Genomic DNA, 56,851 nt, shown 5'->3' on the forward strand with positions numbered 1-56,851 from the left:
GCCTTCCAAACACGAGGATTGGGCAAGTAGGAAAAGATCCGCACCTCGGCCATAGTGCTGTCTCCGTGGTGCGCCGCGTTATTCGTGCAATGGGCTGTGGAGCTGGGCATGCTTGAGCCCTTATTTGTCATGTCGAGGGGACCCAGCATGCGCGGAACGCTGCTCGACGAAGAGGGCCGAAGCGGCCAAGGGGGGAGGCCGGAACGGCCACGGTCTTTCGGCAGCAAAGGACGTTGTCCCGAGAATGGCTTGACGTCCGACGTCTCGCCGTCCCGCGGCGTAAGCATGAGCCCGGGCATGACACGGGAATGGACCGCGCTGCCATCGGCCAATTCGCTGTGGGTTGCCACGGTTGCGGGAGCTTCGACGCTGGAGCTTGGGCACGAATCGAGATTCGCAACCACTGATACGGTCACTTATTGACGGTTGTCATCCAGCGACACAGTGCTGAATCTGGACCTAACAAAGCCCGAAAATGGCCCCACCACCGCAGTGGCGGGGCCAGTCAAGGGAGGAACACCCCATCAGGGCCTCGGCCTCAGCCGAGCTGGTAGCAGTACATCGGGCACTGCATCGATTTTCTCTGGGGGTCCCGGCGATCATACACCAGCGCTCATGTCTGGCAGTGATGGCGGCTACCAGCCCTGAATGATCTCGAGCTTCCCGGCCTGCCACTGCGCATAGCCGATCTTTTCCGTCCCACCATGGTTCGCCTTGCTCCAGCTTATTGGAGGCACCACACCCGGCTTGAAATCGCCGAGCCCCTCTAGTGCGGCGATCAAATTAGCCCGCGTAAGCTCCGGACCGACGCGGCGTGCTGCTTCCGTGAACACGATGGCACCGGCCATGCCGAGGTAGCTCCAATAGCCAGGCTTGGTCTCAGGTCGATATCGCGCCAGAATTTCGTTTGCTTTTACGACGGCAGGCTCGTTCATGGTTTCCACTGCGGTAAAGACATTGATGACAAGGCCATTCAGCGCATTGCCAGCCAACTCGTAGGCGATCGGATCTCCCATCGTGTTTAAGGCCACGAAGTGGGGCTTCCAACCGAGCCTTTCAGCTTCCTTGACAAAAAGCGCGCCTTGCTTGGTGATGCAGGCGAGAATTACGACATCCGGATTGGCTTCCTTCAATGCGTTGACCTGGACACTCAGATCGACGTCACTCGGCACATAGGACGCTTCCGCGACTAGCTTAGTTCCCTGCTTCTGCAGATATTCGAAAGCCCCGTCGCGCGGATCCTTTCCGAACTGGTCGTTCTGGTAGAAAATCGCGATGCGTTTTGCGGACAAACCTGTGAGGGCATATTCCGCGAGCGACCGACCCAGTACCTGCCCAACCGGCAGCAAGCCAAAAACATTCGGAGCCTTCGGGGCATTCAACAGAGCATGAACGCCGACCGGATTGAGAAGCGGGACTTTTCGGCTTTCCAGATACGGTAGCACCGCGAGGTTCGTCGCCGTGCCCAATGTTGACACCAGTGCAAATACCCCATCCCGGTCTACCAGTTTCTTGGCGATCGCCATGGTCTGCTGCGGATTGTAGGAATCGTTTTCCACGAGCCATTCAATCTTGCGACCGTGAATGCCGCCCTGATCGTTGACGTGCTTGAAATAAGCATCGGCGCCGTCACGGAGCTGGCTGGCGCCGGCGGCCAGCCCTCCCTGCAACGGTAGATAGGCGCCGATCAGGATCCGATCGGAAGAAATGCCGACCTCTGCCGCAACGGCGGCCCGCGCACAATGCGTAATGGCGAGCAAAGCTAGCCCAAGTACAGGGTATATTGAACGACGCATCATCCTCTCCTCTCATGCTTGCTCATCATCGCTCAGATAAGCAGCGAATACCCGGGCATCCCTCGCCAGATCGCTTGCCGGCCCGCTCAACGTGACGACGCCCCGTTCGAGAACATAGGCCTTAGAAGCAATCGCCAAGGCCTGACGCACGTTTTGTTCCACCAGCAACACGGCGACGCCACGCTCGTTGATCCTGCGGATCAACGTCATCACCTCGTTAACAAGTATCGGGGCCAACCCGAGGGACGGCTCGTCGAGCAGTAGTAGTTTGGGTGCTGACATCAAGGCTCGGGCCAACGCCACCATCTGTTGTTCACCGCCGGAAAGGGTTGCGGCGAGTTGGCGGCGGCGCTCGACCAGGCGCGGAAACAGCGTGCGGACCGCGTCATAGTCGTTGGCTACCCCAGCGCGATCGCGGCGCGAATACGCTCCCATGCGCAGGTTTTCATCGACAGTCAATTCTCCGAACAGCTGCCGGCCTTCGGGCACCAGCGCAATTCCAGACCCTACGATCTCGCGTGCCGGCAGCCCCCGGATCGACTTTCCATTGAAGCTGATTGTGCCCCGCGTTATCGCCTTTCCCCCGCCGGCGACAGCGTCCAACAGCGTGGTCTTGCCGGCGCCATTGGCCCCGACCAACGCGACAATGGAGGCAGCAGGCACTTGCAGCGTCACCTGACGAAGCGCTGAGATGGCGCCGTAATTCGCATCGAGGCCGCTGACTTCAAGCATCCAGGACCTCGTCGCCGAGATAGGACGCTATAACTTGTGTATTCTGGCGCACTTCCGCGGGACTGCCCTGACAGATTACCTCACCATGATCAAGCACGACAATTCGGTCGCAAATCTTCATCACCAGCGGCATATCATGTTCGACCAGAAGCACAGCCATCCCCTCCCTGTCGCGCAACTGCCTGAGGAAGTCACCAAGTTGGAGGCTCTCGCGGGAATTCAATCCTGCCGCGGGTTCGTCGAGCAACAGCAATCGCGGCTGCGCGGCAAGCGCTCTTGCAAGCTCGATCATCTTTTGGGTCCCGAACGCCAATTCGGAAACCCTGCTGTTGCGGATCGGATCCAGTTTGAGGGTCTTCAGGATAGTCTCGACGTCGGCCGCCGCTCGGGAATATGCAGCCCGGGCCTGGGGTAGCCCCAGGATTTCTGCCAACAGGCCCGGCCGGTATTTCCACATGCAGCCGATCAGCACGTTCTCAGCAGCGGTGGATTGCCCGAACAGCTCGATATTCTGAAAGGTCCTGGCGACACCGAGTCGTACGATCCGGTCAATTGAGACATCCAGAACATTATGGCCGTCGAATAAAACCCGCCCCACCTGCGGAGTGCAGACGCCGCTCAGGCAGTTCATCAAGGTCGACTTTCCCGCACCATTCGGACCGATCAAACCGACGATCTCTCCGCGGTCGACATCGAAGCTGACGTCGCCAATTGCCTGCAGCCCGGAGAATGCGACCGAAAGATTCTGGATCGAAAGTAGCGTCATTTCGGTGCCGCCCGATGCCAAGCAACGATTTGCGCGGGGATTCCTGCGAACCCATCGGGAAAGAACCGAAGGCAAGCGATTAAGCTGACGCCGTACACGACCATCTGTGCTTCCCTCAATTCGCGAAACACCTCGGGCATTAAGGTCAGATACGCCGCCCCCAGCACTGCTCCGAGCGGGCTGCGGATGCCACCAACCACGGCCATAGTCAAAAACGACAGCGAGGCTGACAGCGTAAATGCGTCGGTACTGATCTGGCCGATGAGATGCGCGTAGAGACAACCGGAAACTCCCGCAAGCGCTCCACTTAGGCCAAAAGCAATCACCAGATGCCGAGCTCGGCCTATCCCCGAACACTGGGCCGCGGTCTCGCTCATACGCAGCGCGACGAGGGCCCGGCCGGTATGTGAACCGTTGAAATTGCGAACGCCGGCAAGCACCAGGAGCACAAAAGCAAGCAAGAAGTAGAAGTAGGAAAAGTCGTCTTCCAGTGCGAACCCGAAGAGCTGCGGACGTGGCACGAACATGCCCTGCCGGCCGCCAGTTAAGCTCTCCCATTCGAATAATACCTGTTGAATAACGAGGGAAAAGCCAAGCGTCGCAATTGCCAGATAGTGCCCTCGCACGCGCAAGGCAGGTAATGCTACCAGCGTTCCGAAAAACCCGCCGACTACTCCGCCGAATACGATACCTAGCAGGAACGGCGCGCCGAGCTTGACCGTCGCGACGGCAGATGCGTAGGCGCCCAGCGCCCAAAATCCGGCATGCCCGATCGATATCTGCCCGGCGAGGCCGACCAGCAGGCTGAGACTGAGGCCGACGAGCGCATAGACAAGGATACTAGCAAGGAGGAAGTGACCGTAGGGACCAAGGCCGAACGGCAGCAACAAGACCGCGCCGACGGAGATCAAATACGTCGGGCGTTGCCAGCCTCCGCCCATCATACCTTCTTCCCCTCTCGCACGCCAAATAGACCTGACGGGCGGATTAGCAGCGCTCCGACAATGATCACCAAAGCGACAGCATCCTTGAACCTCGTGGAAACCAATGCGCCAAACAGGCTTTCGAATACGCCGAGCGAAAGAGCTCCGACCACGGCACCCGGCAAGCTATTGAAGCCACCGAGGATAGCGCCGGCAAACGCTTTCAGTAACAGCGACACCATCATCTCGTGATCAAGAAATACGACCGGCGCGACCAAAATTCCGCAAAGCGCGCTGAGCGCGCCTCCAAGCGCCCACGCCATGGTCGAGACACTCGCGATGTTGACACCGACCAATTCTGCGGCGCGCGCATTCATCGTGGCTGCACGCATCGCCGTTCCGAAGCGGGTGTATTCGAAGAAGATATAGAGGGCTAGCATCGCCGCGAGCGCGACTACTATCATTCCGATGCCGCTCTGCGAGATCCGCGCTCCGAAAACATCTATCGGTGTACTTGGAAACACGGACGGCATGACATGTGGATCGAACCCCCAAATCCACCCGACCGCGCTATTGAAGGTAATCCACAACCCGATGGTGACTATAAGTATGTTGACGGAGGGCGAGCTCATCATCGGCCTAATCACGCACCGCTCGACCAGTGCCCCTATACAGGCGCCAAGCGGCAGCGACAGTATCAATACCGCCGCGAACGGGGGCTGATATCGCGACCACAATGCAAACGACACGAAGGTGGCGAAGGTCGCCATTTCGCCTTGTGCAAAATTGATGACTCCGGTGGCCTTATGAGTCAGAACGAGCGATAGCGCCAGCAGCGCATAAGCGCTGCCAAGAGCAAGACCCGATATCAAAAGCTGCAGTCCCATGGCATGTAAATCCGCGCGGCCGTCACCGAGCGCATCCTAACCTTCTTTCTTCTGGGTGGTATGCGATCTCGAACCACGCCCATTAAGCAGGATTTCCTGAGACTGCAAGTACTGCAGCACTACGGAGTTGAACTCCTCTGGCACTGTCTGCGAGCAAGAGTGCCCCCCTTTTTCGAGGATGATCAGTTTCGCCTCAGGAATATGTCCAAATAGCTCTTGCGAGAAATACAGCGGGGTCAGATAATCGTCCTTCGCACACAGAACGAGCGTTGGCGCCTCGATCGACCGGAGCTGCTCGACCCGGTCGAATGCGATCACTGCATCGGCCCGACTTGCCACAATCTCCGCGGGAGGAAAGCCACAGAGCCCGCTTCTGTCCGCCGTTCGCAATTCTACGTCATGTTCGTTGATCCACCAGTCGGGGAATAGGAACAACGGCGTCGCCGTCACATAAGCTTCGGCACCACCGTTAAGAACGAGATTCTTGCGAGTAGCGAAGACCCGCCGCATAAAGGGATCCGCTTTCGTCCAGGTCGCATATAGAACCAGGCTATGCAGACGGTCGGGATGATCGATCGCAAGCACCTGACCAATAGCGCCGCCTGTTGAGTGACCAACGAGGTGAGCCTTTTCTATTTGAAGCGCATCCATCAGCCGCACAAGATCCTCAGCCATTTGTTCGACCGAATACCTGATCGGATCATGGGTGCTGCGGCCGGTGCCGCGATGATCGTGGACGAGAACCTGAAAATGACGCGCGAACAGATCGATTTGGGGCTTCCAATAACTACCGACCCCGCCTAGTCCCGGCACCAGTAGCAGCGGGGTCCCACTCCCCTGGGTTTCATAGTAGATCTCAATATCGTTGAAACCGAAATGTGGCATGAGCTTCGTCCGCTCCCGATTTTTCGTCGACGGCGCTAGATGTGGTGAAGGATCTCGAGGTAAGCGATTGACGCAATCTCGACGAGGAATTCCGGCCGTACCAAATCGGCACGAATGCAGTATCGAGCTGGCGGACGCTTCGGAAAATACTCCGCATAGACCGCGTTCATCGCACCATAATCTCCTAGGTCCTTCAGCAGTACGGTATTGAAAACGACATCTTCCAATGTACCGCCCGCGGTCTCCAGTACCGCTTTGATGGCTTCGAGCACGTGTCGTGTCTGCCCCACGACATCGCCCTCGGCGACGACCTTTCCGTCGCGATCCAGCGCCAACATTCCGGAGACATAGAGATTGTTTCCTGCCTTGATGGCCGTCGAGTACGGCGCCATTGGCGGCGCCGCTCCCGCTGGCGTGATTGCCTCAATGCTCATACGTGCTCCTTGGTTTAGAAATACTCCAGAGAAGTTATCGACCAGACCCGCTCGCTTTAAGGAAGTACTGTTTCGACAGTGTCACGTTGCTCAAAAAGCAACACGCGGAAGGCAACGAATCTTGGCAGAAGAAACCGCAACAACACTTTCGCCCGCGTCATTCGGCCCGCGCTCGTGGCGCTGGGTGCAACCCTGTCAATTTCGATTTGCGCAATTCACGATCTCAAGCCGCCACTATTGCGCGCGCCCACGTGCGGCCCGCCATTGCTGCGGCTTAAGGTCGTCACGGCGAATGGACTCCTCACGTCGATGCGCCAGTCGGCTCCGTCCCCCTTCGCTCATCCGAGCAGGCGTCCACGTCACAGCGGGATCGATAGTCACCTCGACCGTTTCTATCCCCCGAACTTGAAGCAATGCACTTTCGGCAGCCCGTGCGATGTTCGGCGCCATCGTGCAGCACGGCGAGGTGACACAAAGCCTCACATCCAGATGCGAGCCTTCGACCGACCAGCCAAGCACGAGACCCATGTCGATCACGCTGAGCGGCGTGTTCGCCCCGATGCTGCAAGGGTCGAACACACAGCCGAGTGCACGGGATATTTCAGGATCAAGAATGTTACTCACCAGCTAATCCCCTGCTCACGTGCGATTGCGAGCCAATTTGAGTAAGGCTTTTGCAGCCCCGTTCGCTGTCGTTCCGCCGCAAACTCGTCGTCGGCGATCTGCGCCTTTGCCTTCTCAATATCGAGTCCGACGATCCGCGCGTAGTTGCCACCGAAGATTAGGGATTTGTCGGACTTGGAGAGCTGCGCGATGTTGTATTTTTCGAGCAATTCATCCGGCAACTTCAGATTCCAGAATTTATCCAAGAGCGGTTGCGAATGACAAAACATCGTTCCGTCGGAGTAGATGATTTTCTCTGGTCCGCCCCAAAACAGAAACTGAGCCATGATCTCGTTGAAGAAGCCAGGCCCGTGCAACATCAGTAGACTGGTAATTTCAAGATTCGCATAGACGTTAGGAAATCGCGCGAGGGCATGGGCGGTCTCATCCACGAAAGCCAGCCCGGAATGAATGATTTCAAAATTGAGCTCCGGAAAATGAATGGCAGCGCCGTCGACATCGTCGACACGATAGGGATTCATCGGCACGGGCCCGTTCGGAATCGCCTTGTGAATCGCAACCGTTTTGATGCCGAGTTTTTGCGCTCGCTCAAAAAGCGGATAGGCGAGTTTTGGATCATCGAGACGCCAGCTGCGAAGTGGTTCAACCTGGTCGGGATAAAGCTTGAGGCCAATCGAGTTCGGCAGCTCACGCATTTGATCGTCGAGATCGCGCAGGCAATTTTCCAGCCCCGAGGTTGGATCGACGCCGACATACGTCAAGAAACGTTGCGGCCAGCGCGTGGCTGCCTCCACGTTCTTCTCGCGCGAGCACAGCCCATCCTTGAACCATGAGTCCAGACGAAGATACATGTTTGCGGCCATATCTACGTTGCTTTCAAGGAACATGGTGCGCGCAAGCGCTTCCATCGGCCAATCCGACATGTACACTTCCATCGGTACCCGCAGTTCCGGCGGATTCCAGCTATGATGGAGATCGACCAATAATTTGCGCAAGCCGCTCGCATATTTGTTCGGCTGCAGGTTCTGGTCTGTCAGATTATAGGCATGTGCTACCGGATTGATAATGAAGGTATCGTCGATCATGAGGTCCTCGCCAGTCGCTGTTTCTTTGATTTCAGTTTGTTTTGTGCCGCCGTGTTACGGTGACGGCCACACCATTGGGCTCGCGTTCGTGACGCGAATCCGCTCGAGGACGCGAAGTGCCTCGGTCCGCTTCCGCACACCGACGCCATTTGCAATGCGAAGCACGATCGAGATGGGGCCATATTGGGTCTCGATGACCCGCTCGATCTCCTGCATGGGAGCCATCGCGGCCAACGGACGAACGCCCGGTTTGCGCACCCGGATTTCGGAAATCGTCGAGTACCAATTGGTGTCCCCATCCAGAACCTGTTCTAACGGCCGGCTTGAGGCGAACACATCGCCTTCCGGCGAACTGGTAAAATCTCCCCATTGTCGCGGCAGCTGGAAACTGAGCGGACCAACAGCGACCTTGCGGAGCACCGGCCTTGACGCGATTGCCCTTCTGACCAGACCCCAGGCGTAGCCGGCGGCCATCGCGCTTCTGGTGACGCCGCGCCACAGGCGCCCCTCTTCAAAGCCGGACGAAGACATGCCTGCCTCGCTTGCTGAGGACATCGACGAACACGGCGATCATGAGCACCAGGCCGCTTGCACCATACTGGTATGCCGTTGGAATGTTCATTAAAGAGAACCCGTTCAAAAGGCTCTGGGTCAGAAGCGCTCCAAGCACGGCACCGCCAACCCTGCCTGTTCCGCCGTACAAACTGGCGCCTCCGATGACGACGGCCGCGATTGCATTAAGTTCGAGGAATTGGCCGGCGTCCGGCGGTACTGATCCGAGCCTCCCCGCGACCAGCACCGCGGCTACGCTGCAGATCACGGCAACCAAGACAAAACTTCCGATTAAATGCATACGGATATTGATGCCGGCGATGCGGCTCGCCGAGCGGCTCGCGCCGACGGCATAGACGTGCCGTCCCCACGGCGTGTTATCCAGCACCGTAGCGATGCAGCCGGCCAGTAGCAGGGCGATCGCCACCGGCACCGGCAACCCGCGATACGACATCGTTGCCCATACCAGCGCGATCAACGCGCTGACGAGCATCAGGGTACGCCAGACGTAAAGCGCGCGACGCTTTGGCGCCGCATCGCGTAGCCTTAGCAGCGGCAGAATGGCGAAGGCCAACCCAATCGCAAGTACCGAAAACATGGCAATGCCGGTGAGATACCCCTCCCCTAGAAAGCGAATGCCGGCGCCAATTCCCGCTATGGTCCGTCCCTCCGAGAGCACCAAGGAGAGTCCTCGGAAAATCATCAGGCCGCCCAACGTCACAACGAATGACGGGACGCCGAGAAAGCTCACCCAGAAGCCGTTCCACATGCCGCAGGCTATTCCGACGCCGATAGCAACCGGCAGCGATACCACCAGTGAACCTCCGGTGGCCGATTCCGTCATCGCCACCACGGTCGCCACGAGGCCCAGCAGTGACCCGACCGACAAGTCGATCTCGCCCTGGGCAATGACCACCAGCATGCCGATTGCGACAATTCCGGTGGTCGCAGTCTGGCGGAACAGATTGACCAGGTTACGATCGGTCAGGAATACACCGTCGGTGGCGAGATAGAAAACAAACCACACAACGGCAACTGCGCCCGCCAATCCAGCCATGCCGACGCGCAACGTGGGTATGGACCAAACAGCCGATGTCGGCGTCGGCTTGTCGACGATGTTATCTACCTTGCTCACAGAATGCTCACTCTCCAATAATCGGCTTTGACTCGATGCGTCACGCAAGCGACAGATTCATCAAGTCGTGTTCGGTAAGATCCTCGCGATGATGTATTCCGAGTTGCTGTCCATCACGCATGATCAGGATGCGGTCGGCGGCGGCGAGCAGTTCGTCGGGCTCCATCGAACAATAGATGAATGCCGTTCCGCTCTTGGCGACACGCCGGACGAGACGGAAGACATCCTCCTTGGCGCCGAGGTCGATACCCTTGGTGGGCTCGTCCAGCAGGATAATGCGCGGCTGACCCGCGAGACATCGCGCGAGCAGCACCTTTTGCTGGTTGCCGCCACTGAGATTGTCGATCACATCGTCGCGGCCGCTCGCCTTGACGTTCAATTCGCGGATATAGGAATCGCAGATGTTCGCGAGCGTTTGATGCAATAGCCGGCCACCGCTGGAAATCGTGGCCGCCGGATTTGCCGCAATATTGTCTTCGATCGACAGCCCCGGAAGGATTCCCTCACGCCGACGCTCCGACGGAACCAGAGCGATCGCTTGGCGCATCGCGGCACGCGGACTGTCGATGAAAACGGTTTGACCACCGATCCGCATCTCACCGGACGGTGTGCGGCCGTAGAGCCCGAAGAGGGAGCTTACCAGCTCCGTCTTGCCCGCTCCCAATGCGCCAAAAACGCCCAGCACCTCGCCGGCGTGAAGATCGAAGCTCACGGACCCGACGGCCACGCGTCGATCGTCATCGCGCGGCACATGCCAGTTGCGGACGGACAGGACGGTGTCCTCGCGCTTTGTCGGGACCAAATCCCCGTCCGCGGGCCGCCGTCCGCGCCCAAGCATTGCAACGATGACGTCCGCTTCCTTAACGCTTCCCCGCTTTGCATCGAGCACTACGGCGCCATCGCGCAAGACCACAATTCGGTCGGCAATTTCCAGGATTTCGGCGATGCGGTGGGAAATGAATACAACGGCAGCGCCACTGCGGCGCAGCTCACGCATCTTCCCCAGGATGAGGTCGACTTCATGCGCCCCCAATGCAGCCGTGGACTCGTCGAACACGAACATGCGTCGCCCGCGGGCCAGAGCCCGTGCGACGTCGATCAGTTGCTGGGTCGCGACGCTAGCACCTGTGATGTCCTGTTCTGCGTCATCGCTGACACCAAGCTGCTCGAGATATCGACTGGCGTCGCGGTTCAAGCGCGACCAATCCACCACGCCCCAACAGGCCGGCTCAGCGCCAAGCATCACGTTCTCGCCAACACTCAGGGTGTCGACGGTGGCACGTTCTTGGTGAATCAGGACAATGCCAGCCTCCTGCGCGTCGCGGGGGCCATTGAGCGTTACAGGCCGGCCGTCAACTCGAAGCATGCCCATCATGTTATCCTGAGCAATTTCCCCGGCCATGACCTTGCTGAGTGTCGATTTCCCCGCTCCGTTGGCACCGACGAGCCCAACGATTTCCCCGGGGTAGAACGCAAGCGATATCCCGTTGAGCGCGCGAGTGGCTCCAAATTCCACGCTCACGTCATTGCATTCGAGGAGCGGCACGGGAGCAGCAATCGCGACCACAGCAGGGATCGTCACGGCTAGAGACCGATATCTGACGGCTTGAGCCAACCCGTACGAGTGACGAATTCGCGAAGGTTTTCGATCGTGACAAGTTGCGACTGAATACGCATTCCCGGTATTTTCCGACCAGCGATAGTCACCGAGTCGTTCGACTTCGGAACGTCGCCGCGCGCGAGCGCGTATGACGCATCGGCCGCCGCTGCGCCCATCGCGATCAGGTCGGTCCATGCACTCGCGGACACCTTGCCCGCCTTGATTTCACGTGCAACTTCGGGAAATACGTCTTCGCCGCAAAGCCAGGTCTTGCCGTCGAGCCCCTGCTCCTTGAGCGCCTGCAAGGCGCCAAGCGCCATGCCATCTTCATTGGCGATGACGACGTCCAACTTGTTGCGATTCCGCGTCAGCGCATTTTCAATCTGATTCAACGCTCCCTGGGGGGACCACGCGTCGTGATATTGATGAGACACGATCTTGATAGCGCCGGAATCGATATGGGGCTTGAGTACCCGCATCGCGCCTTCGGTTTTCTGCTGCGCGATATCGAGCCCTTGCGGACCGCTGACGACTGCCCAATTGCCGCCCGACGGGTGATCGGCTAGCGCCTTTTTGGCCTGCAATTCACCAACCTGATAGTTGTCGCGGGCAGTCCAGAAATCGATCTTGGGAGACGTGATGACCGAGTTGTAGGAAATAATCGGAATGTTCTTCTCAGCCTTAATTCGCTCGATCAACCCGACGGCCGACGCGTTGTTGATCGGATTGATCACCAGTGCCTTGATGTTCTGGGAGAGCATGGCCTCGATCTGCTGCTCCTGGATCTCGGATTTCTGTTGCGCACCCTGGATGATTGAGCGAAGTCCAAGTTCGCCTGCGCGTTTCTCGAAGAATTTGCGGTCGAACGGCCACCGGAAGTGCTCGAAATCGGGAAAGCTGAATCCGACCAGCGTATCACCCGATTGCGCGAAGGCACTGCGCCCCATCGACAGAACGGCTGCCCCCATTCCGGCCTTGAAAGCCGTGTGGATCATACGGCGCCGGGATATCTTTCCTGCATCCGCGCCTGCCTTCCGGAATTTGATCGTGGTCATCGCACCCCTCCCTGTTGGATTGAGTCACGATAGGACTCCGACAGCGCATCCGCTAATATCGTGTCGGCCATACCGTGTTGCGCATTTGGCAACACCACAGAGTCAGCTTATTCCGCGCGTTTTCTCTCCCGGCGGACCGGCGCTCTCGGCGGTGCTGTGCGCACATCTGCAGCCGCCAATTTCAGCGTTTCGAGAAAGGCCTTAACCGCGAAGGAGAGCTGACGTCCTTTCCGAACGCCGATTTCAAGCGTGGTAACGCCCATTTCCTTGTCGCTGATCGGAACCCCGACAACGGGCGCGTTGTCAAGATCCTCAGCAATGGCAAATTGGGGAAGAAGCGTCAACGCACGGCCAAATCGCACGATGCTGCGCGTCATGGCGATGGAGTTGGTGGTGATGAGGCGAGACAACGTGACGTCGGCGCGCTTCAGTCCGCGGTCGATCAATTGCCGCACCCCAAATGTCACGTCCGGAAGAGCAACTGGATATTGGGACAGTTCTTTCAGCGTGATGGACCGGCGGCCGGCGATGCTGTGGTCTCGATGAGCCAGCACCTGAAGAGGCTGGACAAACTTCTCGACCACCTGGATATCGGGCCGGCGGTGTGCATTCAGGGTGATGCCGATATCGGCCTTATCGCTTCGCAACGCTTCGACAATAGTGTCCGTGCTGGCGACGGTGACGTTAAAGGAAATATCCGGGTACCGTTCATTGAAGCGGCCAATGGCGCCGGGCAAGAAACTGTAGACGATACCCTCGATGCAGTAGATCGACAGCTCTCCGCGCCGCAATCCGCGAAATTCATCGATAAGGCCACGGACGTGCGTAAGGTCACGGTAGGTCGCCTCAAGATGATGAGCAAGGAGCTGCCCGGCGGGCGTGAGCTTGATACCTTGAGATCGCCGCTCGAGGAGCGGTGCGCCAAACTCGTGCTCAAGGTGGGCTATTTGCCTGCTGACTGCAGAAGCTGCCACGTGCAGTCGTTCAGCAGCCTGTCGGATAGAGCCGCTCCGGGCCGTTTCAAAGAAATAGCGAAGCGCCCGGAATTCCATTTTTTGTCCGCGTAGTAGATCAAATCGGATCACACCATTCCATAATCATTGACCAAAAGCGCCGCCCGGCAAAGCAGATTTGTCGGGCGCCAGGCGCTGCGTGCCCGCAAGCATCCGGCATCCGGCCGCGCCATGCCTTACGAACGTCGGATCGATCCACCACGCCCGCGATAGCGCGCACCCATGGTCGCCAGTATGAGCACGGCACCGGCGAATAATTGCTGGGTGTAGGCGGGCGCCCCCAGGATAAGCAGGCCGACCGTTCCGGTCTCGATGAGGTAGACGCCTACAAGAGTGCCGACGACGTGAAATGACCGCCGGCTCAGCGTTACCGAGCCAAGGAACGCCGCTGCAAAAGTCGGCAGCAAGAATCCGGTGCCGAACTGGGGTGTCAACGAGCCTTGTCGCGCAGTATAGATAAAGCCGGCTAACGCGCCAAGGACGTCCGCAACTACAAAAGCCAACATGATCTGCCGGTCGATGCGAATGCCCGCCATGCGACTTGCGGCCCGATTTCCCCCGGTGGCATAAAGCCAACGCCCGGTCGCGGTATACTGCAACGCAACAGCCAGCACGAGAGCGACTGCCAGCAAATAGAACACGGGAGCCTGGATGTTGCCGATCGACCAGCCCCCCGATATCAAGAACGCGTCGCTGAAATTCGTAAAGATCACTGCGTTTCCCGTAATCCAGAGGGTCAGCCCGTCAAGCAGACTGGCAACGCCGATGGTGGCGATCAATGCGGGCATTTCAAACCGCGTGACCAGGATGCCGTTGGAGACGCCGATCACAACACCGCTGAGCACGACCGCAATGATGGTCGGAGCAAGAGGCCAACCGTGCTGGGCCACAAGTACAGCTGCCAACGCCCCACCAAAGGAGGCGGCGGCGGCGATCGACAGATCAAATTCACCCACCACCAGCACGATGGTGAGACCGCACGCAAGAATCGCCAGCACCGCGCCGTTGTTCAGAATTGACGTCAGATTGCCTTCGGACAGGAAAACGCGGGGCTCAGCGGCGCCGAAAACCACGATCAGGGCAACGAAGAAAATCAACGGCGCGAGCGATCCGATATCTTGGTTTAGAAAGAGCGCGGTAAATTTCTCAAGTTTCTTCCGCGTCCATTCGCTGGTCGCATCACTTCTGGAAACCGGTGTACTCACAGCGCGACCTTTCTCGGGTTCGTTCCCGCCAGCAAGGCGTGAAGGATAGTTTGCTTGGTGATGTCGACGCCGCGAACCTCACCGATCAGCTCCGCGTTGCGCAACAGCAGGACACGATCGCAAAGCGCCTCGATTTCCTCCAGCTCGGACGATACAACAATGATGCTCGTACCGTCCGCGGCGAGCTCCCGGATGAGATCGTAAATCTCGCTCTTCGACCGGACGTCCACACCATGGGTCGGCTCATCCAGCAGAAGGATGTCGATACGGTCTGAGATCCAGCGGGCGAAGATGGCCTTTTGCTGATTGCCGCCCGACAATTGCGACATATCGGCAGCGATCGATGGCATACGAACGCCGAGGCGTCGCGCCAGACCGATTGCCGCATTGTACTCGTCACGCAGGCGTAGGAATCCTCGCCGCCGGAAGCGACGAACGTGTGGAAGGGTAATATTTTGCCATATGGGCAGCGTTGGAACGAAGCCGTCGTGCTGGCGGTCCTCAGTCACTAGCGCGATTCCCCGCGCCAGCGCCTCGGTTGGTTCCCGTGGTCGGTAGGGCTTGCCTGAAATGAACATCTGCCCCGCTTGAAGAGCGCGGACTCCATAGAGCAGGTGCAAAAGCCGCGTCCGGCCGGCGCCGCCCAGACCGGCAATCCCCACCACCTCTCCCGCCGCTACATCAAACGAAATATCGCGAAGCCTTTCGTCGCCCGCACCGCGGACACGAAGTCGCGGGGGACCGTCCAGTTTCGGTTCAACCGCTTCCTGGCGTTCGAACAGGTTTTTCATTTCCTGCCCAACGATGAGCCGCGCGACATCCTTCTGGGTGAGGTCGGCAGCGGGTTGCGTCGTCACCCGCTTTCCATCACGCAGGACCGTAATTGTGTCTGCCAACCGGAATATTTCCTCGAGCCGGTGACTGACGTACAGGATGGCAACGCCACGTTCTGCAAGGCTGCGGATCACCGCATGCAGGGTCTCGACCTCAGGCTCCGACAAGGACGCAGTTACCTCATCGAGAACAAGTACCCGAAGGCCAAGTCGTAACACCCGCGCAACCGCAACAAGCTGTCTCTCGTGCGGTCTCAGTGACTCAAGTGTCGTTCGCGGATTCAGATCAAGTCCAACTGCCGCCAGGTCGTGGCGGGCCGTCTGATGCTCACCCACCCAGTCGATCAAACCACATCGACGGTGCTTGTAAGGTGCGCCGAGCAGCAGGTTCTCGGTAACTGACAGGCCGGGTATGAACATCGGTATCTGATGAACACAGCCAATGCCGGCGCTGATCGCCTCGCCAGGATCGCGAAACTGGACGGCCTCGCCGTCGACAACCACGCAACCCCCATCAGGAGTATAGTCGCCAGCAAGGATCCGCATCAGCGTTGACTTGCCAGCCCCGTTTTCTCCCACAAGTGCGTGTATTTCGCCGCCTCTGACCGGAAAGGTGACCCGGTCGAGAGCTGTCGCGGAGCCGAACGTTTTGACAACTCCGCGAAACTCGAGCACGTCGTCTCGGTTCTGGTGCCTGCTGCCGGCATCGGTCATTGCCGGCCTCACGGCTTCCTTGCCGCGTTCCACATCTGGGTGTAGCGCGACTTGAAATCAAAGCCGATTTCGTACTTCTCGTTGGGCGCAGGAACGTTAGTCTTGTCCGAAAGCTGGATCGGGAAGTCTTTGTTGACACCAGTTTCGGCCTTGTTCAGCGCCCGGTTACATTCGTCGATGCCAGCCCATGCTACCCATTCCAGGCCCCAATTGATGGTGGCAGTCTGCGGACCACCCTTGCGAATATCGGCATAGGCGACTTCCTCACCATCGAAGCTCACTCCCCGAATCTCGCTACGGCCGCGCTGCTGGGCAGTCTGTAGAAGTGGCGTCAGCGTTTCATCGAAGGGGGCGATCACCCATTTGAAGCTATTGGCCGGGAAACGCGTAAGCAACGCCTGCATTTTCGTGATCTCGCCGGGTGCACCTTGGGCAAGAGAAAAGTCCTCGACATGAATTACTTTGGTGTCGCCGCCATACTTGGTGACGAAGTCCTTGAAGCCGTCGATGCGGGCATTGAACTGAGGATTCTGCGGCGCATTGAAGATAACGATGCCTCCGCCGCCGTTAGCAATCACATGCGCGCCGAGGAGCGCACCAGCAGCCGCATAATCCAGCCCGTAACCGACATCGCCACCGAATTGACGTGGATCGTCGGAGAATCCGGTAACAAACGCAATGCCCTTTTCCTTGCCACGCGTGATCTGCGCCTTGATGTCGCGCGCAGGATGAGCAAGCGTAAGCACGCAATTGACGTTGCGGTTAATCGCGGCCTCGACGCCCTTTTGTGCGACAGCGGGGTCACCCTTGTTGTCGATCGGGAACGCTTCCCAACCCATCGCGGTCGCCGCCGCCTTGGCAGAATCAAATAGATACTTGCAGACCGCATAGGCCAGCGGGCAAGGCATCACCGCCACACTCGCTCCCTTGATCGGAGGCGGTGAGGATGTCGGGCCGGTCCAGTTGATGCCGCCAACATTGATCGGTGCACGTGACATCTTACTTGTTTGACCTGCCTTGACGACCTCATTGGCAAATCCGGTATTGTCGGCGGCGCTGACAACGCCCCCGGACGCTAGTGTGAATGCTGTCAGCACTACAAACGATACGCTACGCTCCGCAAATCTCGATCTAGACATTAGAGTCTCTCCCCCTACCTTGATTTCTTCCACACAAATGCTTTGCATTGAGCGCCTCACGCTGCGCCCGAATAGTCGCGAGACGCCGCCGATACTCCGGACTCATCTGCTCGGGATCCCAGACGTGCGCGTAGTCCATTTCGACCTCGACGCTGGAAACACCCGGTAATTCCGAAAGATGCTTTTGCGCGGTGAGCTGAAACAGGGCACCCATCATGCAACCTGGTTCGGTGATTCGAAGCGTCACCCTGACGTCAACTCCTGCTTCGCTGGCTTTGATCTGCACGTCACCAACCAGGCCCATAGAGACCAACCCCGTAGGCGCTCCCGACGCTGTACTGCAAGGATCGACGATTGCTTCCAGGCGCTCCCGGATCATCTCTTCGAGATCGAACTTCTGATCAGGCTGCATGGTTTTTCAATCCCGACCACGGCTCCGGCAACCGCCGCGGCTTCGCAAATTCGTCCTTGCTCATGGCTTGCTGCATCTTGTCGGCGTCGAGACCCATCAGCCGCGCTGCGTTGAGACCGAGGATTTTACGTTTGACTTCTTCGGTCAGCTCCGGAAACCCATAGCCCTCCACCAGGTCCCGCGGCATCTCAAAGCGCCAAAACGCTTCTTCAAACGGGCGCGAATGCAGCATAAGCCCGCCGATCGCCCACAAGATTCGGTCGGTCGCGCCTGCACTCATCAAAGTCCCGATGATCTCGGCGAATTTTCGTGGCGCTTTGAATAGCAGCCCGGTGGTGCCCTCGGTGCTCACTGTAATGTTTGGATGCCACTGCAGTAGCGACACCGTCTCTTCGAGAAACGCCCAGCCACCATGGACTATCTCGAAGTTAAGCTTGGGAAATGCACGCGCCGCCGCGCCTACTTCAAAGGGATAATAGGGTTCCAGTGGGACTGGTCCCATCACAATCGCTTTGTGAACCGCTACCGTGCGCAATCCCAATTTTTGGACACGCTCAAAGATCGGAAACAGCAGTTCGGCATCATCGATGCCGAAGCTGCGCAGCTTGCCGGCGACCATGTCATGGGGATAGAGTTTGATCCCCGACACCTTGTGCTTTTCGACCAATTCATCGACGCGATCGAGCGCTCCAGGCTGATGAGGCGATATCCCACCATAGATGAACACGCGGCCAGGCCAGCAGCGACGCATCTCTTCGCCGACCGACAGTGGCGATCCACCATCGCGGAAATATCCGTACAGTGGCAGTTCGTGATAGATGATCGCGTCGGTGTGGCTTTCGCCGAAAATCGCCCCTCCCGTCACCTGGGCGTCGCAAATGCGGTTATTAAAGGTATCGAGGTCGAGCAGCAGATCCGGCCTGTTGGGCGGCGAGAACTCCCGATGCATCTGAAAGACGCCATCGGCAATTCCGTCAGCATAGGGCTGACCGATTCGATTCGAGTGTTGAAAATTGTATGCGTGAGCGATGGCGTCAAAAACGAATACGTCGGAAAGCATTCTACCGCTCCTGTGCTCGAACCGCAGCAATGCTCCACATGGACCGCGCGGCATCATTTGGACGGGATCAGACGACGCAATGTCGATCGACACATCGCCAAGACCCGCGGATCAATGCGGCGAGACGCTCAATCGCTGTGCCGTCATCATCCGATTTCATGGAGCATAGGGGCCGGTGATCGCGAACAAGTAATGCCGTGTTGGCGATGTCGTGTTGCCGAAATAGCAACACGAGACCTAGACCGACCGACACTGTGCGGAGCACCATCAGCACCAACCTCCGCGCTCCTTTAATGTGACGTCGGCGACCCTCGAGGACTCTATTAGAAATTGTTGGACCGAGTTGACACGCGTGACGGCAAGCAACGATCGTTGCACGACTGCGAAACTTGGTTGAGGTGCTGGCGGGACGGCCACCGGTCCTCGAGACGGCTCTCGACATACGCGATTTGCACGCGCAAACAGCTCATTTCGGGCACGAAAAAGCGTCGCGAGGAGCGAACAAAGACAGCCGGTTTGTCGGAATAGCCGCTGACCGCTTGTAGCTCTCTTGCGAGGTCGCCAAGCCATTGAAAGCTTGGTGGGCGCAGGGCTCGAACCTCGGACCCGCTGATTAAGAGTTAGTGTGACCCCACGTGTTGTGGCCGCCCTGGGGTCGTTTATGGGAAGCTAAGGGCAGTTAGCTTCCCATTGGTATCATTGGCCAAATCGAATTTTATGCGGTTTAGGTCTTTATCTATTGAACAAGTGGCCCGTGCACCTATTCAGTTACTCTGTGACCCCAGCGTGACCCAAGGGTTTCGGAGTGTGACCCCAGAAATGACCAAACCTTCCATCAAAAAAATAACCATGGAAACGGTGCGGGCCGCTGTCGGTCATGCGAAAGAAGGCCAGAAGTACGACCTCACCGATCCCCAATCACCTGGGCTACAGCTTCCCCAAGAAGCATCATTGGGCCATTGAGGCCCTGGAGCACAGTTTCAAGCAACTCGACAGACGCAATCCGGTGGAAGTGAACGCGGCAGAGGATATGAAGGCGCTGGCCCGGCTGTCCGGCTGAGATTAGGCCGTCCAAGCCGCTTCACAACGCATCCGAATAACACCGGCCCGCGGGCCAGAGCCTAATTCGCCTTGGTGGCACGACGGGGCTGTGCCGGACGGGTAGCTTTTTTATTTCCTCCGACCTTCCCCGCAATGCCGGCGAGTACCGTTTGCCAGAAAAACCCGTTCTGATAGGCAAGCAGGAAATCGCCCATGGATTCCGGGTTCTGGTTCGTGAGGGCGTAGACCGAATTGAATATCAGAGGCGAAACGAACAGGGCGGCGATGAACTGAAAGTCGTTGAAGATGGAGCGTAACGCAGGCCCTACGGCCACCATACCCTCTCCCTGTTTCGCTTTTTCGAATACGAAGCTGCTGAATATGCCGGCGATCATGAGGACCGCCAGCAGGACGATGTTCCATGGGTTGCCGGGGACGTCCTTGGTCGCCTGCGCGTATCCGAATCCACCCGGGTAGTAGAACGACGCGACGTAGCCGGACAGAAACATGAATGCCAGCCCTATTGCAGCGATCAGTATGCGCATGGATTCCACCTCCCCCTAGCACCACCCTATCGGAAAGCTTAAGGTTGTAGGTGCAATAATTCAACCGATGGCATTCGGCGTGGGACGATTTTCACTGAGCATTGCCGCGCCCGTAGTGGGCGTCGTGTTGACCCTTGCGCTGGCATGGATCAGTCAGGGCTCGATCGAGAGCGAGATTGCCGCCTGCATTAAACGGAACTGCTTCGACGGCGAGGCTGCCGCGGGCCTGACCGACGTGGTTGCGCCATTGGTCCGCGGCTCCCAGTACGAAGGAAAGGTCAACACCAAGAACCAGCTCATGCATGACGGCTCCTTGAACATCTACCTGACGAAATCCAAACCGCAGGGCCGCCTGGCTTCGATCAAGTGCAATTGCGCCTATATCGGCATGTCGACCATCGTCTGCGACAAGGACTTTTTGAATACGTTTGCCAATATGTTGAGCTTCACTCGAGGATCCATCTACGGAAAGGACGCGGACGACATCTGGGAGCAGCAACGGGAGCTGTTCGCGAAAGTCGACGAACGGGTCGCTCGGGTTATGCGGTCGTGGATCGTCGGCCACGAAATCGCGCATGCCGTCCTGCACGGTCAAAGCAGCTTCGGTCGCCGGAAGCCGTTTACCGAAGAGCAGGAACTCGAGGCGGACCGGTATTTCATTGAGAAAGCAATGAGCGGAGCCGATCCCCGCCAGATTCAGGATTTGTCGTTCGGTCTCACGCAGTTCATGTTCACGATAATCGGGATCTCGATGAACGGTCCCGGCGCCACCCCGGAGGTCGCGAGCAAGGCTGCCATCGCACCAAGTGCCGACGGCGTGCATCCGCCGTGGTTGGTCCGGGCATTCAAGCTGGGGCAAAGGATCAGCGAGGTCACCCGGAAGGGGGACAAACCCGACGACTTCTTCGAAAAACTCGCAAGCAACGTCGTCGTAGAACCGGGCGGGATCGAAGTCGGATCGTTGTGCGCCTCGGAGAATCTTCGGGAATTCCAATCGCGACTTCAGGCGCGAAGGCTCGGATTCGGCGTTGACGGAAAGTAGCGCTTTCGGGCGAGCCAAACGTGTCAACGGCACGAGCTCACTAAATGCTTTTCAGGGATGAAATCCACATCTTTCCGAATGGCAGCCAAGGGGTAATGACTGAAAATCACTCAACTAATGCTTGCGCCTGAAAACGGCACTGGCATAGTCAACCAGGCTGCCCTGGTTGTCTGCCTGCCCCGCGAGTTCTTCCGGCGAACTGGGCGAGAATGCGGTTTCTGGTGGTTACTGATCGAGGCAACCGGAGAATGAAACTCAAGATTGACGGGAGAAACGTGGATGCTGTTGCGACCCAGAGTGAAACGCGAAGACAACATAGCCGGTAAAGGACGCACGCTCGTCGCCAAGGGCGACCAGGATGGCTTGCTGAACGCGATCATCACCTGGATCCCTATCGAGGTGATCGGTGCCTACAAGTTCATCGTGGGAGTGATCCCGGCAGAAGTCACGAGCTGGCGCTTGGGCATCACGATACTGGTCCTGATAATAACGCCATTCTGGATCGCTTTCGCAACCAAGCCCTCGCAGAAAGAAACCGCGTGGCGGCAGGTCATCCTTGCGCCCATCGCGTTCGTCTGCTGGGTGACCGCGATACAGCCAGATGTCGTCACCATTATCTATTCAAGTTGGCAATCCTGGATGGGATCCGTGACCCTCGGTGTCGGAACGCTCCTGCTGCCGGTTTTCGACGGTGCCCTGAAGAAACTTGGCATTCCTCAGAACTGATCTTGGCGGGATGAAATCACTTTCGAACAGCATTGTCGCGATTTCTGGTTTGGACGGCACGGAGCCACAAGGCGCCGGCTTCCTGATCGGCACTCGTTTGGTGCTGACTTGTGCTCATGTCGTCAACGCCGCGCTCGGAAGGTCTCTTGGAGAAGCGAAACGTCCCACTTCGGCGCAGAAGGTCGCAGTCCTGTTTTGCGCCCTACCGGGAGATCAGACTCCCCTGATTGCCGCCGTTGCAGAGGAAAGCGACGCTTGGAAGCCGTTTTCACCCGATGCACGGCCTGATGCCGACTTCTGCTTACTGAAAGTGGAAGGCAATCCACCGCCGTCGGCGACCAAGGTGACGTTGGGACAAAGCCAGAATCTCGTTTCCCGATCATTTCAAGCGGCAGGATTTCCGGAGGACTGGGACTTCGACATCAGCCATGGAGCAATAGTCGGCGAATATCAGGGGCGTTTTTTGCTGCGTCCGGATCCGCAAAAAACTCCCTCGTTACTGACGCGACGCCGAGCGTTAGTCGGAACGGATCCACGACCGGCTGGCGTTATCTACCATGGCTTCAGCGGGGCTCCCGTCGAAGTCGACGGGACCGTCGTCGGCATGATCGTCGAGGCGAGGCAACTGATCCCGGATGCGACTGCTTACATGATGCCCAGCACCGTCTTTCCCAAACGCTTGATCAGGCGCGCACGCACAATTTCACCGGACCAAGCCATTGCAACCCGCCCCGCGGAGCCGGGCTCGCCCAATGCGGTTCTGGTTACCAACTATCTCGAACAACTTGCCGCTGACATCGGGTTGGGCCAGCTGTTCATCAATCGAAAAGTCGTCCGCGAGCCCAAAGCGGGCGAACCGCCGCCCTCGGACGAAACCGTCGAACCACCCGACGAAGCCCTTGGCGATGCAATTGAACGAGCAAATAAGCTTGTCTTGCTCGGCACGCCCGGTCTGGGAAAATCGACGGTGTTGAAACACTTCGAAACGCAGACTGCAGCGCAAGTACTTCAGGACATAACATCCCAAGAGCGGTTTACGATCCCTGTCCTAATCGAATTGAAGAATTACCGCGGTGAAGCCGAGATCGAGTCGCTATTGGCCGAAAGGGTCAATGTTGTACTGCGTCCTACGCAAACGAGCCTATCAATGGACGGCCAACAATCCCTCCGAATTATGAAAGCTTGGTTGGCCGATCCGACCTTCCGTTTCGTAATCCTGCTCGATGCGATGGACGAAGTTCCCGAGGCCCACCATGAGCAGGCTCGCAGCTTGATGATAGCGTTGCTGAACTACCCGCACAGCTTCGTCATTTCGTGCCGTACGACCGACTACGACCAGACGCTGCGGGATCATACCGAGGCATGCGAGCTTGTTCCGCTGCGAAAGGATGAAATACGCGGCTATCTTAAACAGGCCTTGGGTACCAAGGCTAATGAGTTGCTCAAAGAACTTACGAGGAATGCCGAGCTACTCTCCTTGGCGTCCAACGCACTTTTCCTCAGCATGATAGCTGAAATGGCCCGGCGCGATATGAAAACCCCGCGTAACCGAGGGTTGCTGTTCAAAGAATTCGTCAAGGCAATGATTGATCGAAGGCGCCGGAGCGGATGGCGTCTTGCCGTTGCGCCAGATATCGTCTTGTCCGCCACAGCCGCGCTTGGCTTCGAGATGACGGATCGATCCATTACAACCCCGTTGCTGGGCGTGGTCCGAAAGTGGCCTATTCCCGTCGAGACGGAAACGCTTGATGCGATCCTCGGTGAAGCAAAAAGGTTTCGGTTCCTGGTATCCGATGGTTCCGCTGCAGATCCGGTGGAATTCATCCACCCCTTGTGGGGGGAGTATTTCGCCGCGGAGCACCTGAACGCCCAATTAACCGGGGATGATCCAGATTTCGAAACCGTGCTCGGCAAGCGCATAGAGACAAGACACTGGCGCGAAGTAATGATTGCATTGGTTGGCCTCTTACAGCAACCGGTCCAATTCGTTAGATGGTTCGCCGCCCGCTTAACTCGTGAGGCAGAAACTGGACATCTTTTTCGGCGGGGATCCAAAATTCTCTTCTTTGTTTTTAGCCCTCCCAGCCAAGTGGACCTTCTTATGGAATGTTGGGATGGCACCACGGCGAGTACGAGTAATGAATCGCGCGAAGTCATCATTGGATTATTGAGAACCGTTATTCAGAAGACCGGACCGTTCCTAATTCTGCGTCGCCCGTCGCTGTTCCTCGATACGCGGCCTTTCGAAACGACAGAATTTCGGGCGTCGCTTGAAGCCGCAGAACGCCTTTGCGCGGTTGAAGTTCTTCCCGACATCGAGCTATTTCTCGAATACGAAGGCAAGGTTCCGGAATCGCAGAAAGGCCAGTTTCTCAATTTCCTCTTCAAACGATTTCGACGGGACGAATTTGATGAAGCCCGTGAGGTCGCGGCCAGGCTGAGATCAAAGGTCTAACCCGCTGGCGTCGCCAACGGTTGGTGCATTTTTGGTTGGGCGTGGCGAGCTGCAAGGCTCGGCTTTTACTGCTAAGGAAGGCAATCGGGCCCGGCTTCTTCAGGTCTCCTTGCAATTAACAATACGGGCGCAATATTCTCGGTGTGTCAAACGACATGGCCCGGTGCTCCCGAGATACTGGAAGGCGTAATGCCACCGTTTGTGATTGCTCAGAAGCTGGATCAGGGGACCAAGAATCCCATTGTTGCGCGTCTCAGGCTGCAGAACTTCGAGATTCTCCAGAAGTGCCGGATCGCAGAGGAAAACAAAGAGAAGATTCAGAACGTTTTTCTTTCATCCCTCACTCCGAAGCTGCTGCGCTGCTCGGAAATCTTGGAGAAATTGCGCACGGAGACCGACAAGGCCGCCTACAAGCCGCCGGGCCCGGGCGAAGGAGCAGCTCACCTACCGCAGGTGATGCGGCTTGAGCCGGAATGTCATAACTATCTCTACGAGGCCAAAAACGACCTCCGTGATCTTCTCCAAATACTGAACCTCCTGTTCGGTACCGGATTCGATGAGGCCAGCGAATGGACCATGGCAAGGATGCCCAGGCCGTCCGTCATCGAGTGGGCGGCTGCGAAGTTTGGCGAGCAGCATGATTACACCCGCTACCTGCGGCAATTGCCCGGGTGCATCGAGCCCTTCATCCGCATGCGCAATGCGGTCGAGCATCCGAAAGGGCCACAACGGAGAGCTTTTCGTCCGGAATTTTCGCTTCGAACCGGATGGTACGCTCACCGCGCCCGACTGGCGGCGTGACAGGGACGGTACGACGGAATACGGCCCCTTGCCGATCGTCGAGGATATCTGCGCGCCACCGTCAAGCGCATCATTCGAGCGGCCGGGCTTCGTGACGAGCTCAGCTTTACGTCATTTCGCCACGGCGGGTTTACGGAAGGAGCGGACTCCGATCTCTCTGATGCCGAGCTGCGCGCAGCAGGACGCCACCGGTCGGCGCGGCAGTTGCCGACGTACGCGAAGCGTACCCGGAAGCAGCTTGTTTCCGGCGCCCAAAAGCGCCGCGCCGAGCGAACAAAACCAGCCGGTTTGTCGGAATAGCCGCCGATAGTTTGTCGGAATAGGCGCTTGGCTAGACTGCTAAGTTCTTGAAAGGCTTGGTGGGCGCACCAGGGCTCGAACCTGGGACCCGATGATTAAGAGTCAGCTGTTCTGAACAGCGGGTGTTACGTGGCGACCCAACGCCTAAAGCTACTTGCTTGCGATCTCGTACCGGAATCACGCGCGAGCGTGCGGCCAGTATGGCTTGGAAACTTTCGCACCATTTGCTGACGGTTTCGCCGTAATCGTTAGGACCGTCCAGCCGATGCTCACCGGTCTTGTCCTTGAATTCTAACACGCTCACTAAATGTGTCTTGACGGACATCGTCTTTGTCGCTTCCGGATCGGCTGCGAGTTTGCGTCGGTTCCATAACGGTCGCTCGCGCAAAAAAATGACCGTGCTCGAGGTGTTGGGAGATTCGCTCCCGTGCCACTTCGGCGAGGTTTTGTCGTGCACGCTCATTGTCCGGGAATGCGCGTTTTAAAGCTCTCTCAATGATCGCCATTTGCGATTGAGCTGTCACAAGGGCGGGATCACGCGCAGCCGCCTGCCGGTCGGCTGAGCGAAACTTCTCCGCTGTCACCCGCCAGCGGTTACGCGGGACTTGCCGCCGCTCGACATGCGTCTGCCCGTTGGCGGCGTCAATCACCTTGATTTTCTTTGTGACCTGTTCGACCCCGTCCCTCCGCACCTGAATGCGATCGCCGGGCTTCGCGTCGCTGTCGGCGGTCGCCTTTTCAAGACCGACGCCCCACACCTGATGCCGATGACCGCTGTCGAGCTCGATGGCCACGTAGGCAGTTTTCTCGGCATCGTTCCGATTGCGATACGGTGCCTGGCCAACCTCGATCAAGCGTCCCGAGATACCTTTGTCGTAATCAAGTCTTTCGGTGTGCCCATCTTTGTCAGAAACCGAACGAGCCTCTGTTTCCGAACTGCGCGGATGCGTACGTTCCCAGACTTCTTGCCGGTCGGCGAGCGTCTGCCGGTCGAGTTCGGTAGGCTGATAACCTTGTACCTCCATTCCGCGCGCGTTGGCCTCGAGCCATGCCTCTCGCCGGAATTCTGCGGAGCCGCGGACCTGGAAGGCGTTCCACTCCCGATGTTGCGCCACGCTGACCATATCGCGGATCACCTCGGCGGCGGCCAGCCTCGTGACTAGACGATTCTCGGCGACTTTGAACGCGAGATACTCGCCCCGCTCATCGGCATAAAGCCGCGCCTGCCCGTCTGCCCCTTCTTTGCCGGGCTCGTTGGCCACAACGTAATACTTGCGGCGGATGCGATCGGGGAGCCCATTGTCACCCACCGTTGCGGTGGATGCTTTGTCGGCCGATGCTGACTTCGCTGCGGAATCCTCGATTGTGTTATCCGTGTCAGGATCGCGCCCTGTTCGCTCTTGCCGTTTGAGGCTGAAGTCCTGGCTGTTCTCACGCGTGTCGTTCATGTTGCCGTCCATTCTGCTTCCGGCTTGCCCGTCGCGCCGGCGGGATGGCCTGAGCGTCGATGTAATTCAGGGTCCAGGCTTTCATGTCGTCCTCGGACAACCCTTCAAGGTCGACGTCCACGTCTCCGAAATCGAAACTAGCGTTGGCGGGAATTGTGGACGGGTCAGCCACCTCCTCATCCGTCATCGGCCGGGCCCGGAACACCGCCCGCAACTCAGCGACTTCGGAGCGAAGCACCTTGATCTCTGCATCGAGGAGCGCGTTTGAGCGTCCTTTGGGCAATTCCGGGGCCGGCACCGGCAGCAATCGCTTCAGGAACGCCTTGTCTTCGTAGTATACGATCTTGTCGGCGATAACGGGCGGAATACCGGTACCCAGAACGAACGCTTTGGATTTCGGAAGAAGTTTTAGCTCTTGCGGCAGCATCAGGGCGCGACGATGCTCGGAGACCGTCTCGCTGGTCGAGCGCATCGCCAGCCCTTTCGGTCCGCTGCGACTGCGCGCTTTCACGGTGTCGTACCCGATGCGCTCCGAAAGTTCATTAGCGACGTCCTGTTCCTTTGGGGCGAACACCACCTCGACGGCATGGTTGGTCATGAAGTTGCGGGCCGCGTCGATTCCATAGATTGCGCGTAACTGCGCCGGGCTCTGGACCACGGTAAGCAGGCGGATGCCGTACCCGGCGATGAACGCGACGGATTTCGCGAGCACATTGACATTGCCCAGGGCGGGAAACTCATCGAGCAGCAGCAAAATCTTGCGATTGAGTTTTGGGTTCTGTTCCGGCAGTTCGCGGGTGTTGAGATCGACGACTTGCTGGAAAAACAGATTGAGAAGCGGCGCCATGCGGTCGAGATTGTCAGGCGTGACCCCGAGATAGATCGACATCGGCCGTTGCCGCAGTTGCCGCAAATCGAAATCATTGGCCGAAGTTGCGGCATCGATGCGGGGGTTGAGCCACAAACCCAGGCGCGCCGTCACGGTCTTGCGCACCGAGTTCATGGTGTTCTCGGAAGCGGCAAGGAAATCGTTCAGCGCCGTGATGCAATGCCGGGAAAGAGGTGATGGACCTGATTTTCGCGCCGCGATGATTTTATCGAAATGCGCCTTTAGGTCGGGGGCAGCGGACAGCTGGTGCAGGATCTCGCCGATCGTCAGGGGAAGGCCTGGTGTTTCCGCGACATAGCCTCCAACAGCGACAAAGGCCGAGCGGGCGGCCTCGAACCAGAACGGGTCGCCGCGGCTCTCCGCAGGAAACAGCATGACGGCAATGCGTTGCAGATCGTCATAAAGATCCGCAGGATCGCTGCGCACGTAACCGAGCGGATTGTAGCGCGCGGTGCGGCCATTCTCCTCAAGCGGATCGAAGAGATGGACCTCCTGCCCATGGGTACCGCGAAATCCCGCCGAGCGATCCCAGTTCTCTTTTTTGACGTCGAGAACAACCACCGAATCTGGCCAATTGAGCAAATTGGGAATGACATAGCCGACGCCCTTGCCTGCCCGGGTCGGGGCATAGACGAGGACGTGTTCGGAGCCTCCGAAACACAGTAGCTCACCATCCTTGCGGCCGAGCAGGATGCCTTCAGTGGAACGCAAGCCCGCGGCCTTGATCTCCCGCTCTGACGCAAAGCGCGCGCTGCCGTGAAGAGGCAGAGGACGGTGACGGAGCACAGCACCCAGCATTCCGAACACCACAACGACACCGGCGAGCGTCGCCAGCGTCAGCCACCGGTCGAAACGTGGGTCGGCGCCGTAACGCGGCCAGCCCGTGACAATCTCCGACCAGTGCAAGCCTCCGTCGTGAAGCCGCAGCCCGAGCAGCAGAACATTCGAGGCGACCAGCAGAAACAGCGCGCAGGCCGCGAGAGCAAGCGCGATGCCCCGCGCCGCCTCAGCTGATGCGGTCGCGTTTGCGAATGGGGTCATAATAGAGTTCCGTGATGCGATAACGGCCGTCGCGCTTTTGCATCTGGACAACGACATCAACCAAAAGAAACAGCAGCGAGCGGATATCGTCGCGATGAAGGTCGCGTCCCTCCGCGCTTTCCTTTACCAACAAGGTTAGCTGCTCGAAGGCGAGCCGGGCGCTGTCGGCATGAACCGTCGTGATCGACCCTGGATGACCGGAGTTCACATTCCGTAGATAGAAGAAGGCCGTACCGTCGCGCAGCTCCTGCAACAGAATACGGTCGGGCCGCATCCGTAAGCAGGATCCGAGCAGTTCGCGTGGGCCGATCTTGGCAAGACCTTGGCCGTTCTTGGCGTAGAGCAGCCGGACACAGTTCTGATGCGGAATGACGAGTTCTGCGGTATCCTCGATCGCGATCAGCCGCTCATGTGCCGGGATCGCCGCAATCAATGCCTTGGACAGCGTGGTCTTGCCCGAGCCGGTCGCACCCGAGATGATAATGTTGCGCCGGGTCCGCACCGCAAGCTCGAGAAACTGGCGCCAGGCACCGGCGTCTTTCAGGGCAAGTAAACGATGCTCGTCGGCCGTGAGGTCGTCACTGGCGGCGCGGACTTCGTCGAACAGTTTTGCCCGCTCGAAGGCGTCGAGTGTCATTGTCAACATAGACGGCTTGCGGATCGTGAGACTGACAATGCCGGCCGGCACCGCTGGTGGCATCACGATCTGGCAGCGCTCATCACCGATCAAGCTGGTCGAGACCACCGGGTGTTCCGGACCGATGTCTTGCCGCGTATGGCCGGCGGCCGCGGTCGCGAGATGCATAAGATAAGCATGGGTGAGTGCTGGCGCTTCATGCCGGGTCCAGCCGCCAGGCCCTTCCACAAAAAGCTCGCCGGGGCGGTTGACGACGATTTCGGTCAGGGTGTCATCCGCCAGATACGGCGCCAGCGGCTCAAGGTAGCGCGCCAGCACAAGGCGGCCGCCATCGCGTTCAATCGAGGGGACCGCCGCGGTCATTTTGTCACGACAGCCGGGGCCACGTTGACCCCCGGGACGGTGCGGTCCAAAATCTGCGTGCGGGTCTCAATCCGCCGCAGTTGATAGACCGAGGAGAAGTCGACGTCGCGGGCGACAAAGATATTGACCAATTCGCCCTGGTTTTTGTTCAGCGTCGGCGGGATGTTGATGGACTGCTCGACGGCGATGGCGGCGGCGGTGTTGGTGGCGCCCGTCGTGTTGTTGACCTGGATTGAGCCATCTTGCAGTTGTTGACGCCCGATCGAAGAAGCGTCGCTGACGATCGACAGCAGCATTGCAGAGCCGAATCGCTCCCAGAAATGGGTGTCGAGGTCACCATCAAAACCGGCGCGGCCCAGCGCGTCCGTTGCGGGCGAGGCCAAAGCTGCGATCACCCCGGTCGGCGTTTTGGCCCGCGTCCACAACACGAACATGCGCTTTGAGCCGCGCCTCACATTGCCACGATATTCGCCGACCACTTGGGTGCCCTTTTCCATCAGGACGACATTGCCGGAATCCGACATCACGTCTCGTATGACGACGCAGGAGACGAAGCCCGCCACGTCCGACGACATCGCCGTCTCCAGCACACACGGGATCGATGTTCCCTGTGTGACCAGCAGGTTACGATTGGGAAGCCGTGCCGCGCGTACCCCTTCGATTGGCGTAGGCTTGAGCTTGTCGGCAAGGTCATTGCGCGGCTCACCTCGCCCAAAACTGTAGGGATCGGTACCGATGCTTCCGGTCACGCCGTCACGAGGGGGATGTGCAGCCGACACCGGCCGGTTATAGGCCAATACCGGCGCGCGCCGCGCGCTTTCGAGCATCTGGTCTGGAGCGGGCGCGGGTGCCGCTGACGCGGCAGCGACCGGAGCGACCGGGATGGACGCCGTGGTGATCGGTGCCGCCGGCGTCTCCTTGACGGGTTCGAACGCCGCTGCCTGCCGAATCGTGAGCTTGCGGGCGGAATCACTTACCGGCTTGTCGCCTTTCCAGGTCCCCCAGATGATCAGGAACGCAAATGCGGTGAGCGCCAGCGCGCCGAAGCCGCGCTTGAGCATCGTCGTTCGACCGTTATCCCCTGTTCCTACAGGAGTAATGCCACGGTCATCGGGCAGCGTCTCGTTTTGAAGCTCGGTCATCTCGCGCCCCCTATCGTGACTTTTGGGATCGAGCTGACTTCTTCGCCCGCCGCTCGATCGAGGAACTCGTGGTGTTGGTGCCTGGATTGACACCGACCGCGTCAAAGGCCTCGTTAAAGATGCAAAGCACGTTGTCCCCCTTGCGCAATCGGAACTCTTTTGCCGTGGCATGAACGACTACGAGCTCGCCGCGAACGTCCTTGGGCACCAAACTTTCGGAGCCGTCCGAGTTGATCAGGTAAATGGCCGGAATTTCGCGGTTGCCCGCAAAGCGGAACGTGGTTTCCTTGCCGTCGTCGAACACGGCTTCCGGCTCGAGATCGATCGAACCCTGCGCTGAGAACCGCCAGTTGCGCGCGCCATAGGCATGATGCAGGGCAAAAGTTTGCTCGATCAGGGCGCCTTCGCGCTCGGCGCCACGGGCCGCAGCTTCGGTGCGCCGGCGCTCAATCTCATCACCGGGATAGGCGAAGCGGACGACGAAGTAGCTATCCGCAAGCGTCGTCTCCGCGATCGACAACTCGAACTGGTACGAGCGCTTGCGGCCGTCCGGACGGGTGGTGACAATCTGCAGATTGGTCGGGGGATGCTTTTCTCGCGGCTTGAGGAACAGGATCGAACCCGCAGGTGCGACTTCCCATGCGACCGCGTCGCCGATCGCGACATGGGCCACCTCTTCGTCATCGGCAAAGACGACTTGAGTCGAGGCACGAATCACGCCGTTGAGGCGAACCACGTTGGCCGGGTCATAGGTTACCGTGCGCACACGTGCATCGCGCTGCCCGGGAGACGGTTGTTGCAAGGCCATAACGGGGTCGGCAATACCGAGCACCAGTATCATCAAAAGAGCGAGAGGTTTCATGGCACGACCTCCGGATCGGCGCGATATTCCGAAACCAGAAAGCCGAGCGGATTGATCAGACGGTCGGCGGAAGACATCGGTGCGTTGGCGTAAGAGAACGTCAGCGTCGAGACCCAATGAGTCACTCTGGTTTCCTCGCCCTTGCGGCTCTCTTTCATGAAACGCACCGACGCGACATTGTCGGCCAGGAGCGAGATCGCCTTGATGCGCACCGTCGCGATCCCAAAACGGCCTTGAACGACCTGCGGGCTTTCGGGATTGGAGCCGCGGTACCAGGCCGCGAAACGAGCCTGTTCGCCCTGCCCCGAAAGCAAGGAAATTGTGCGAAAATTGGTTTCGGCTTCTGGGTAGCTGTAACCTTCCCGCGCGCGTACGTAGCGCCCAAGAAAAAATTTGGTGACGGCTTCGTCATAGCGTGCCGGCGTCGAATTGAGGGCGGAGACGGTGTCCACAATGCCGGTGGCACTATCGACGCGGATCACGAATGGCTCGACCGTCTTCAGCGGCGCCAGCGCTGCAACTGCACCGACCGAGGCCACCGCCAAAGCGCAAGCGCCCGCGGCAATCACCCACGCTATTCGCCGCGAGCGATGAGCCGATAGCAGCAGATCCTGTTCCCATCGCCGCGCATTATCGAAGTAGGCTTTCAGGTCATCATGCCCGATCATCTCACGCCTCCTTGCCGCAGGCGCGGTTAGAGGTCGCAATGTCGATCCAGCGACCGGATAAGGCGAGATGAACGGAGGGCGCTGGTGGGCTACTTTCACCCTTGCGGATGATTGGTGCAGATGGCGGAACTGGCGGCTCCGGTGTTGGCAACGGCGCCCCGGATTCCCAGTCCCACAACGAGCGATTAAGCGGCCGCCGAGCCAGGCCGTCACATGACGGCGGGCCCTTTGACCAAATCGCGCAGCCGCCAAGCTGCCATGCGATAATGCAAATGATGAATAGTCGACGCCACATCGTTCTGATGCCCCTGCTTAACGCGCTATCGCTTGCTTTGGCTCCCGCACTCGCGTTCACGCAGATCGTTCTGCCCAACAGACTCACCCACAAGCGTACGTGGGTTACAAAACTAGAGGTGGACCCAATGGTGACCTGTCTGTTTCGGCAGGGTGTTCAAGAATTGTCGGTCGGCCACCAATAGTGCATCGAAATCGTGCCGATTTGAGCGGTCGCGACAACCCTTCGGAGCTTGAGGTGGCGCACTCTCGAGATGCATTGAATTGGGTTTTCGGGTTTGACGCCGATACGACGCGGTGGCCTAGTCACGGTGGCGGCGACCGGCGACTATAAAAAGTCGCCCCCGGCCGCAATCGTGCAAACAAATGCCGTTGTGAAAAGCGACCCTTGGGTAATCTGTCAGTTGACGTCCGCGTTGGCGGACGCTCACGATAACCGTGTGTAAACTGGTGCCCAACCGCGCCAATGCGAGTTTGGAAATGAGCCAACCCATCACCGTAATATTCGTCTGCTCACAGAGCGGGCACGAAAAGTCATCGGCGCAACGGACAATCTATGTACTTGAAATTACTGCAATTTTCTTGTAGTCTCAAAGAGTTAGATCGCGGCTTGTACACTCGATTTTGCGACGCGATACGACGTTTTTTGCCACCGTTCGACGCCTCACTGTACACATCGAGGACACGAAATTGGCCGCGTTCGTGAGGCTTCCGTCTGGCTCCTGGCGCGCCGTGGTCCGGCGCAAGCGCCGGTATATAAGCGAGAAGCGCCTGATCAAGTTCGGCCGTGATCGCGCCGCCCAAGGCGTAGGCCCCGTGACGGTGAGCATGGATATCGGCGCCGTCAGGCTGGTGATCTCACATGCCGCGGCGGTCCACGGCCTGCCCGTGAGCATGCAGCAGGTCGATCCGGCGCGCATCGCGCTGAAGCGCCTGGGACTCGTCGGCAAGAGCAACGAGCGCGATCGGCGCCCCATGGAGGAAGAGCTTCAGGGGCTCTTCAAGCACTTCGACAGCCTCAGGCGCCCGTGCATCCCCATGAGCCGCGTCATGCGCTTCGCCATCGCAACGGCGATGTGCCAGGAAGAGATCTTCCGGGTGACCTGGGACGACTACAATCCCCGTACCAAGATGCTGCTGATCCGGGACCGCAAGGACCGACGGGAGAAGAAGGGCAACCACCAGCGCATCCCGCTGCTCGACATCTCCGGTTTCAACGCCGTCGAATTGATCGAAGAGCAGCGTGCGGTGCGCAGCAACGAAGACGACAGGATCTTCCCGCAAACCACAAATCCGCCGGAACCGCGTTCACACGGGCCTGCGGAATTCTCGGGATCGTCGACCTGCACTTCCACGACCTGCGGCAGGAGGGCACCAGCCGCCTGTTCGAAGCCCGCCTGGAGATCCAGCAGGCCGCGCTCGTGACCGGCCACAAGGACTGGAAGATGTTGCGCCGCTAACCGGCTCGCCCTCCGCTTTCGTTGCCGGCCGGCGACCGGCGACCGGCGGTGGCCATGGGCAAATGCCGCGGATGTCGAGCCCCGGGACCGGGCAAGGGACGGACCTCGCGCGGATCGAGCACCTCCTCGCATTCCGAACAGACCATCACGGGATCGAACTGATGGTTGCAGGCGGTGTGGTGATGCAGTAGCGGGCGACCCTTCTTGCCGGACATATGAATGTCGCCCCAGTGGACGATGGCCATGATCACCGGGTATAGGTCGAGCCCCTTGGGAGTCAGCCGGTATTCATAGCGCATCGGATTGGTCTGGTAGGCCACCCTCGTCAGGACGAAGGCGTCGACCAGCTTCCCCAGCCGGTCCGCGAGGATCGCCCTGCCGATCCCGAGCCGCTCTTGGAAATCGTCGAACCGCCGGACCCGCAGGAAACAGTCGCGCAGGATCAGCAGCGTCCAGCGGTCTCCGATCACCGACAAGGTGCGCGCCGACGAACAGGCCTCGTCCCCAAGCTCGCTCCACTGCACCGTCGACCTCCGTCAAACTGTCCCCGGGCGCGACAAAGGGCCGGGTCGAATGCCAAAAACGAAGCTATGTGGCAGCTCGACCAAACTGCTCCAGTCTCAGACCCATTCGCGGGTTTTCCGACCAATCGTCACGGCCCTTTCCGGGCCAGCATGCGCGGAACGCCGCTCGACGAAGAGGGCCGGGGTGGCCAAGAGGGGGGCCGAGCCGGCCACGGTGACGGCGCCGGTTGGCCAGAGGTCTCGCTTGCCCGCCTGGTGCGGTCACGCGGCCTGGGTTCTGGAAGGCACGAGCGCCTTGACCGGCCCCCTCGCCGCTCGTGCCGCTGCAGTGGTCTAGATGCGGGTCGTTCGGTGGTCGGATGGTCGCCGTAGCTTTTCCACGAGCAGACATCGGCGCTAGGTTGTTGCACGCCTTCAGCGGCGACGCTGAGCTACGCCGCGCGACCAAGCGCAAACAACAAAGGAGACCTCCTATGCAGCGGAAGAGTTGGGCCTCCGCCGAGTGTCCGATGGCCCGCTCAGTGGACGTTGTGGGCGACTGGGGTAGCTTGATGATCCTGCGCGAGGCCTTTGTGGGCACGACGCGGTTCGACGACTTCCAAAAGCAACTTGAGATGTCCCGCAATCTTCTGACGGCGCGACTGAAGAAACTCGTCGCGAGCGGAATCCTCGAACGCAAACCGATCGCCGAGGAAGCGCGGCGGCATGAATACGTCCTGACGGAGATGGGCGAAGATCTCTTCACGACCATCATCGCGCTGCGCCAGTGGGGCGATCGATGGTTGTTCCGGCCATCACCGCCGCCGATCCGCATGCTCGACGCTGTCGACGGCAGCGAACTGGAGCAGCTCAAAGTGCGCTCCGCCCGCGGACGGCAGCTTGTCCTCGCGGACTTACGCCTTCGTCGCCGGGGACAACCTTAATGGACGCGTCGCCAAGCTTGACAGCGCCGCGTCGCGAGTCTAAAAGTTCAATATTGAGACCAATCTTCTCCAGATCGGCGAGGATCGCGAAGGCTTATGCATCGCGCCCGCCGAGGGCGGACATCTGAAGCTGGTCCAACGATTTTGGAACGATGGCGTGACCCAACTCCTCAATCTGCAACCCGCCGCCGCCGCTACGCTCCAGAAGTGGCACGAGATGATGGCAAAGCTGGACCTCAGTGACCTGCCCCTGATCGTGCATCCGGAGGTGACCTTCCGCTCGCCCTTGGCGTTCAATCCCTACGCCAGCGTCGAGGCCATGGTCATGGCGCTCCAGACGGTCGTCACCGTGTTTTCGGACTTCAGCTATCACCGTGAGGCGGCGACCGACGATGGCCTGAGCGTTGTCCTGGAGTTCAGCGCCAAGATTGCGGGCAAGGGCGTCAAGGGTGCCGATCTCATCCGGTTCGATACGGAGGGTCGGATCGTCGACTTCGAGGTAATGGTCCGTCCGCTCAACGGTCTGATAGCCCTCTCCGAGGAGATGGGTAAGCGGATGGGCGACCGGATGCCGTCGTATAAGGCGAAGGCCTGATCCTCGGAGCGTCTGCAGCAGAATGCTCGCGGACAGGCCGGAGCAGAAAGGCCGCACGACCAGTGTTCAGTCCCGAGGTCAAGTGGACGGGGTCGAGCCTGAAGCGATCGCGTTCGTCAGCCCCGGCTTATCGATCACCACTTTCAGGATGTGACCGTGGCGCTCATAGCGAACACGCCCCACCTGCACGGCAGCTTCACTCATCGAAACATCTCCCGTTCGGCGCGGAGCTGAGGGTGGCGGAACATCCCGCGCACTGCCCCCGCCCATCTGCATGCTATATCTCATACAGCCACATCAGAATGATGATCGACATTCAGATGGTCAAGCAAGAGTTGGCGCCCGCCGTGTGGGACATTCACGGGTTTAGAGAGCCGCGAACGCAGTCAGTTCGCCTTGGGTGGCTCGGCGGTTAGGTTGCCGACGCCGGGCCAACCCCGAGCCCCCTCAGAAGAGGCCAAGCAGCGCCGCCGCAAGCGCCGCCGGGGTCGAATAGAACGGCGAGTGGTCGGAGTCCAAGGTGATCACCCGTTCGCACGGCAGGGCGGCTTGCATCTCGCGCTGCATCTCGAGGCTGATCACCAGATCGTCCGTGGCTTCGATGTAGACGCGGGCCACACGCCCGAAACGCTCCGCGCTGATCTTCACAGGGGTTGTCAGCGCAGCCGTAGGCTCGGGCGTAAGACGCTTCGCAGCCGCTCGCGCCAAGGCCTCTGAGGTCCGGCCGTAGAAGATCGGAAGCGCCGGTTCCAGATCGACCACGAGGCATGATGGGTCGGCGGCAGGCTGGATCACCGCTCCTGGTCCGACGTCAGGATAGCGCCCAGCAACATCGACCAGCGACTGCCCCTCCTTCAACAGGAAGGCCGTGAGGTAGACGAGCGTGTCGATCCGATCCGGGACCCGTTCGGCCACCTCGCTGATGACGAGTCCGCCCCGGCTGTGGCCCACCAAAATGACCGGAGCCTCGGCCCGGGATGCTAGATCAGCCACGAAATCAGCCCAGTCAGAAAGCGGGTCGCTTCCGAGTTCGCTTGTATCCGCGCCCATGCCGGGCAGGTCGGGGGGAAGGACCTGGTGTCCTTCCGCAGTGAGGAGAGGCGCCACGTGCTCCCAGCACCATCCGCCGTGCCAAGCCCCGTGGATCAGTATGAAGGTCGCCATGCTGGAACCCCTGCCCTTCCCTATGCTTCGGACCGGATAGGCGCTGCGCTTGGGGCCTTCGCCCGTTTGGCGGATTCCTCTTCGTGAAGTTCCTTCTTGGAAAGCTTGCCGATCGGCGTCTTGGGCAACTCCGCGCGGACCTCCACGTCGGCGATCATCTCGTGCTTTCCAAGCTTGTCTTTCAGAAAATTCTTCAGCTCGGCGAGGGTGACGGCGGGCGCTTGGTCCTTGAGTTTGATGAAGGCCTTCGGCGCCTGCCCGCGGTATTCGTCGTGAACGCCGATGACAGAGACTTCCGCAACAGACGGATGTTGATAGATCGCGTCTTCAATTGTCTTCGGATATGCGCCGGTCCATGAAGTCGATCGCCGGCTTATTCGGCCACCTCTCCGCCGATTGCTCCAGCAACCTCTGAACCGGCACGGTGGCCAGGTCAGCATCCCATTTGACGCCTTCCGGATAGGATCTGAGCCACGGCATCTCGTGTCTCCTCGAGACTCCCGTCGGGCGGGAGCGTTCTCTTGAGCCGGTCGTTGTTTCGTCGCGGCGGCTTTCGCGACGGGCTGAGCGCCAGGCCAACAGGTTGGTTCGCTCTGGAAGCGATCATCTGGATGGGCCGCGGGCCGGGTCCGGAGCGGCGCCCCGGCTCCCTGCGGCCCAGCGCTCAGGGCACCTCCGCCACCTGCAAGACGAATTTCCCGACATTGTCTCCAGCGAACAGCTGATTGAGCGCGGTCGGGAAGTTCTCCAGGCCCTTCACGAGGTGGGTCCTGGGCTTGATTTTGCCGTCCGCGATCCATTCCGCGAGTTGCTTGCGCCCCTCGGGATACCGGTCTTGATAGTCGAAGATCACGAACCCGATCATGCTCGCCCGGGCGATCAGAAGGTTCATGTAGTTCGTCGGCCCGGGACCGACCGAGGTGGCGTTGTACTGGGACACGGCGCCGCAGACCACGATGCGCGCGCCCTGGGCGAGGTTGCGCAGCACGGCGTTCAAGACCGCACCGCCCACATTGTCGAAGAAGACGTCGATCCCTTGCGGACACGCCGCTCTCAGGGCCGCCCCGAAGTCCTCCGCCCGATAGTCCACCGCCCCGTCGAAACCGAGTTCGTCAACGAGGATCCGACACTTCTCGTGGCCTCCGGCGATCCCGATGACGCGGCAGCCGATCGCCTTGGCGATCTGCCCCGCGACGGTGCCGACCGCTCCGGCGGCGGCCGAGATCACGACCGTATCGCCTTGCTTCGCCTTACCCACGTCGAGCAGCCCGAAATAGGCGGTGAGCCCGGGCGTGCCGAGCGCGCCCAGATGCACCTCTGGCGGCGTGCCGTCGGCCTCGATCCGCTGAACCTGGTCCGCCGCGATGGCGACGAACTTCTGGATCCCGAACACGCCTTCCACGATGTCGCCTTTCGCGAAGCCCGCGGCCTTGCTGGCCGCGACCCGGCCGACCCCGGCCGCACGCATCACCTCGCCGATGCCGACGGGGGGTATGTAGGATCGTCCGGCGTTCAACCAGGTGCGCATCGCGGGATCGAGGGAGCAGTAGAGGACCTCCACCAGAACCTCGCCCTCAGCGGGCTGGGCGACCGGTTCGTGCGTTAGGGACCAGATCGAGGGGTCGGCGAGCCCCGGCGCAGGTCGCTCGGCCAGACGGACCTGTTGGTTGATCGTTGGCATAGGGATCTCCTTGGATGCGTGGGTTGGCGTCGGACGGCTAGGCGAAGCAGGAGGGCTTGGCGGCCGCTATGCGGTATTCGGCGTGCAGCCGGTCGACGATCGCGGCGACAGGTTCGATATCGGTGACGCTTCCGACGCCATGTCCGGCCGACCATATGTCGCGCCAGCGCTTCAGGTTCGCCTCGCGCGTCTTCTCGTCGCCAAAGTCGACCTTAGGTTTGAAAAGGAGCTCATCCGGATCGATGCCGGCGCGCAGAAGGGTCGGCCGCAACCAGTTGCCCAGGACGTTGGTGACAGTGTTGGTGCAGACGAGGTCGTCGACCGTCGAGGCGATCAGCATCTGCTCGTACTCGTCCTGCGCGAGGCTCTCGTGAGTGGCGATGAACGAGGTTCCCATCACGGCATGTCTCCCTGGCGCGCCGCCAAACCGGTGGCGCAATTGTCCGTCCGAGGGGCTGTAGCGCCGGACAGGGCTGAGCCCTCCATCGACCACCATGCGCGGAACGCGGCTCGGCGAAGAGGGCCGAAGTGGCCAAGGTGGAGGCCGGAACGGCCATGGTGATAGCGCCGGTTGGCCCGACGTATCGCCTGCTGCGCCAACGTGGTCACGCAGCGTTGTGACTGGACCTCACGAACCAGGCACGACGAACACAAACAGGGACGCGGTCGCCCGTGTCTCCGCGCGGCGCGACGTTCCTTGGTGACGGCGATGACGGGCATGAGCAGGGAAGATCACGCCGCTTCGCTTGCGAGAATACATCCTCGGAATTCCCCGCTCGTCCCATTTTTCTCACGCGAAGTGAGTTGCACACGTCAACGCTCACGATGCGCGAGGAAGTCAGAATTTTGCACACGGACTGCACACGTGGCACTTTATTGATATGAAAAAATTGGCTTTTCACTCCAGTCCATCATCAACTTGGCGGCGCCGTTGGCTATTCCTTCCTGCTACGAGACAAACTCTACACTCATCCGCTAGAAAGGAAGTGTCGCCTGATCCTCCGACCAGTCAATTATATCAAAGGTCATTCCGCGCCTGAGCATCTCTACTTCCAGATCGGCGGCGTGCTTTTTCCAGTCCGGCGTGTGGCGGACCCGAAACCGGGGTTCCTCGCCTTGCGCCTTTAGGGCGTCATCGGCGGCCAGCGCGCCTCGGATACCCTCGTACATCATGGTGAGGCTGTCGTTCGTGAACGCTCCATAATTCATCGAGGCCGTTCCGCCCTATGAAAAAGCCGCCGCCGGGTTGAGATCAGCGACGGCTTTCACGCTCGTGACCACCAGAAGGTCATGGCAATACTAGGAGGCGCGTGGTTAACGGCAGGTAACCAACGTACAGCAACTTTTCGGCGATCAAATTCACTGAACCTAGAGCCATAGACGAGCATAGTCGGCCCCACGTGCAGTCAAGGGTGCGAGGTCGTCACGTGGTGATGGTCGAGCGGCGATTTGTTGGTCGAACGACGATTTCGAAGAGCGCGTTGTTCTATTTCGACGCGCGGCGCGGCGTATTCACGTGCACAGTTCACGATGTTACGAACCGAGGTGCAGGAATTCGGCTGCAAGACTGCAACGTCCTGCCGGTCGACTTTGAATTGACGTTCGATAATTTTCACACTGCCCGAAAGTGCCGCGTGATTTGGCGGCAGGGCAATTTTGTTGGCGTAGCATTTCTGAATTGATCACAGGCGGTTTTCGCTGCGTCCCGATGAATGTCCGGCTAATCAGAACAGCCAGTGGGTGAACAGCGTGTTTTTGCAAGTTGCTATAGCAGCAAGGTGTTGATCGGCGCGGGTCCCGATGCCGATCAGTACGGTAAACCGATGTTCCACCTTGCGCTCGAAGGAGTACTCTTGGACGCTTATTCACAGTGGAGATTGTAGATTCGTTGTTACCGTTTTTCGGCGGCCCTATTGACCGCGTCTCGCTCACGTTTTCCGACCGCCACTACGACGAAAATCAATTGCCGTCGCGAACCTCGAAAACCAGCCGATATCCGACGCTTCGCAGCTTGATTTTGTATCGATCCTTGCTGCCCTGAAAGCTTCGCGGCAGGCACGCGCGGACTGACCAGTTTTGAATTGATCCTACGTGTTGCTGTCGAGCTTCCGCCACTCTTTCGGCGCGGCATCCAGAAATGCCAGCTCATAGGTCATCCAACGTAACCTTGATGACGGCCTCGTCCTTACGAGCGTCGGCAATAGCGTTCAGCTCGATATGTTCCAACCGATCCATCATCGCTTCGTAGGCTTTGGCCGGCACGCAGTAGAATGCTGGTTCGTTTCGATTAAGGATAGCGACAGGCGCGCCTTCTCCGGCTGCAACGGGTCCCATCGGATTCCTTTCAACTCCGACACGCTCGCCGTCATTTCCGCCAATATCAGGCTAGCCATAGCACGCTCCATAGAACCAAATAGCGTACCTTTATTAGTACTTTAGACTGGTCATTCCAAGCCTTGGCGACCGGCCGTCGGGAGCTGAAGGATTTACCCATCAGCCCCTCGTACGTGCGCGGGCCACACTCTTTTGGCCCGACCAACCGGAGAATAACCGGTTATGCGGCCGTGCTCCCCTGCGATCGGGTGCGCCGCATGCTGCCGCCCTGGCGGCTGGCCCGCATCGCCGCGAGGCCACGACTGGCCGCCCCGCGCGCGCCGGCATAGGCGCCGCCGGCGGCGGCCGTGGTATTGGCGATCAGCGGGCTCGTCACCAGCCGGCTTGCGAGCGACGCACCACCCCCGGCGAGACCGCCAGCGATGATCGGCAGTTGAAGCGCGATATAACCGGAAAGACCGAGCACCGCGCTGATGGCGATCGCGGCCACTACCATCTCGCCGGCTGTTCCGGCGTTTGCCGCGAACCTGTCGATGAAGCCGCTGACGGTGGTCAACATCAGCCCGACGAGGGCGACCACCAGCACCAATAAGATCACGAAATTCGCGACTTGCCGAAGCCAGGCTTCTGTAAACGGGCGGGTCGCCTCAAAGAGACCTAGCGCAATGAATACCGGACCGAGCGCAATGACCACGCCAAGACCCACTTTTGCGTAAAGCAGAATGGCGAATTGCAGGAACGATCCGACGGCCACAAAGACCAGGAGGATGGCCGCAATCAGCGCAGGCGCGATGTTGGTCAGGCCAGCCTGATCGTAGATCTTGTTGGCAACGTCGATCCCTTTGGACAGAAGCTGATCGAACGGAGCGCCGGAACTGGTATTCAGCCCCGAGCCCGCCAACGCATTGCCGATCTCCTTCGGCAAAGAATCGAAGAACAATCCCGTCACGTATTGTTGGAACGCGCTCGAGTTCGTCGCTAGCAGCACCACGACCACGATCCGCATCGCCCGCCATGCAAACTCCATGATCGGCTCAGTTATCGCTCCCCGCATCACGGCAAAACCATAGAGGATGACGTAGAGCATCACGGCGGTGCGCAGCGGACCATCGATGTAGGAGGCAAGATTCGACACCGAGGTCGATACGAATGCCGTGATCGGTTGCTCGAACTCTTTCAAGAAGCTGTCGAAGACGTTTATGGCCATGGCGGCGGTCCTTACTTCACGGCGTCTTTCATTTCTTGGACGGTGACCTTGTTGCGGGCTTCATTGGCGTTGATGCAATTTGGCGTCTTCGCGAGTTCGCCCGGGTTGTCGCGGCACGCCTTGAGAGTTACTGCAAGCTCGTCGCGATGTTCGAAAAACCAGCCGACTGTTTTCGGCGCATGACTGGTATCGGCCTCATTGCAGCCCGCAAGAGCGGCGGTGACGGCAACCAGCAGAATGCAAGGCGTTATCCTCATTGCAGCGCCGCCTTCATTTCATCGACCAGTTGTCGCTGTTTCTCCCGCTCCCGCTGACCGTCCATGTCCACGCGAGCCTGCTGGATCATCGCCAGACCCTGCATCCGGAGCACATCGTTTTGCAGCAGGGCCTGTTCGGCCTGCAGGCGCGCCGACAGATCGAGAACTTCCTTGGCGTCGGTCGCCGAGCTGATGCGAGTTCTGAGCTCCTCAAGGGCATCGACGCGCTGCGAGGCGGTATCGTACACCGCCTGGCCCATCGAGTGCTTCGCTCCGGTCTGCCGGGCGATCCGGTCGAGCTCGCTCTGGTAATACGAATTGCCGCTGTTGCCGGCATAGGCGCGATTTTGATTGAGATACTGGTTGATCGAGTTCGCAAAATTGCCGCTGCCCTGCCCCGCGAGCAACTTTTCGATATCGGCAAACTGTTGCGGCAGAACTTTACGGAACTGCGGCGTGTTTAAGAGAGCTCCGATGTCGTTGGCATTGGTCCGCTTGTTGAAACTGTCATAAAGCTGCTTGGCCTGGTTCAATTGATCTTGCGCGACCTTGAGCTGCGACGTCAGGGTATCAACCTGCTTCTTCAGTTCCGTCAGTTGCTCGAATTGCCGCGCAAAGACGCTTGGGTCGAACACAATCTCCGCCCCTGCCGGCGAGGCCATCAGGAGGGTCACGACCGACAGCGAGGTGAGAAGCGTCGGTCCACGTTGAGTTATCATCGGGTTTTCCTCCGCTCTGCGTGAAATACCGGCAGCCATTGGGCCGGATCGTCGCCGGTCTCGGAGCGAATGTGATCGAGCAGTTCGACCGTTTCGGTGCGTCCTGACAGGACGGCGAGCGCGTCGTCAAAACCGCCGAGGTCGAGTTCCGCCACCACCGAGTTATGGCCTTGCTTGACCAGGAAGCGCCGGCTTTCGGGAGCCAGCTCCTCCTTGATCAAGCGGAACTCGGTGTCGGTGAGGTGGAAGCCGTCGACATAGTCCGATCGCGTTCCCCGCGCATTCGGCAGGAAAATCTGGGTCGGGCATTGCTCGACAATGGTGTGCGCGATTGGGGAGGCCAGCGCATCCCGCGGAGATTGGGTGCCGAACACCATGACGCCGTTCTGCTTGCGGATGGTTTTGAGCTTGTTGTTGGCGAGATCGCGAAATGCTTCGTCGCCAAGCGCCTTCCAGAACTCGTCGATGTCGATGATCAGGCGCCGGCCGTCGATCAGGCGCTCGACACGATGGAACAGATACATCATCAGCGGCGTCCGGACGGTCGGGTGATCGAGCAGATCCGTCATGTCGAAGCCAATGAAGCGGGCGTCGAGGCCGGTGGCGTCCCGGTCACTGTCGAGCACCCAGCCGTAGGGAGCGCCGAGACACCAACGTTCCAGCCGGGCACCAATGCCGTCGCGATCCTGTTGGCCGAGAAAGGCGCGCAATGCGCCGAACGAGCGTTCCTCCTGTCGGAGCTGGCTAAGCGCGCGCAACCCGGAATCGATCCGTTCCTCCTCGGTGACGGTTAGGGGACGGTTCTCGGGCGTGACAAGCTTCCGGACCAACTCGCCCAGGAAGGAGAGATTCGCTGGTGTCAGCTCCAGCGCCTTGAGCGGTGCACAGCCGGTCTGGACGCCGTTGCGGAGCGTCAAATACGTGCCGCCCACAGCACGGACGAAAATTTCGGCGCCACGGTCCTTGTCGAAGAACACATAGGTTGCGCCAAGCCGTTCGGCCTGTGACAGCAGAAAATTCTGAACGACGGTCTTGCCTGATCCCGACGGGCCGCAGATGAAGGTGTTGCCGAGGTCGCCGTGATGGAACGAGAAATAGAACGGCGAGCCGGAAGCGGTCTTGAGTATCGCAACCGCCGGTCCCCAATGGTTGCCGTCTGGCTTTCCGACCGGATAGGTGTGGAACGGGGAGAATGCCGCGAAATTGCGTGAGCTGATCGCACCCGCTCGGGCGCGGTATTTGAACAGGCCAGGAAGCTGCGCCCAATAGGCTGCCTCAAGCCCAAGGTCCTCGCGTGCCACCACGGCGCCCGCGTCGGCCAGCGCGCGCCGTGCCACGCTCATGTGGCCCTGCAGCTGCGAAGGCGTATCGGCTGAGACGAGCAGCGAGAGGTGATGATCACCGAGGGCAAACCGGTTGGATTCGAGGTCGTCGAGGGCGTCAGAGAGCTCGTCGATCTGTGAGGCCGCCGGATCCTGAGCCGACACCAACTGATTTTGCTTTCGAGTCAGTACCGTCTTGGCATCGGCCTTCGACAGAAAGGCAAAAGATTGCGTGAGGATGAGCTCGAACGGCGCCGAAAGCAGTGCGTTCAACAGTCCCGGCCGGGTGGACGCCGGATACTCCTTGATCCCGAACATACCGGCGAAGCGCGATCCGCCGGCACCACGGATTTCAAGAGCCTCGCGTCCGAAGATGACGCGGTTGGAATAGAGCGCAGGACCGATCGGTCCTTGTGGCAAAGGCATCGAAATCCATTCGCCAGAGGCGAGCGCGTGGAGCAGTTCCATCGGTTCTGAAAACACGATGCCATCGCGCTCGACCAGACCGACGGCACGCGCGCCGTAACGCTCAAGCGCCGCGACGACGTCGCGCTTGGCATCCTCGAGCCGTTTCAAGGCCTCGCTGTCAACCTCGGCGGAGCGCCCGCTGGCGCGACCGAGCCGCTTGAAGAACGCTGCCGCTGCGTCCGTCGTGGCACGGCCGGGATGCCATACCAGCGTCAAATAAAGGTCGTTGCGAAACAGCGCGTCGCTCTGGAGCCGCTGGCGATATTGCGCGTCAAGAGAGGCTGCAAATGTCGATCGGAACGTGCCGCTTGGGTAAGCCGATGTCTGACGACGGATCAAATGGGACCACAACGCGAGCCGGTCGTCCGCGATGTTGCGTAGCGTGAGGTTGAGCTTTGCATGAAGATCGTTCAGGTCGGCCGCCTCAGCCGTCTCGAACGATGTGCCGTCGATCCTGATCACGGTGATCAAGGCGCGGGTCGAGAGGCTGATCACCGTATCGGTCACGTGCCGACCGAACGGCAGATAGACGTCGGGTTCGATCTCCCGAGCCTTGAGCGCAGCGTTACGCATAGCCGAGATCCTTCGTTCGGTACCGCCGAACCAGCTTCAGCGGCGCGCAGGACGATCCGCCCCAGTACGGTGCGTTGCGTGTGCGTCCCCGGGTCTCGATCCAGGCAAGCAGGATCCGGAACATGTTGGGATCGTGGCGGCAGACGATCCGGCAGAGCCCGTGGATCGGCAGCGCAACCAGGCCGTATAAAATGCTTCCAGCCGCCAGGAACAGGATGCAGGAGAACATCACATTGAGCGCCATAGCTTCCATGGTGACGCCGGCAATCATGGCGGGACGCGTGCAGGCCAGGAATAAAGTGTCCTCGGTGAGACGCATGGGCTCGTGGGTGACGACGATCATCAGCGCCCCCCGGTAAGGGTCGAAACCACCTCGGAGGCACCGAATGTGATGGCGACGCCGAGCACGACGTAGGCGGCCTTGCGCAGATCGAGGTAGCCGAACATCCACGCAATGCCGACGATGATGACCGCCAGTGTCGCCAGCAACCGCGCGACATTGCCGGTCAACATCGTGACGATGTTCTGGAGCACGCCCTCGATATTTGCGGTCTGCGCCAGGGCGGGCTCGGCCAAGGCGATGCTGAGAACGGCCGCCATGCACAGGAGGGCGACGGAGTGTTTAAGAGGGGAAGTCATGACACGGCTCCGATTGGCACAGCAGCCCATCCGGACCGCGGCGTTGAGTTGAGATAAGAAGATGATGATCCTCATCGGTCATAGACAAAGGCCGACGTGCCCAGTCCTGAGCGATAGACGTCCCAGCGCGGCCGCTCGCTGACAGAGGGTGAAGGAGTATTGATTGTCGTGTCGCCAGTGGAACCGTTGGCACCGGCGGACGCCTTCGGCTGGGTACGAGGCGCCGGCGTTGTACTGGGAGCCCTGGCGGCAAAACTCACGACAACTTGGGCAATCGCCTGGTCGTGCTCCGAGCTCTTCATGTTTGCCGCCTGCAGTCGCGCGTCAAACAATTTGCCAAGGCCTGCGATGTGCTTGCACGCGTCGAACGTCGTGGTAGCCGTCAGCCCGGCCTGCTTTGTCTCCTTGGCATCAAGTTGAGCGAGTCCGGTCCGGACCTGCTGGCCGGCGGAGATGGCCTCAGTTGCGAGCTGGATGGCTTCATCACGATTGGTTGCCTGAATCGGAATCGGTTTGCGCCCCTCAATCGTGATGAGTAGCGGCTCGAACGAACTCGCCTGCCGCACGATCGCCGTCAGCGGCCGGACCAGGTCTGGCGTCGGGGCGCACTGTGCGACCAGAGCGGCAAATGCGGCAGGATCCATGGTTGAGAACCTTTTTGTCGGCAGCTGAGGACGTTCGATGCTATGCCGCGAGCACGAGACTTGACGGCGCGTCAATCGCAAGCCCGGAAATCTTTCCGGTTGCCCGGATCGCGCCGAGAGCGGCATCGGTGATGGGCAACAATCCAGCCACCGCTTTGGTCGCCCCGATTTGACGAGGCGCGCCCAGGCGATCGAGATGCCATCCGGCCCGGCGCAGGATGCGCTCCATGCGCAGATCCGTGACCGTTGCGATGGCCTGAAGGCCGCGCTGCTGGCCCCATTCGATCATTGCGGCAAACAGCAGGAACGTCGCTTCTCGCAGACCATTTTCTGCTGTTGCCGCCACACTCTTGGTGTCAACGCAAAAGCGGGAGCTCTCCCAGATCCTGGCAGCCTTCGGCGGCGCGTGGCCATCCAGCAACACCGGGAACGTATCCGCCAGCATGTTGCGTCCTGTGGTGGGCAGCAGGCGAACACAACCAACAACGTCGCGGTGATCGACCGCTAAAAGGTATGTTGGCTTTAATGTGTCGTACTGATCGATCTCCAATCCGTCGGAGACAGAAACGTCCCAATCGAGCCGTTCCTTGAACACGCGCCCTCGCAGGCGATGCATTCCCATTGTCAGTTCAGCGTCGCACAGGAGTTCCGCACGCGTCCGCACAATGACCTTCATTATTGATCTCCTGCTTACGAATCACAGCTTCGAGATCAGAAAAGCAGGCGCGGTCGCGGCGTTGCGCTGTCAGTTCTGACAGGGCGTTTTGGAATTGTTCTTGCTGTTGGAATTGGGTCTTGCCGCAAAGCGGCCGCAACATCGCAATAGACGGCCTGCACGCAGAGCGCGAATCATTGGGGAGTTCGCGTTGGGGAACCTACGAAGTACTGAAGTGGCGCAATGAAAGATGTCAAAAGAGCGTGCAATGAATTCGTCGATTGTCTTCACGCTGCCCATACGGAAGATGATTTTCGGCGTGTCGCGGAACGAACCGCGCATGCATTGGGATTCCGGTGGTTCGCCTATTTGGGTCAGCGCGCGAATGGCCCCAATCTGATCTCATCTTACCCGAAGAGCTGGACCAGCCACTATTTTCGGGAAGGATACGACAACATCGATCCCGTTCTTCAGGAACCGCGAAATACAAGCCGGGTGGTCCTGTGGGATGGACGCGAGGCGCGCAGTGCAAGGTCGGCGAAAGAACGCCGTCTGTTTGACGATGCGCTCAGCTTCAAGATCAGGACCGGCCTGACCGTTCGCATTCCCTCAAGCCAAAACCAGTTCGCGGCGTTCACGCTGGCGGTGGACGACCGCAGCCTTGGCCTCGATCGTTTCATCGAGACCTCGCAAGACATGTTGAAAATGGTCGGTCTCACCTACCATGCACATGTGAGCGCCAAGATCGGACGCACGTCAGCAGGCGGCGGGATAGGGAGCCCACTGACACAGCGCGAGCGGCAGTGCCTCGCATGGATCTCTGACGGCAAGACGATGCAGGATATTGCGGACCTTCTTGATGTCACGCCGCGAGGTGTAAAGTTTCATCTGGACAATGCCAGGCGCAATCTTGCTGCATTAACCCTTCCGCACGCTGTGGCCCTCGCGCTTCGGCAGGGATTGCTCCCATAATGCGCAGAACGAACGTCCGGTTCGGCAAGAGTGGCCCCAAGATTTGCGGTTCAAACAAGGTGGGCTTGCCAACGGTGGTGCAGGAACTCTTCCAGTGAAGTCGGCGCCCGATCATTTGCCGTATTCAGCCAAAAACGATGTGCTGCTTACAGTTCATCGTGCTTATGTCTTGGCGGGAATTGGGCGTCGCCCTGCGGGCCGGGCTGTTGGCTGCGCTCAAGCCCCGCAAGCGGGTCTTCCCCCTTGCGGGCTGCCATCCCTGACGCGGCGTCCCAGGACAAGTGCAACTGCTGATCCGATAGGAAGCAGTCTCTCAGGTACTCGGGTCAGGCTTTACTTCTTAGTGCATGCGACGTGTACGCCCTTGATGGCGTCGAATGGAACGGCAATGTCGCAATGAAGCCCCGGTCGTACGAAAAACAGCATTCGTTGACGCCGGTCATCGTACGGACGACGTCCGTTCTTGCTGTTGAACACGGCGGCAGTAGCTGCACGGACGAAAGATGTGCACTTTGTTTGGCACACCATGCTTCCGGTGAAAAACCATCCCCGCTCTCGAATGGGCTTTCCTTGGTTCTGGTTCGGCCTTCCACGATCAACCCGCAAGGGGTTCGCTACGCAAGCGTGCGACCTCTTCGGCTTCGCCTGCGAGGTGACCGCAGCCGCCCCCGAACACATCGGCGCCTGTCGAGCGGGGATGGTCCCCGCCGCAAGACGGGAGCCGTTCAATGTCGCACAATCTCACCCTCGCTCAGAACCATGCCTTCGACCTGGCGCGTACGCTGATGGTGCCGGTCATCCTCTTCCAGGCTGAGAACGAATTCGGCGTGATGGTTTCCAGCGAGTACGACGGCGATCAGGACGCCATCGTTCATGAGTACGACCCCTGGTGCCCGGCTCATTGAGCCGGGTGACCGGCTGCCGCTGGCGCCATGCCGGCTGCAAGGGAGGCTTCGCCGCGCCCGACGATGCGGCGACTGACGGTTTGGTCAGCGCGCCCTTGCATTCGGCAGGCTTCGCGGCCGGTCGGGGACGTTCCGCAAGGCGAGGAGCAAGACAGACCAACGCAAGGAGGAGGCGGACTCGCCTGGGCGAGTCCGGTGCATACAAATGGACAAACGAGCAATCGAAGAACTGCGCCAAAAGATCGGCTGCGCGGCCCTGCTGGAAAAAGACGGCTGGAAGGTCGACGTCAAGGAAAGCACCCGACGCGCGATCAAGTATCGCCGTGACAGCAATATCATCATCGTCATCCACGAAGGCCGCGGTTGGTTCGATCCCCTGTCGCCCGCAAAAGGGGACGTGTTTTCGCTCGCCGAACACCTCGGAGCTGACGGTTTCGTCGAAGCGTGTGGCCGCGTTGCGGATGTGGTTGGCTTCGTTCCCAGTTCATCAGCGTGGCAGCGTCCGGCGAGGCCAAAGGCCGCCCTTGCATCCGTTGCACAGCGGTGGGGACATCGCTTCGAGCCACGCCCCGGCTCGCCGGCCTGGCGCTATCTGACCCGCGAGCGCGGGCTGCCGGCTGACATCGTGAAGCAGGCGGTCGCCTGCGATCGTTTGCGAGAGGGGCCCCAAGGCAGCATGTGGGCAGCACATAGCGATTCTGCTGGAGCGCTCAGGGGGTGGGAGGAACGTGGACCGGAATGGCGCGGCTTCGCCACGGACGGCGCCAAAAGGCTTTTCCGCTTCGGGCCGGCCGGGTCCGAGCGAATCTGCATCACGGAGGCGGCGATCGATGCCATGAGCCTCGCCGCGATCGAGGGTCTGCACCCCGATACCCTTTATGTCAGCACCGGTGGCGGCTGGTCTCCGGCGACGGATGAAGCCATCCGCGACCTGGCCAAGCGCGCCAACACCTGGCTTGTGGCCGCAACCGACAACAATCGGCAAGGTGACGTCTATGCTGATCGCGTGCGTGCTATCGCCGCGCAAGCGGGCGCGCGGTATGCGCGGTTGCGACCGCGCGCCGATGACTGGAACGAGGAACTGAAGGCGCCGACGGCCAGCTCTTGATGCGGCTCGCAAACGCGACGCCCGGCCGGGTCGTGGCGCGCCGGCAAGGCCGCGGTTTGAGTGCGGCCCCGATGCTGGTGAGCGGCAGGCGAAGGAGATCGAACAATGAGAAAGGAAAAAATGAAATGGCAATGAGGCGCTGCCGCATGCCCGGCCTGCGCGTCAAGGGTGAAGCTTCGCCCGCGTACCGCGGCCCTTGACCCGCCGGACCGGCGAGGCGGCCGGCGAGGAGGTGTGATGAAGGACTGAAGTGACGAAAAGATCAGGCGGATCGCTCGCGTTTCAGTCCGGCCAGGCCAACAGGAGCCGCCGATGCACACTTCACCTGCCATCCGCAAAGTCTTCGAAGGCGTCGCGACGCGCCACGAGATGTACCGCATGTTCAACCGCCATCGCGGCGATCCGGCCATGGCCGAGGGGGAGGCTCGGCACCTCTTCGCCGGCGAATGGTTCGAGATCGCGGAGGCCGAGCATGATTACATGCTCGAAATCCTGCCACCGCTCTTCATGCGGGCCGACATGTTCGCGATGCGGGAATTCATGACGGGCAGCGTCACGAGCGTCTTCTTCTCTCTCTGCATCGACGGCCGCAAGCGCTTCTTCCACGGATATTGCGACCTCGCCGATCGCAGCGCCCCTGAGCGCACGAAGCAGGCGATCGTCGAGCGCGAGTTGCGGCCGGTCCGCGCCATGACACGGGATGAACGCCTCGATCATATCTGGTCGAGCACCCATGACGACTACCGCGGCCACGCCGGCGCGCGCTGGCCCGCCGCTGTGCAAGGCAAACGCACGGTACTGGTGTTCTGCGGAGAAATGGGCACCGTGCTGAAGCTCCTCGACGATCTCTCCGATGAAGAGATCGCCGCCAAGCTGCCTGTGCAACTGCGCCGCCTTCCGCCGCTTGCGGCCTGAGGAAACTCCAATGCAAGGCACCTACGATCGTCTCCGCGTCCACACCTTCGCGTCGTGGCGTGACGTCGTGCGCGCCGCGAACGGCCGCATCGCCAAGAATCATCGCCGCGCTCCGGCGATGAGGGAAGCGCGCAAGCGCTTTTACCACGAGATGCTCGACTGCCACCAAAGGCACCAGGATCTCGTCCGAACCTTCCGGCTCTGAACCCCCTCAGCACCCATCCACAACCCACGCAACGCGACCCGCCGAACATCTTCGGCGGGTCGATGCCGTGCGCCCCAAACAGGAGTCCGCCCGATGGCGCTCAACGACCCCTTCACCCTCGATCTCTTCGGTAGCACGTCGGTTTCGTCCGGCCTCGGGCTCGGCGTCACGGCCTTCCCCGCCGCGGGCGAGCCCGACGACGCCGACCACGCCGTCTCGTCTACGAGACCCGCCCCTGCCCTTCCGCTCACCGCTTCGAAACCGGCGCTCGTTCGCGGCGAGAATTTCCACCTCGACGGCGACCGCGGGCTCGCGAAGAGCTGGCGCGATCGCGCGCGGGATAATCTTGCAGCGATCCGGCTCGCAGCGGTGATTGAGGCCGAACATCGGCCGGCGACGGCGGACGAGCAGGCACACCTGATCCGCTTCACCGGCTTTGGCGCGTCCGAGCTTGCCAACGGCGTCTTCCGGCGTCCAGGCGAGGACGCATTCCGGAAAGGCTGGGAGGACATCGGTGGAGAGCTCGAGGGGCTTGTCGACGCCAGGTCGTACGCCTCGCTCGCCCGCTGCACGCAGTACGCCCACTTCACGCCGGAATACATCATCCGCGCGGTCTGGATGGCTGTGATGCGGCTCGGCTTCCGCGGCGGCCGGGTGCTCGAACCCGGCATCGGCAGCGGCCTGTTTCCGGCGTTGATGCCGGCAGCGCTGCGCGACGTCTGCCACGTCACCGGTATCGAGCTCGATCCGGTGACCGCCCGGATCGTGAAACTCTTGCAGCCGCATGCGAGGATTCTCAATGAGGATTTCGCGCGGGTCGAGCTGAGGGCGCATTTCGACCTCGCGATCGGCAACCCGCCCTTCTCCGACCGAACCGTGCGCAGCGACCGTACCTTCCGCGCGCTCGGCTTGCGCCTGCACGACTATTTCATCGCGAAGGCTCTTCGGTGCTTGAAGCCGGGCGGACTCGCCGCGTTCGTCACCTCGACCGGCACAATGGACAAGGCGGATACGAGCGCACGCATGCACATCGCCGCGACGGCGGATCTGGTCGGCGCAATCCGCCTGCCGGAGGGCAGCTTCCGGACCGAGGCCGGCACCGACGTCGTCGTTGACATCCTGTTCTTCCGCAAGCGCCTTGAAGAAGAGTCCGCCCGAAGCAAGACCTGGCTCGAGCTCGCAGAGGTTCGCGGTGCGACCGAAGACGAGGGCGCAATCCGCATCAACCGGTATTTCTCCGAGCATCCGGAGATGGTGCTCGGTACGCACGCTCTCGCCTCGGGCCCGTACGGCGAAGCCTATACTTGCCTGCCACATGTGGGCACCGATCTGGGCGAGGCGCTCGCTGCCGCGGTCCTGCGCCTTCCGGAATGCGTCTACGACGGCGAGCCGGAAGCTGTCGGCCCCGGTCACGCCGACCCGGCGGTCGATGATCGGCGCCACGAACCCGGGATCTGGATTCGCGAGGGCAGCTATTCCATCGGGGCGAACGGCGCCCTGGTGCAGATCGTCGACGGCGAGGCCGCCACGATCAAGATCCGGAGAGGTCGATCCACCGACGGCGTCTTCGGAAAGCACGCGCGCATCGTCCGCAAGCTGATTCCGATCCGCGACGCCGTCCGAGAGATCCTCAAATGCCAGGAGACGGACCAATCCTGGAAGCAGCCACAGGTCCGGCTTCGCATCGCTTGGTCGAGCTTCGTGCGGGATTTCGGACCGATCAACACCACCGTGGTGTCGTCGGTTGAGGACGAAGAGACCGGCGAGGTTCGGGAAACGCACCGCCGGCCGAACCTCGCCCCCTTTGCCGATGACCCCGACTGCTGGCTCGTCGCCTCGATCGAGGACTACGACCTCGAAAGCAATACCGCCAAACCGGGGCCGATCTTCACCGAGCGGGTCATCGCGCCGCCGCCATCGCCCGCCATCACCTCGGCAGTCGACGCCCTCGCTGTGGTGCTCAACGAGCGCGGCGCCGTTGACCCGGCGCACGTCGCGGAGCTCCTGCACGGCGATGTAGACGCCGTGATCGCTGAACTCGGCGACGCGATCTTCCGCGATCCGGAAAACGGCGCGTGGCTGACAGCGGACGCCTACCTCGCGGGCGCCGTGCGCTCCAAGCTCGCCGCCGCACGCGCGGCTGCCGAACTCGATCCGGCCTTCGCCCGCAATGTCGCGGCGCTCGAGCGGGTGCAGCCGCCTGATCTGCGTCCCTCCGACATCACCGCCCGCCTCGGCGCGCCGTGGATTCCCGCAGCCGACATCATCGCCTTCGTCAAGGAGACGATGGATGCCGACATCACGATCCACCACACGGCCGAACTTGCCTGCTGGACGGTGAATGCGCGGCAATTGTCGTGGACGGCCGCGGGCACGACGGAATGGGGCACCCATCGCCGCCATGCCGGCGAGCTCATCTCGGACGCGCTGAACTCGTCGATCCCGCAGATCTTCGACACGGTGAAGGAGGGCGACAGCGAACGGCGGATTCTCAACACGGTCGAGACGGAGGCGGCCAAGGAGAAGCTCGCCAAGATCAAGGCCGCTTTTCAGGTCTGGATCTGGTCCGATCCGGATCGCACCGACCGTCTGGCGCGGCTCTACAACGACACCTTCAACAACATCGTGCCCCGTCACTTCGATGGATCACATCTGCAGCTCCCCGGCGCCTCAAGCGCCTTTTCTCTTTATGGGCACCAGAAGCGCGCGATCTGGCGCATCATCTCCTCCGGTAGCACCTATGTCGCCCACGCGGTCGGTGCCGGCAAAACGCTCTCGATCGCGGCCGCGATCATGGAGCAGCGCCGGCTTGGTCTGATCAACAAGGCCATGCTTGTCGTGCCGGGTCATTGCTTGGCGCAGGCTGCGCGCGAGTTCCTGGCGCTCTATCCGAACGCCCGCATTCTCGTCGCCGACGAGACGAATTTCGTGAAGGAGAAGCGCCACCGCTTCCTGTCGCGCGCCGCGACCGCGAATTGGGATGCGATCGTCATCACGCATTCCGCCTTCAAGTTCATTCCGGTGCCGTCCTCCTTCGAACAGCAGATGCTACAAGACGAACTTGAAACCTATGAGGACCTGCTGACCCGCATCGATTCGCAGGATCGCCTCTCCCGCAAGCGGCTCGAGCGCATGAAAGAGGGACACAAGGAGCGGCTGGAGGCGCTCGCGTCGCGCAAGGACGACCTGCTCACGATCTCGGAGATCGGTATCGACCAGATCATCGTCGACGAGGCGCAGGAGTTCCGGAAACTCTCCTTCGCCACCAATATGACTTCGTTGCGCGGCGTCGACCCGAACGGCTCGCAGCGCGCCTGGGACCTATATGTGAAGTCCCGCTACGTCGACATGAAAAACCCCGGCCGCGCGCTCGTGCTCGCTTCCGGCACGCCGATCACCAACACGCTCGGCGAAATGTTCACCGTGCAGCGGCTGATGGACCAAGCGGCACTGCGCGAGCGGGGCCTGCACGAGTTCGACGCGTGGGCGTCCACCTTCGGCGACACTTCGACCGAACTCGAACTGCAGCCCTCAGGCAAATACCGGCCGGTGACGCGCTTCGCACAGTTCGTCAACGTTCCCGAACTCATCGCCATGTTCCGCTCGTTCGCGGACGTGGTGCTGCCCGATGACCTTCGCGAATTCGTAAAGGTGCCGAACGTCTCCGGTGGCAAGCGCCAGATCATCACGGCAGAGCCGACGCCGGCCTTCAAGGCCTACCAGCGCCTGCTCGACGAGCGCATCACCGCGATCGAGGAACGCGACCGCGCGCCGGAGCCCGGCGACGACATACTGCTCTCGGTCATCACCGACGGCCGACACGCCGCGATCGATCTGCGCCTCGTCGATCCGGCGCAGGGCAACGAGGCTGCAAACAAACTCAACGCGCTCGTCGCAAACGCTTTCCGTGTCTGGAGCGAGACCGGTGCGCGCGCCTACCATCGCAAGGACGGCCAAGCCTTCGAGAAGCCTGGTGCAGGCCAGCTCATCTTCTCGGACCTCGGCACGATCTCGGTCGAGGCCACGCGTGGCTTCTCCGCCTACCGCTGGATCAGGAACGAACTCGTCCGCCTCGGCGTGCCGGGTTCCGAGATCGCTTACATGCAGGACTTCAAGAAATCCGAGGCGAAGCAGCGCCTGTTCAACGATTTCAATGCCGGCAAGGTGCGCTTCATTATCGGCTCGTCCGACACGATGGGCACCGGGGTCAATGTCCAGCTTCGCCTGAAAGCCTTGCATCACCTCGACGTCCCCTGGCTGCCGTCGCAGATCGAGCAGCGCGAGGGCAGGATCGTTCGGCAAGGCAATCAGCATGACGAGGTCGACATCTTCGCTTATGCGACGCTCGGCTCCCTCGACGCCACGATGTGGCAGAATAACGAGCGGAAGGCCCGCTTCATCGCCGCGGCGCTCTCGGGCGATATCAGCGTGCGGCGCCTCGAAGATCTCGGCGAGGGCCAGGCGAATCAGTTCGCGA

At 60.2% G+C, this 56,851-nt stretch carries 55 protein-coding genes and 2 pseudogenes (1 of these 57 cut by a window edge); 14 read left to right on the forward strand and 43 right to left on the reverse strand.

The window, feature by feature from the left end; translation table 11 throughout:
* Positions 1-635: 635 nt before the first annotated feature.
* From JQ611_RS06070 to JQ611_RS06160, 19 genes are all read right to left on the reverse strand, one after another.
* Positions 636-1,796 (reverse strand): ABC transporter substrate-binding protein, encoded by a 1,161-nt coding sequence (locus JQ611_RS06070; RefSeq protein WP_212464800.1) that lies wholly within the window; start codon positions 1,794-1,796, stop codon positions 636-638.
* A 12-nt stretch (positions 1,797-1,808) separates the two neighbouring features.
* Positions 1,809-2,528, reverse strand: coding sequence for an ABC transporter ATP-binding protein (locus JQ611_RS06075; protein WP_212464801.1), 720 nt, complete (start codon positions 2,526-2,528; stop codon positions 1,809-1,811).
* Positions 2,521-3,294 carry an ABC transporter ATP-binding protein gene (locus JQ611_RS06080; RefSeq protein WP_212464802.1) on the reverse strand — a complete coding sequence of 258 codons (774 nt, stop codon included), beginning with the start codon at positions 3,292-3,294 and terminating at the stop codon, positions 2,521-2,523. Before JQ611_RS06080 ends, JQ611_RS06075 begins: the two co-directional genes overlap by 8 nt.
* Entirely contained in the window at positions 3,291-4,238 is a 948-nt protein-coding gene (locus tag JQ611_RS06085; RefSeq protein WP_212464803.1) for a branched-chain amino acid ABC transporter permease, read from the reverse strand. Before JQ611_RS06085 ends, JQ611_RS06080 begins: the two co-directional genes overlap by 4 nt.
* A complete protein-coding gene (locus JQ611_RS06090) occupies positions 4,235-5,104 on the reverse strand; it encodes a branched-chain amino acid ABC transporter permease (RefSeq protein WP_212464804.1) in 870 nt (289 codons plus the stop codon). The genes JQ611_RS06085 and JQ611_RS06090 overlap by 4 nt, the downstream gene beginning before the upstream one ends.
* Before the next feature lie 36 nt (positions 5,105-5,140).
* Entirely contained in the window at positions 5,141-5,989 is an 849-nt protein-coding gene (gene rutD, locus JQ611_RS06095; protein ID WP_212464805.1) for a pyrimidine utilization protein D, read from the reverse strand.
* Between the two features lie 35 nt (positions 5,990-6,024).
* On the reverse strand, positions 6,025-6,423 hold the full coding sequence (locus JQ611_RS06100) for a Rid family hydrolase (RefSeq protein WP_212464806.1): 399 nt from the start codon (positions 6,421-6,423) through the stop codon (positions 6,025-6,027).
* A 234-nt stretch (positions 6,424-6,657) separates the two neighbouring features.
* Positions 6,658-7,047 (reverse strand): iron-sulfur cluster assembly protein, encoded by a 390-nt coding sequence (locus JQ611_RS06105; RefSeq protein WP_212464807.1) that lies wholly within the window; start codon positions 7,045-7,047, stop codon positions 6,658-6,660.
* Positions 7,044-8,132 carry an amidohydrolase family protein gene (locus tag JQ611_RS06110; protein ID WP_212464808.1) on the reverse strand — a complete coding sequence of 363 codons (1,089 nt, stop codon included), beginning with the start codon at positions 8,130-8,132 and terminating at the stop codon, positions 7,044-7,046. The genes JQ611_RS06105 and JQ611_RS06110 overlap by 4 nt, the downstream gene beginning before the upstream one ends.
* A gap of 54 nt (positions 8,133-8,186) precedes the next feature.
* Complete coding sequence (locus tag JQ611_RS06115) at positions 8,187-8,663, reverse strand: hypothetical protein (protein WP_212464809.1); 477 nt, start codon at positions 8,661-8,663, stop codon at positions 8,187-8,189.
* The gene (locus JQ611_RS06120) at positions 8,644-9,819 is read right to left on the reverse strand and encodes a sugar ABC transporter permease (RefSeq protein ID WP_212464810.1); all 1,176 of its coding nucleotides are present in this window, start codon (positions 9,817-9,819) and stop codon (positions 8,644-8,646) included. Before JQ611_RS06120 ends, JQ611_RS06115 begins: the two co-directional genes overlap by 20 nt.
* A 40-nt stretch (positions 9,820-9,859) precedes the next feature.
* Positions 9,860-11,401 carry a sugar ABC transporter ATP-binding protein gene (locus JQ611_RS06125; protein WP_212464811.1) on the reverse strand — a complete coding sequence of 514 codons (1,542 nt, stop codon included), beginning with the start codon at positions 11,399-11,401 and terminating at the stop codon, positions 9,860-9,862.
* Between the two features lie 2 nt (positions 11,402-11,403).
* A complete protein-coding gene (locus JQ611_RS06130; RefSeq protein ID WP_212464812.1) occupies positions 11,404-12,474 on the reverse strand; it encodes a substrate-binding domain-containing protein in 1,071 nt (356 codons plus the stop codon).
* Between the two features lie 107 nt (positions 12,475-12,581).
* Complete coding sequence (locus tag JQ611_RS06135) at positions 12,582-13,526, reverse strand: LysR family transcriptional regulator (RefSeq protein WP_212464813.1); 945 nt, start codon at positions 13,524-13,526, stop codon at positions 12,582-12,584.
* A 137-nt stretch (positions 13,527-13,663) separates the two neighbouring features.
* Complete coding sequence (locus JQ611_RS06140) at positions 13,664-14,692, reverse strand: ABC transporter permease (RefSeq protein WP_212464814.1); 1,029 nt, start codon at positions 14,690-14,692, stop codon at positions 13,664-13,666.
* Positions 14,689-16,239 carry a sugar ABC transporter ATP-binding protein gene (locus JQ611_RS06145; protein WP_212464815.1) on the reverse strand — a complete coding sequence of 517 codons (1,551 nt, stop codon included), beginning with the start codon at positions 16,237-16,239 and terminating at the stop codon, positions 14,689-14,691. The genes JQ611_RS06140 and JQ611_RS06145 overlap by 4 nt, the downstream gene beginning before the upstream one ends.
* Before the next feature lie 8 nt (positions 16,240-16,247).
* Positions 16,248-17,378 (reverse strand): substrate-binding domain-containing protein, encoded by a 1,131-nt coding sequence (locus JQ611_RS06150; protein WP_212464816.1) that lies wholly within the window; start codon positions 17,376-17,378, stop codon positions 16,248-16,250.
* Entirely contained in the window at positions 17,371-17,790 is a 420-nt protein-coding gene (locus JQ611_RS06155) for a metal-sulfur cluster assembly factor (protein ID WP_212464817.1), read from the reverse strand. The genes JQ611_RS06150 and JQ611_RS06155 overlap by 8 nt, the downstream gene beginning before the upstream one ends.
* On the reverse strand, positions 17,780-18,850 hold the full coding sequence (locus JQ611_RS06160; RefSeq protein WP_212464818.1) for an amidohydrolase family protein: 1,071 nt from the start codon (positions 18,848-18,850) through the stop codon (positions 17,780-17,782). The genes JQ611_RS06155 and JQ611_RS06160 overlap by 11 nt, the downstream gene beginning before the upstream one ends.
* Positions 18,851-19,727: 877 nt before the next feature.
* Between JQ611_RS06160 and JQ611_RS06165 the strand changes: the two genes are divergently transcribed.
* Entirely contained in the window at positions 19,728-19,910 is a 183-nt protein-coding gene (locus JQ611_RS06165; RefSeq protein WP_212464819.1) for a hypothetical protein, read from the forward strand.
* A gap of 61 nt (positions 19,911-19,971) precedes the next feature.
* Here JQ611_RS06165 and JQ611_RS06170 read toward each other — a convergent pair whose 3' ends face one another.
* Positions 19,972-20,436, reverse strand: a complete 465-nt coding sequence (locus JQ611_RS06170; protein WP_212464820.1) for a hypothetical protein — start codon at positions 20,434-20,436, stop codon at positions 19,972-19,974.
* A 67-nt stretch (positions 20,437-20,503) separates the two neighbouring features.
* Between JQ611_RS06170 and JQ611_RS06175 the strand changes: the two genes are divergently transcribed.
* The 4 genes from JQ611_RS06175 to JQ611_RS06190 all read left to right on the forward strand — a co-directional run bounded on the left by JQ611_RS06175 (position 20,504) and on the right by JQ611_RS06190 (position 25,460).
* Positions 20,504-21,478: a hypothetical protein gene (locus tag JQ611_RS06175; protein WP_212464821.1), complete on the forward strand. Its 975-nt coding sequence runs from the start codon at positions 20,504-20,506 to the stop codon at positions 21,476-21,478.
* 279 nt (positions 21,479-21,757) lie between these two features.
* Positions 21,758-22,204: a hypothetical protein gene (locus JQ611_RS06180; protein ID WP_212464822.1), complete on the forward strand. Its 447-nt coding sequence runs from the start codon at positions 21,758-21,760 to the stop codon at positions 22,202-22,204.
* Positions 22,205-22,214: 10 nt separating this feature from the next.
* The gene (locus JQ611_RS06185) at positions 22,215-24,659 is read left to right on the forward strand and encodes a serine protease (RefSeq protein WP_212464823.1); all 2,445 of its coding nucleotides are present in this window, start codon (positions 22,215-22,217) and stop codon (positions 24,657-24,659) included.
* 189 nt (positions 24,660-24,848) lie between these two features.
* Entirely contained in the window at positions 24,849-25,460 is a 612-nt protein-coding gene (locus JQ611_RS06190; RefSeq protein ID WP_212464824.1) for a hypothetical protein, read from the forward strand.
* 569 nt (positions 25,461-26,029) lie between these two features.
* Here the strand turns inward: JQ611_RS06190 and JQ611_RS06195 are convergent.
* From JQ611_RS06195 to JQ611_RS06220, 6 genes are read right to left on the reverse strand one after another with little or no spacing between them, the layout of a single operon-like run.
* On the reverse strand, positions 26,030-27,220 hold the full coding sequence (locus tag JQ611_RS06195) for an LPD7 domain-containing protein (protein ID WP_249132969.1): 1,191 nt from the start codon (positions 27,218-27,220) through the stop codon (positions 26,030-26,032).
* Positions 27,192-29,138 carry a type IV secretory system conjugative DNA transfer family protein gene (locus tag JQ611_RS06200; RefSeq protein WP_212464825.1) on the reverse strand — a complete coding sequence of 649 codons (1,947 nt, stop codon included), beginning with the start codon at positions 29,136-29,138 and terminating at the stop codon, positions 27,192-27,194. The genes JQ611_RS06195 and JQ611_RS06200 overlap by 29 nt, the downstream gene beginning before the upstream one ends.
* The gene (gene virB11, locus JQ611_RS06205; RefSeq protein WP_212464826.1) at positions 29,104-30,138 is read right to left on the reverse strand and encodes a P-type DNA transfer ATPase VirB11; all 1,035 of its coding nucleotides are present in this window, start codon (positions 30,136-30,138) and stop codon (positions 29,104-29,106) included. The genes JQ611_RS06200 and virB11 overlap by 35 nt, the downstream gene beginning before the upstream one ends.
* Positions 30,135-31,280, reverse strand: a complete 1,146-nt coding sequence (gene virB10, locus JQ611_RS06210; RefSeq protein WP_212465021.1) for a type IV secretion system protein VirB10 — start codon at positions 31,278-31,280, stop codon at positions 30,135-30,137. Before virB10 ends, virB11 begins: the two co-directional genes overlap by 4 nt.
* Positions 31,281-31,290: 10 nt before the next feature.
* Complete coding sequence (virB9, locus tag JQ611_RS06215; protein WP_212465022.1) at positions 31,291-32,142, reverse strand: P-type conjugative transfer protein VirB9; 852 nt, start codon at positions 32,140-32,142, stop codon at positions 31,291-31,293.
* Positions 32,139-32,810, reverse strand: a complete 672-nt coding sequence (locus tag JQ611_RS06220; protein ID WP_212464827.1) for a virB8 family protein — start codon at positions 32,808-32,810, stop codon at positions 32,139-32,141. Before JQ611_RS06220 ends, virB9 begins: the two co-directional genes overlap by 4 nt.
* Before the next feature lie 984 nt (positions 32,811-33,794).
* On the opposite strand from JQ611_RS06220, the gene JQ611_RS06225 reads away from it, so the two are divergent.
* A complete protein-coding gene (locus tag JQ611_RS06225) occupies positions 33,795-34,529 on the forward strand; it encodes a hypothetical protein (RefSeq protein ID WP_249132970.1) in 735 nt (244 codons plus the stop codon).
* Between the two features lie 31 nt (positions 34,530-34,560).
* On the opposite strand, the gene JQ611_RS06230 is transcribed toward JQ611_RS06225, so the two are convergent.
* Entirely contained in the window at positions 34,561-35,088 is a 528-nt protein-coding gene (locus JQ611_RS06230; protein WP_212464828.1) for a helix-turn-helix domain-containing protein, read from the reverse strand.
* A gap of 509 nt (positions 35,089-35,597) precedes the next feature.
* Here JQ611_RS06230 and JQ611_RS06235 point away from each other — a divergent pair.
* Positions 35,598-36,011 carry a helix-turn-helix domain-containing protein gene (locus JQ611_RS06235; RefSeq protein WP_283816731.1) on the forward strand — a complete coding sequence of 138 codons (414 nt, stop codon included), beginning with the start codon at positions 35,598-35,600 and terminating at the stop codon, positions 36,009-36,011.
* A gap of 157 nt (positions 36,012-36,168) precedes the next feature.
* A complete protein-coding gene (locus JQ611_RS06240; RefSeq protein WP_212464830.1) occupies positions 36,169-36,606 on the forward strand; it encodes a nuclear transport factor 2 family protein in 438 nt (145 codons plus the stop codon).
* A gap of 78 nt (positions 36,607-36,684) precedes the next feature.
* Here JQ611_RS06240 and JQ611_RS42380 read toward each other — a convergent pair whose 3' ends face one another.
* The 16 genes and pseudogenes from JQ611_RS42380 to JQ611_RS06315 all read right to left on the reverse strand — a co-directional run bounded on the left by JQ611_RS42380 (position 36,685) and on the right by JQ611_RS06315 (position 48,290).
* A complete protein-coding gene (locus JQ611_RS42380; RefSeq protein WP_283816732.1) occupies positions 36,685-36,810 on the reverse strand; it encodes a hypothetical protein in 126 nt (41 codons plus the stop codon).
* 243 nt (positions 36,811-37,053) lie between these two features.
* On the reverse strand, positions 37,054-37,770 hold the full coding sequence (locus JQ611_RS06245; protein WP_212464831.1) for an alpha/beta fold hydrolase: 717 nt from the start codon (positions 37,768-37,770) through the stop codon (positions 37,054-37,056).
* A gap of 20 nt (positions 37,771-37,790) precedes the next feature.
* A pseudogene (locus JQ611_RS42935) lies at positions 37,791-38,114 on the reverse strand (AMP-binding enzyme); the annotation flags it as partial.
* Positions 38,098-38,250, reverse strand: a complete 153-nt coding sequence (locus JQ611_RS06255) for a hypothetical protein (protein WP_212465049.1) — start codon at positions 38,248-38,250, stop codon at positions 38,098-38,100. The pseudogene JQ611_RS42935 and the gene JQ611_RS06255, both read right to left, overlap by 17 nt.
* A 184-nt stretch (positions 38,251-38,434) precedes the next feature.
* A complete protein-coding gene (locus JQ611_RS06260; protein ID WP_212464832.1) occupies positions 38,435-39,451 on the reverse strand; it encodes an NADP-dependent oxidoreductase in 1,017 nt (338 codons plus the stop codon).
* A gap of 37 nt (positions 39,452-39,488) precedes the next feature.
* Positions 39,489-39,851, reverse strand: a complete 363-nt coding sequence (locus JQ611_RS06265) for a hypothetical protein (protein WP_212464833.1) — start codon at positions 39,849-39,851, stop codon at positions 39,489-39,491.
* Between the two features lie 575 nt (positions 39,852-40,426).
* Entirely contained in the window at positions 40,427-40,660 is a 234-nt protein-coding gene (locus JQ611_RS06270) for a hypothetical protein (protein ID WP_212464834.1), read from the reverse strand.
* A gap of 936 nt (positions 40,661-41,596) precedes the next feature.
* Positions 41,597-41,844 (reverse strand): annotated as a pseudogene (locus JQ611_RS06275) (type II toxin-antitoxin system Phd/YefM family antitoxin).
* Positions 41,845-42,005: 161 nt separating this feature from the next.
* Complete coding sequence (locus tag JQ611_RS06280; protein WP_212464835.1) at positions 42,006-42,992, reverse strand: type IV secretion system protein; 987 nt, start codon at positions 42,990-42,992, stop codon at positions 42,006-42,008.
* Positions 42,993-43,003: 11 nt separating this feature from the next.
* Positions 43,004-43,249: an EexN family lipoprotein gene (locus JQ611_RS06285; protein ID WP_212464836.1), complete on the reverse strand. Its 246-nt coding sequence runs from the start codon at positions 43,247-43,249 to the stop codon at positions 43,004-43,006.
* Complete coding sequence (gene virB5 / locus JQ611_RS06290; protein ID WP_249132972.1) at positions 43,246-44,007, reverse strand: P-type DNA transfer protein VirB5; 762 nt, start codon at positions 44,005-44,007, stop codon at positions 43,246-43,248. The genes JQ611_RS06285 and virB5 overlap by 4 nt, the downstream gene beginning before the upstream one ends.
* Positions 43,965-46,331 (reverse strand): VirB4 family type IV secretion/conjugal transfer ATPase, encoded by a 2,367-nt coding sequence (locus tag JQ611_RS06295; protein ID WP_212464837.1) that lies wholly within the window; start codon positions 46,329-46,331, stop codon positions 43,965-43,967. Before JQ611_RS06295 ends, virB5 begins: the two co-directional genes overlap by 43 nt.
* Positions 46,324-46,674, reverse strand: a complete 351-nt coding sequence (locus tag JQ611_RS06300) for a type IV secretion system protein VirB3 (RefSeq protein WP_249132973.1) — start codon at positions 46,672-46,674, stop codon at positions 46,324-46,326. The genes JQ611_RS06295 and JQ611_RS06300 overlap by 8 nt, the downstream gene beginning before the upstream one ends.
* A complete protein-coding gene (locus JQ611_RS06305) occupies positions 46,674-46,970 on the reverse strand; it encodes a TrbC/VirB2 family protein (protein WP_212464838.1) in 297 nt (98 codons plus the stop codon). The genes JQ611_RS06300 and JQ611_RS06305 overlap by 1 nt, the downstream gene beginning before the upstream one ends.
* 71 nt (positions 46,971-47,041) lie before the next feature.
* On the reverse strand, positions 47,042-47,614 hold the full coding sequence (locus JQ611_RS06310; RefSeq protein WP_212464839.1) for a type IV secretion protein: 573 nt from the start codon (positions 47,612-47,614) through the stop codon (positions 47,042-47,044).
* A 40-nt stretch (positions 47,615-47,654) separates the two neighbouring features.
* Entirely contained in the window at positions 47,655-48,290 is a 636-nt protein-coding gene (locus JQ611_RS06315; protein ID WP_212464840.1) for an acyl-homoserine-lactone synthase, read from the reverse strand.
* 222 nt (positions 48,291-48,512) lie between these two features.
* Between JQ611_RS06315 and JQ611_RS06320 the strand changes: the two genes are divergently transcribed.
* From JQ611_RS06320 to JQ611_RS06345, 6 genes are all read left to right on the forward strand, one after another.
* The gene (locus JQ611_RS06320) at positions 48,513-49,241 is read left to right on the forward strand and encodes an autoinducer binding domain-containing protein (RefSeq protein WP_212464841.1); all 729 of its coding nucleotides are present in this window, start codon (positions 48,513-48,515) and stop codon (positions 49,239-49,241) included.
* Between the two features lie 728 nt (positions 49,242-49,969).
* A complete protein-coding gene (locus tag JQ611_RS06325) occupies positions 49,970-50,146 on the forward strand; it encodes a hypothetical protein (RefSeq protein ID WP_212464842.1) in 177 nt (58 codons plus the stop codon).
* 205 nt (positions 50,147-50,351) lie between these two features.
* Positions 50,352-51,254, forward strand: coding sequence for a DUF3991 and toprim domain-containing protein (locus JQ611_RS06330; protein WP_212464843.1), 903 nt, complete (start codon positions 50,352-50,354; stop codon positions 51,252-51,254).
* 312 nt (positions 51,255-51,566) lie between these two features.
* A complete protein-coding gene (locus JQ611_RS06335; protein ID WP_212464844.1) occupies positions 51,567-52,169 on the forward strand; it encodes a DUF1419 domain-containing protein in 603 nt (200 codons plus the stop codon).
* A gap of 10 nt (positions 52,170-52,179) precedes the next feature.
* A complete protein-coding gene (locus JQ611_RS06340) occupies positions 52,180-52,374 on the forward strand; it encodes a hypothetical protein (protein ID WP_212464845.1) in 195 nt (64 codons plus the stop codon).
* Between the two features lie 93 nt (positions 52,375-52,467).
* Positions 52,468-56,851, forward strand: the 5' portion of a protein-coding gene (locus tag JQ611_RS06345) for a helicase-related protein (RefSeq protein WP_212464846.1). It continues 716 nt past the right edge of the window; the window shows 4,384 of its 5,100 coding nt (coding positions 1-4,384); the start codon lies at positions 52,468-52,470; its stop codon lies off the right edge, out of view.

Source organism: Bradyrhizobium sp. AUGA SZCCT0182 (assembly GCF_018130185.1).
In the GTDB taxonomy this organism is placed as follows: domain Bacteria; phylum Pseudomonadota; class Alphaproteobacteria; order Rhizobiales; family Xanthobacteraceae; genus Bradyrhizobium.

What these genes read in the sequence shown, in the direction of transcription:
- JQ611_RS06150 (WP_212464816.1), bottom strand. Translation starts at nt 17,378, where the DNA reads ATGTCTAGATCGAGATTTGCGGAGCGTAGCGTATCGTTTGTAGTGCTG.
- JQ611_RS06110 (WP_212464808.1), bottom strand. Translation starts at nt 8,132, where the DNA reads ATGATCGACGATACCTTCATTATCAATCCGGTAGCACATGCCTATAAT.
- JQ611_RS06260 (WP_212464832.1), bottom strand. Translation starts at nt 39,451, where the DNA reads ATGCCAACGATCAACCAACAGGTCCGTCTGGCCGAGCGACCTGCGCCG.
- JQ611_RS06100 (WP_212464806.1), bottom strand. Translation starts at nt 6,423, where the DNA reads ATGAGCATTGAGGCAATCACGCCAGCGGGAGCGGCGCCGCCAATGGCG.
- JQ611_RS06190 (WP_212464824.1), top strand. Translation starts at nt 24,849, where the DNA reads ATGCCACCGTTTGTGATTGCTCAGAAGCTGGATCAGGGGACCAAGAAT.
- JQ611_RS06325 (WP_212464842.1), top strand. Translation starts at nt 49,970, where the DNA reads ATGTCGCACAATCTCACCCTCGCTCAGAACCATGCCTTCGACCTGGCG.
- JQ611_RS06160 (WP_212464818.1), bottom strand. Translation starts at nt 18,850, where the DNA reads ATGCTTTCCGACGTATTCGTTTTTGACGCCATCGCTCACGCATACAAT.
- JQ611_RS06185 (WP_212464823.1), top strand. Translation starts at nt 22,215, where the DNA reads ATGAAATCACTTTCGAACAGCATTGTCGCGATTTCTGGTTTGGACGGC.
- JQ611_RS06285 (WP_212464836.1), bottom strand. Translation starts at nt 43,249, where the DNA reads ATGAGGATAACGCCTTGCATTCTGCTGGTTGCCGTCACCGCCGCTCTT.
- JQ611_RS06280 (WP_212464835.1), bottom strand. Translation starts at nt 42,992, where the DNA reads ATGGCCATAAACGTCTTCGACAGCTTCTTGAAAGAGTTCGAGCAACCG.
- virB10 (WP_212465021.1), bottom strand. Translation starts at nt 31,280, where the DNA reads ATGACCGAGCTTCAAAACGAGACGCTGCCCGATGACCGTGGCATTACT.
- JQ611_RS06200 (WP_212464825.1), bottom strand. Translation starts at nt 29,138, where the DNA reads ATGACCCCATTCGCAAACGCGACCGCATCAGCTGAGGCGGCGCGGGGC.
- JQ611_RS06295 (WP_212464837.1), bottom strand. Translation starts at nt 46,331, where the DNA reads ATGCGTAACGCTGCGCTCAAGGCTCGGGAGATCGAACCCGACGTCTAT.
- JQ611_RS06115 (WP_212464809.1), bottom strand. Translation starts at nt 8,663, where the DNA reads ATGTCTTCGTCCGGCTTTGAAGAGGGGCGCCTGTGGCGCGGCGTCACC.
- JQ611_RS06300 (WP_249132973.1), bottom strand. Translation starts at nt 46,674, where the DNA reads ATGATCGTCGTCACCCACGAGCCCATGCGTCTCACCGAGGACACTTTA.
- JQ611_RS06220 (WP_212464827.1), bottom strand. Translation starts at nt 32,810, where the DNA reads ATGATCGGGCATGATGACCTGAAAGCCTACTTCGATAATGCGCGGCGA.
- JQ611_RS06165 (WP_212464819.1), top strand. Translation starts at nt 19,728, where the DNA reads ATGCGAAAGAAGGCCAGAAGTACGACCTCACCGATCCCCAATCACCTG.
- JQ611_RS06075 (WP_212464801.1), bottom strand. Translation starts at nt 2,528, where the DNA reads ATGCTTGAAGTCAGCGGCCTCGATGCGAATTACGGCGCCATCTCAGCG.
- JQ611_RS06085 (WP_212464803.1), bottom strand. Translation starts at nt 4,238, where the DNA reads ATGATGGGCGGAGGCTGGCAACGCCCGACGTATTTGATCTCCGTCGGC.
- JQ611_RS06270 (WP_212464834.1), bottom strand. Translation starts at nt 40,660, where the DNA reads ATGAATTATGGAGCGTTCACGAACGACAGCCTCACCATGATGTACGAG.
- JQ611_RS06170 (WP_212464820.1), bottom strand. Translation starts at nt 20,436, where the DNA reads ATGCGCATACTGATCGCTGCAATAGGGCTGGCATTCATGTTTCTGTCC.
- JQ611_RS06340 (WP_212464845.1), top strand. Translation starts at nt 52,180, where the DNA reads ATGCAAGGCACCTACGATCGTCTCCGCGTCCACACCTTCGCGTCGTGG.
- JQ611_RS06180 (WP_212464822.1), top strand. Translation starts at nt 21,758, where the DNA reads ATGCTGTTGCGACCCAGAGTGAAACGCGAAGACAACATAGCCGGTAAA.
- JQ611_RS06090 (WP_212464804.1), bottom strand. Translation starts at nt 5,104, where the DNA reads ATGGGACTGCAGCTTTTGATATCGGGTCTTGCTCTTGGCAGCGCTTAT.
- JQ611_RS06175 (WP_212464821.1), top strand. Translation starts at nt 20,504, where the DNA reads ATGGCATTCGGCGTGGGACGATTTTCACTGAGCATTGCCGCGCCCGTA.
- JQ611_RS06315 (WP_212464840.1), bottom strand. Translation starts at nt 48,290, where the DNA reads ATGAAGGTCATTGTGCGGACGCGTGCGGAACTCCTGTGCGACGCTGAA.
- JQ611_RS06130 (WP_212464812.1), bottom strand. Translation starts at nt 12,474, where the DNA reads ATGACCACGATCAAATTCCGGAAGGCAGGCGCGGATGCAGGAAAGATA.
- JQ611_RS06305 (WP_212464838.1), bottom strand. Translation starts at nt 46,970, where the DNA reads ATGACTTCCCCTCTTAAACACTCCGTCGCCCTCCTGTGCATGGCGGCC.
- JQ611_RS06145 (WP_212464815.1), bottom strand. Translation starts at nt 16,239, where the DNA reads ATGACCGATGCCGGCAGCAGGCACCAGAACCGAGACGACGTGCTCGAG.
- virB5 (WP_249132972.1), bottom strand. Translation starts at nt 44,007, where the DNA reads ATGGCTGCCGGTATTTCACGCAGAGCGGAGGAAAACCCGATGATAACT.
- JQ611_RS06070 (WP_212464800.1), bottom strand. Translation starts at nt 1,796, where the DNA reads ATGCGTCGTTCAATATACCCTGTACTTGGGCTAGCTTTGCTCGCCATT.
- virB11 (WP_212464826.1), bottom strand. Translation starts at nt 30,138, where the DNA reads ATGACCGCGGCGGTCCCCTCGATTGAACGCGATGGCGGCCGCCTTGTG.
- JQ611_RS06320 (WP_212464841.1), top strand. Translation starts at nt 48,513, where the DNA reads ATGAAAGATGTCAAAAGAGCGTGCAATGAATTCGTCGATTGTCTTCAC.
- JQ611_RS06235 (WP_283816731.1), top strand. Translation starts at nt 35,598, where the DNA reads ATGGCCCGCTCAGTGGACGTTGTGGGCGACTGGGGTAGCTTGATGATC.
- JQ611_RS06330 (WP_212464843.1), top strand. Translation starts at nt 50,352, where the DNA reads ATGGACAAACGAGCAATCGAAGAACTGCGCCAAAAGATCGGCTGCGCG.
- JQ611_RS06245 (WP_212464831.1), bottom strand. Translation starts at nt 37,770, where the DNA reads ATGGCGACCTTCATACTGATCCACGGGGCTTGGCACGGCGGATGGTGC.
- JQ611_RS06135 (WP_212464813.1), bottom strand. Translation starts at nt 13,526, where the DNA reads ATGGAATTCCGGGCGCTTCGCTATTTCTTTGAAACGGCCCGGAGCGGC.
- JQ611_RS42380 (WP_283816732.1), bottom strand. Translation starts at nt 36,810, where the DNA reads ATGAGTGAAGCTGCCGTGCAGGTGGGGCGTGTTCGCTATGAGCGCCAC.
- JQ611_RS06080 (WP_212464802.1), bottom strand. Translation starts at nt 3,294, where the DNA reads ATGACGCTACTTTCGATCCAGAATCTTTCGGTCGCATTCTCCGGGCTG.
- JQ611_RS06310 (WP_212464839.1), bottom strand. Translation starts at nt 47,614, where the DNA reads ATGGATCCTGCCGCATTTGCCGCTCTGGTCGCACAGTGCGCCCCGACG.
- JQ611_RS06155 (WP_212464817.1), bottom strand. Translation starts at nt 17,790, where the DNA reads ATGCAGCCTGATCAGAAGTTCGATCTCGAAGAGATGATCCGGGAGCGC.
- JQ611_RS06255 (WP_212465049.1), bottom strand. Translation starts at nt 38,250, where the DNA reads ATGCCGTGGCTCAGATCCTATCCGGAAGGCGTCAAATGGGATGCTGAC.
- rutD (WP_212464805.1), bottom strand. Translation starts at nt 5,989, where the DNA reads ATGCCACATTTCGGTTTCAACGATATTGAGATCTACTATGAAACCCAG.
- virB9 (WP_212465022.1), bottom strand. Translation starts at nt 32,142, where the DNA reads ATGAAACCTCTCGCTCTTTTGATGATACTGGTGCTCGGTATTGCCGAC.
- JQ611_RS06195 (WP_249132969.1), bottom strand. Translation starts at nt 27,220, where the DNA reads ATGGACGGCAACATGAACGACACGCGTGAGAACAGCCAGGACTTCAGC.
- JQ611_RS06335 (WP_212464844.1), top strand. Translation starts at nt 51,567, where the DNA reads ATGCACACTTCACCTGCCATCCGCAAAGTCTTCGAAGGCGTCGCGACG.